Source organism: Fictibacillus phosphorivorans (assembly GCF_001619875.1).
In the GTDB taxonomy this organism is placed as follows: domain Bacteria; phylum Bacillota; class Bacilli; order Bacillales; family Fictibacillaceae; genus Fictibacillus; species Fictibacillus phosphorivorans_B.
In genome coordinates this window covers 57672-115342 of sequence record NZ_LRFC01000023.1, presented here as the reverse complement: position 1 = coordinate 115342, position 57671 = coordinate 57672, and the positions used below count along the sequence as shown (strand labels likewise).

Here is a 57671-nt window from a genome sequence, read left to right as displayed (position 1 = left end):
TTGAGCTTCTTCTACATCCCGAAGTCTGACAGGACCCATGAATTCCATCTCTTCTTTAAAGTTTTCTGCCATACGCTGTGACATATTTTTAAACATAACTTCTTTAACCTCCTCACTTGAGGCACGTAGAGCAAGAAGCAAGTCTTCATTCTGAACTTCTCTAATAACTCGCTGTATGGCACGGTTATCAAGCGTAACAATATCTTCAAATACAAACATTCTTTTCTTGATTTCTTCCGCTAATTCTGGATCTTGGATTTCAAGTGCATCCAATATGGTGCGTTCTGTGCTGCGGTCAACACCGTTTAGTACTTCAACTACCGCTTCTACGCCGCCAGCTTGTGTAAAATCTTGTGTAACAGTAGCAGAAAGTTTGCGCTCTAGGATTTGTTCCACTTCATTGATTACTTCAGGTGATGTTCGGTCCATCAATGCGATTCTTTTGGCAATATCCGCCTGCATCTCTTGTGGAAGTTCTGATAATATTTGTCCTGCTTGAGATGAGTCCAGGTAAGACAAGATAAGAGCAATCGTTTGCGGATGCTCGTTTTGAATAAAGTTTAAGATCTGACCAGGATCGGCTTTACGAGCGAAGTCAAACGGCCTTACTTGAAGAGTAGATGTTAAACGGTTAATAATCTGCATGGCTTCATCTTTACCGACAGCTTTTTCTAATACTGTTTTCGCGTAGCCAATACCGCCTTGCGTAATATAATCTTGTGCAAGTGCCAGTTGATGGAACTGTGTAATGATTTCTTCTTTAAGCGTTGAATCTACTTTTCTAACTTGCGAGATTTGAAGTGTTAATCGTTCGATCTCTTCTTCACTTAAATGTTTGTATACTTGTGCAGCTACATCAGGGCCTAAAGAGATAACGAGGATCGCTGCTTTCTCTTTACCTGACAGCTCTTTCATACCTTTAGCCATCGATCGTTACCTCCTATTCTTCTGATAACCATGTTCTTACTAGCTTTGCGAATTCTTCTGGCTTTTCTTTTGCCATTTTTTCTAACTGTTCTTTTCTTACTGTTCCTTCTGAGCCTTGTTCTTTATTCACGTCTGGAACGTAGAACGTTTCTTGCGTCTCCATCTCAAATTCTTCAATCGTACCTTCTGTTTCTGTTTTCTTTTTACGAGAAAGCAAGAAGATTAATAGAATGATAACGATTAACAAGATACCGCCCACAACATAAATCCAGTATGGTATGCCAGTAGATGCTGGAGTGGCTTCCTGCTTGCCATTAAACGGCTGAGCGGATACAAAAATCTTTTCTTGAATTTGTTCTTCCGTCAGCGGATTGTTCATATCTTTGGAAATGCTAGTCCTAACAATTGCACTCAAAATTTGTTCAATATCATCTAGACGTTCTTGCGGTAGAGATTCTGGGTTATCAGGAGTAGGCGGCTCAACCATCACTTGAATACCTAGATCGCGAATTTGGTATGGACTTTCTACGATTTCTTTCCGAATCTTGTTTACTTCGTTATTGATCCGTTCTTCTACTTTTTCATAGTCACCGTTCGAACCAGTTGCAGAGCCAGGATAAGTCGGAACTTCTTGATCGCCGGTTCCTCCTACACCGCCTGCTGGTGTACCCTCACCCGTAAACGTTTCACGAATGCGCTCGACACTCACTTCAATACCTTTCATATTTTCTTGATCGACCGGTTCTACAATGGTTTCCTCACGCTTTTCTTCCGTAAAATCAATATCTGTTGTAACAGTTGCAACTACTTTCCCTTGCCCCATAATGGTGGATAGCATCTGTTGAACTCGTCTTTGAAGATCTCTTTCAACATCTTGCTTGATTTTACGCTGCTCTTCATATTTTGACGCTGACGAAGTAGGATTTACTGAATTTAAATCATAATAATTAAAGTATTGATCTGTTATGACGATATTTTCCATAGGCAGGTTCGCCACACTTTTTGAAACAAGATGATAGAGTGCTTTAACTTGATCTTCATTTAACTTGGCTCCAGCACCTAATGAAAGAACGACAGATGCTGACGCTTTTTCTTCTTCTTGGTTCACCCACACACTGCTTTCAGGCAGTGTGATCATCACGCTCGCATCTTCAACACCATGGATGCTTTTTATCAGGTTGGCAATCTCTGTTTGTGTCGCTTCTCTTTCAAGAACTCCAAATTCTTTATCTGTTATTCCAAATCCGGATTTCTCTCCAAAATATGAAAAATCGATATTCCCGCTTTCAGGCAATCCTTCAGCTGCAAGCTGCACTTGAAGGTTGTTCACCTGTTCTTCAGGGACCATGATTGTCTTGCCGCCGTCTCGAACTTCATTAGCGACACCTTTACTATTTAAGTTCTCTTGTATCTGTCCCGCTTCTTGAGGGGAGAGATTTGAATACAATGGAACAAGAGTTGGACGGGACATCATGACCGTCAGAAAAATAAATCCTGAGATAAAAAGGAATATTCCTCCGAGAATCAATCCTTTTTGTATGTTTGAGCGTGATTTAAACCGCTCTGTGATTTGCTTGGTGATGTGTTTCCATTTTTCTTTCATTTTTTCCCCCGATAAACACAATAAAAATTTTTAAAAGCTACCCCCAAAATAGAATGCATCTTTCGAAATATGTATTAAATACTAAACCTGCATCCTCATGATTTCCTGGTATGCTTCTACAACTTTATTGCGGATTTCAAGAGTCGTTTGCATGGTGACACTCGCTTTTTCAGCTGTTATCATAACCTGATGAAGATTATCCAAATTTCCATTCATCAGCGACTGTGTAGCATGATTTGATTGTGCCTGTGTTTCGCTTAGATTGTCTAATGCGCCTTTCAGATAGCTCTTAAAATCTTCTTGAGCTTCAAAAGGTGTCGTTTTCGCGGTTGGAGTATTCGTATTTATACTCTGAAGCGCTCCGATTGACATTTTATCCATGTATCACCACTCCTAACGGCCAATTTCTAATGCTTTTAAGTACATTCCTTTTGCTGCGTTTAATGCTGTAACATTTGCTTCGTATGATCTTGTAGCACTCATTAAATCAACCATTTCTTTAAGTGGATCCACATTAGGAAGAAGAACAAAGCCATCTTCGTTCGCATCTGGATGATCAGGCTGATAAACCGTTTTGAATGGTGATTGATCATTTATTACCTGATTCACTTTTACCCCCGAGAGTTCTCCTTTGTTGACAGCTTTATTAAACATGGTTTTAAAGCTAGACTCACCAGAACCCAGTACAACCATTTTCCGCTGATAAGGTTCCCACTTGCCATTTTTAAAAATACCTCGTGTTGTATCAACATTTGCCATATTAGATGAAGCAACATCCATTCTTAGCCGTTGCGCTGTTAAACCAGATGCTGAAACGTTCATTGCATCAAATACTCCCATATTTATCTCCCGCCTTTAACAACCATCTTAATCGAATTGAATTTTCCGTTAATACGCTGCACAAGTGTCTGATAATAGAGTTGATTCTTTGCTAACTCCGCCATTTCTTTATCCACATCCACATTGTTGCCATTATGATTCATCACTGTATTCGCTTCTTCCTTTACATAAAAAGAAGATGACGATCCAGTACTAAATGAAAAATGCCGCTGATCTGTTCGATGTGCTTGTAAACTTCTTTTTAATTCCTGATTAAAAACAGTTTCTTTCGCTTTATATCCAGGAGTGTCCACATTAGCCAAATTATTTGAAATGGTTTTTTGTTTTAACGCAGATCCGTCTAATGCCATTTCTAGATTTTTCATGATAGGGCTAGAGAACAAGTTCATCACGTCCCTCTTTTTTACTATTATATTTTTCTACAATTGTTAATTCTTACCTCACTATCATATTTTAAGTTATATATCCAAAAAGTGTCTATGTATTTTTTCCCAAAATGACTTTTTTCGATAGAAAGAACTATATTTCGACCGTGACTTTTTACCCAATTTCACCTCTAGTAATAAAATCCCTATATTCAAGCAGCATGCGGGACGACTTTACCAGATTTATATGAATCGACATTTTTTTACAATTATTATTAAAAGAATGTAATTGTACGTGGTATTGGATTTTTACAAATCTATTGTTCACTTGAGCCAGAGCAAGCGTAATTCTCACTGGACAATCCTGTACATCCAGAGTAAATTTTCACCAAAACACAAAAAACCAACCCCACTTTTAATGGGATTGGTTTTTACACGCTAAATCATTATGAAGTTTTAAGTTTCTCAAGTTCAAGTAAGAATTTATCGTTTAATACTTTAATGTACGTCCCTTTCATACCTAGTGAACGAGATTCAATTACACCAGCGCTCTCTAGTTTACGAAGTGCGTTTACGATAACAGATCGAGTAATTCCAACTCTGTCTGCAATTTTACTTGCTACAAGTAGACCTTCATTTCCTTCTAATTCCTCAAAGATATGCTCGATTGCTTCAAGTTCACTGTATGAAAGTGAACTAATCGCCATCTGCACAACCGCTTTGTTACGAGCTTCTTCTTCGATTTCTTCTGCTTTCTCACGAAGGATTTCCATTCCTACTACTGTTGCTCCATATTCTGCTAAAACTAAATCATCTTCCTCAAATGAAGTAGAAAGTCTGGAAAGAATGAGTGTACCTAGTCTTTCTCCTCCTCCAACAATCGGAACAATCGTCGTTAGGCCTGTTGAGAAAAGATCTTTGTTCTCAACTGGAAATGCAGTGTAATCACTTTCTACATCAATATTTGAAAGTGACTCTGTAATATTGAAAAGGTTTTTTGTGTAATCTGTTGGAAATTGACGGTCTTCAATCATTTTTTTCATACGTTCGTTTTCAATTTCTTGCTTAAGAGCCAGACCTAAAAGTTTTCCGCGTCGGCTAACTACAAAGATATTAGCTTCGATTACCGTGCTAAGTGTTTCAGCCATTTCTTTAAAGTTTACTTGTTTACCACCTGTTTGTTGTAGCATTGAGTTAATGCTTCTTGCTTTGTTTAATAAATTCATTGTCTTTCTTCCTCCTACTGCATCCTATAAAATATATTGGCTCAGATCCTTGTTCTTTGCGATGTTGGCCAGTTTTTCTTCTACATACTCGGGTGTAATGGTTATTTGATCTAAACTAATATCAGGCGCTTCAAAAGATAAATCTTCCAGCAAGCGCTCTAATATGGTATGAAGTCTTCTGGCACCAATATTATCAGTGTCTTGATTGACTTCATATGCGATACTTGCAATCTTAGCAATAGCATCGTCAGAAAATTCAACATTTATACCTTCTGTACTCAATAGAGCTTTATACTGTTTTATTATCGCATTATCAGGCTCTATTAATATACGTGTAAAATCTTCAACAGACAAGCTATTTAATTCAACTCGGATCGGAAATCTTCCTTGAAGTTCGGGAATCAGATCAGATGGCTTCGAGATATGAAAAGCCCCTGCAGCTATAAACAAGATATGATCTGTTTTGATTGAACCATATTTCGTCATCACTGTTGACCCTTCTACGATTGGAAGGATATCTCTCTGAACACCTTCTCGGCTCACATCAGCAGAGTTTTGATTCTTTCCTGCTATCTTATCGATCTCATCTATAAATATAATACCTGTTTGTTCGGTCTTGTAAACTGCTTCACTCGTTACATCGTCCATATCAATTAATTTAGCCGCTTCGTCTTGTGTTAATATCTTACGAGCTTCGCGGACGGTCAGTTTGCGTTTTTTCTTTTTCTTTGGCATAAGGCCGCCGATCATGTCTTGCATGTTCATTCCTACTTGCTCAAGGCCGGATCCTTGGAACATATCTAGCATCGAAGGATTTTGTTCATCCACTTCAACCGTAACAAGGTGATCTTCCATCTCTCCAAGAGCAAGCTTTTGCGCCATCTGATTGCGCTTTTGCCGAAGATCAGCAGCATCATCTTGCTGCGGATTCTGTTCTTGCTCTTGATTTCCGCCGCCGAAGAACATTTCAAGTGGATTTTTGAAACTTGTTTCCGTCTTTTTACCTGGAACAAGCAATTCTACTAATCGTTTATTTGCGTTTTGCTCTGCTTTGTCTTTTACATCGTTCATCTTGAGTTCTTTTACAAGTCTGACAGAAGTTTCTACAAGATCACGAACCATAGAGTCGACGTCACGTCCGACATATCCAACCTCCGTGAACTTTGTTGCTTCAATTTTTATAAAAGGAGCTTGAGCAAGTTTCGCAAGTCTTCTAGCGATCTCTGTCTTACCAACACCAGTAGGACCGATCATAAGGATATTCTTAGGCGAAACTTCATCGCGCAGTTTGTCATCAAGCAAACTTCTTCTGTAACGGTTACGAAGCGCAACTGCCACAGCTTTCTTTGCATCTTTTTGACCTATAATATATTGATCTAACTTCTCAACAATCTGCCTTGGAGTTAATTGACTATTCATTGCAACCGCTCCTTTACCTTTTTTACAGTTCTTCTAAAACTATTTCTGTGTTCGTGTAAACACAAATCTCGCCAGCGGTTTTTAACGACGCTAGAGCAATTTCTTTTGCAGAAAGCTCAGGAGCATGATTCTTCAGTGCCCGGCCAGCTGCAAGAGCATAATTTCCTCCTGAACCTATCGCCAAGATCCCATCATCCGGTTCAATAACTTCCCCTGTACCAGAAATCAAAAGCATATGTTCTTGGTTCATAACAATAAGCAGCGCTTCAAGTTTACGAAGTACTTGATCAGTCCGCCATTCTTTTGCCATTTCGACTGAAGCTCGCTGTAAGTTGCCGCTAAATTCTTCTAACTTGCTCTCAAATTTCTCATACAGCGTAAATGCATCTGCAACAGACCCAGCAAAACCAGCAAGTACTTTTCCGCCATAAAGCTTTCTGACCTTTCTTGCAGTATGCTTCATTACAACCGCATTACCAAAAGTAACCTGGCCATCACCAGTCATTGCTGCCTTTCCGTTATGCTGAATTGCAAATATTGTAGTAGCATGAAATGTTGACATTGAAAAATCCCTCCCTTTTTGTTTTTATGCTCGAGGATGCGCATTATTATAAATTTTTTTCAGATGGCTTTTTGAGACATGTGTATAAACTTGAGTGGAGGATAAGTTTGAATGACCTAACAGTTCTTGAACAGCTCTTAAATCTGCTCCTTCATTCAACATATGCGTCGCAAACGTGTGACGTAAAACGTGCGGGCTGATATGTATGGTAAGCGACGATTCCTCAATTAGTTTATTTAATATGTTTCTTACGCTTCTCGTACTTAAAGGTTCCCCTTTGTAGTTTAAAAATAAAGAATCTGACTTATTTTCACTTTTTTCAAGCAGCTGTTTTCGCCCGTCGTTCATATATCGTTCAAGAGCGCCTCTTGCAAACGAACCGATCGGTACATATCTTTCTTTTTTCCCTTTTCCTTTTACGAGCGCCACTTCTACTGATAGATCCAGGTCTTTCAACTGCATTTTACAGCATTCACTGACACGGATTCCAGTGCCGTAAAGTAGTTCGAGTATCGCCTGATTTCTTTGTCCCATTGGTGTTGTAACATCGGACACATTGAAAAGCCTCTCCAACTCTTTTTCATAAAGAAATTGAGGAAGCATTTTTGCTCTTTTGGGCAGTGATGCCATTGCGAATGGATTGTGTTCTTCTACGATTTTTTCGCGATTTAAAAAACGATAGAGACTTCGCATCGCTGAGATCTTCCTAGCTACTGTGTTTCTTGCATATTTCTTTTCATGAAGAGTGACTAAATATTGCCTCACTAAAACATAAGAAACAGCAGCGAATCCTTCGATTGCTTGCTGTTTCAAAAAAGAAGTAAAATCTTGAATATCTTTTTCATAGTGTTCAATCGTATAAGGTGAACAGTTCTTCTCGATCATTAAGTAATTCAAAAAATCTACCACATGCTGGCGTTCTTCTGATCTCATTTCATACACCTCACAAAGCCCCTAAATCGTATCACAATTTAGGGGCCAAATCAATACATGTTCACAAATTTGTTATAAAATTCTGAATTGTTTCCAACGCTCTTTCGGCTAATGCTGTGTTTCGTTCTTGCTTGTTTTTAATTCTCTTTTCAAGCGGAGGCAAAAGACCAAAGTTTGCATTCATTGGCTGGAAGTTATCTGGATTTGCAGTCGTAATATAGTAAGCCATACTTCCGATTGCAGTCTCTTTCGGGAAGACTGCTAACTCTTCACCCTTAACAAGTTTCGCAGCATTAATGCCTGCAATTAATCCCGATGCCGCACTTTCAACGTATCCTTCAACTCCTGTCATCTGGCCTGCAAAGAAAAGATCTTTTCTAGATTTTAATTGGTATGTCTCATCTAACAGTCTAGGCGAGTTCAGGAACGTATTACGATGCATAACGCCATATCTTACAACTTCAGCATTTTCTAATCCTGGAATAAGTCTTAAAAGCTCTTTTTGTGGTCCCCATTTTAAGTGTGTTTGGAATCCTACAATATTATATAAAGTTCCCGCGCTGTTATCTTGACGCAGTTGAACAACTGCGTATGGGATTTTACCTGTTTTCGGATCTTCAAGCCCTACTGGTTTCATTGGACCGAATAATAAGGTTTTCTTTCCGCGTTTCGCCATAACTTCAACAGGCATGCATCCTTCAAAAAAGATTTCCTTTTCAAATTCTTTTAAAGGAACGGTCTCAGCAGAGATTAATGCTTCATAAAAACGATCAAACTCTTCTTCTGTCATCGGGCAGTTCAGATAAGCTGCTTCCCCTTTATCATAGCGGGATTTCAAATAAACTTTATCCATATTGATGCTATCTACTTCAATGATAGGTGCAGCAGCATCATAGAAATATAAATATTCTTCGCCCGTCAATGAATTTAATGCTTTTGATAAGTTATCAGAAGTTAATGGGCCTGTCGCTATAATAGTAGGACCTTCAGGAATTTCTGTAACTTCCTCTGTAATTACTTCCACATACGGATGATTTTTCACGCGTTCTGTTACAAGACCTGCAAACTCATGGCGGTCAACCGCTAGAGCTCCCCCTGCTGGAACAGCGCAATCATCTGCAGATGAGATAATAACGGAATTTAGTTTTCTCATCTCTTCTTTCAGCACACCAACTGCATTTGTAAGTGTATTGGCACGAAGAGAATTGGAACAAACAAGTTCTGCAAACTTTTCTGTATGATGAGCCGGTGTTTGTCGAACCGGTCTCATCTCGTATAATTTTACTTTTATCCCTCGGCTTGCGATCTGCCATGCTGCTTCACTTCCAGCAAGACCTGCTCCGATTACGTTAACATGTTGATCATTCATGAAGAAAAACTCCTTACTTTGCTTCCTCTTCGGCATAATCGCAAGATACACACTGTACGACTTTACCTTTTTTTGTTTTCTTTTCTACTAACATACTATTACACTTTGGACATGTTCTCGAAATCGGTTTATCCCAAGAAACAAATTCACACTCAGGGTAACGGTTACATCCATAAAATAACCGTTTTTTCTTACTCTTTCGTTCAACGATAGATCCTTCGTGACATGCTGGACACGTAACACCGATATCCTTGACGATCGGTTTCGTATTGCGGCAATCAGGAAAGTTAGAACACGCCATAAACTTGCCAAAGCGTCCCATCTTAAATACCATCTCATGTCCACATTTTTCGCAGTCTTCACCAGCTGGTTCATCTTTGATTTCTACCTTTTGCATCTCTTCTTCTGCAATTTTCAGCTTTTTTTCAAAACTTTTATAGAAATCGTCAATAATACCGATCCAGTTTTCTTTTCCATCTTCAACTTCATCCAAGTCACTTTCCATCTTAGCGGTGAATTCAACGTTAAAGACTTCAGGGAAGAATTCCAATGTCATTTCAAGTACAAGGCCACCGAGCTCTGTTGGTACAAACTTTTTATCATCCAACGCCACATATCCACGCTTTTGAATCGTATCGAGTGTTGGTGCATAAGTTGATGGTCGTCCTATTCCAAGTTCCTCCATCGTACGAACAAGTCTTGCCTCTGTGTAGCGTGGAGGAGGCTGTGTAAAATGCTGAGTCGGATCGAGATCTTTTTTCTCTACCTTCATACCTTCTTGAACATCAGGCAAAATTCGGTCTTCTTCTTTTTTGCCATCATCGTTTCCTTCTACATAAACTTTCATGAATCCAGGAAACTTTACTTTTGATCCTGTCGCACGGAAATTAACGCCGTTGTTCTCTAAATCAACCGTCATCGTGTCAAGCACAGCAGAAGCCATTTGACTTGCTAAAAATCGCTCAAAAATAAGTTTGTATAACCTAAGCTGATCTCTAGATAAGTAAGTTTTCAGATCCCGAGGATGGTACATGACTGAAGTTGGACGGATGGCTTCATGGGCATCTTGTGCGTTCTTTCCTGCTTTTTTCTCGGCTCTCGTGCTATTCAAATATTCTTTGCCGAATTCTTTTTCAATGAATTCAGCTGCTTCAGCCTTTGCGGTATCGGAAATACGCGTAGAATCTGTACGCATATAGGTAATTAAACCAACTGTACCTTCTTTCCCTAGATCCATTCCTTCATATAATTGTTGTGCGAGCATCATCGTTTTCTTTGCTCTGAAATTTAATTTTCTTGCAGCTTCCTGCTGAAGCGAGGAAGTGATAAAAGGCGGTGATGGATTTCTCTTTCTTTCTTTTTTCTGTACAGATTGAATAGAGAACTTTTTGCCTTTTAACTTATTTAAAACTTCTTTTACTTCTTCTTCATTAGATAATTCTTTTTTCTTGCCGTTTACACCATAAAACTGAGCTTCGAAATCTTCACCTGAAGCAGAGAAGACACCCTTGATTCTCCAATATTCTTCTGGCTGGAATGCTTCTATCTCTTTTTCACGTTCTACAATAAGTCTAACTGCAACCGTTTGGACACGGCCAGCACTCAAACCCTTTTTTATTTTTTTCCATAATAATGGACTGACTTTGTATCCTACAAGCCTGTCTAGTACTCTTCGTGCTTGCTGGGCATCCACTAAATCCATATTAATCTTTCTAGGTCTTTTAAAAGAATCTTTAATAGCGTTCTTTGTAATTTCGTTAAATACAACACGGCACTCTGAATCTAAATCTATATCCAAGCTGTGAGCCAAATGCCAAGCAATTGCTTCACCTTCGCGATCCGGGTCAGCTGCGAGAAATATTTGCTTCGCTTTTTTAGCAGCTGTCTTTAAGTCTTTTAATATAGGACCTTTTCCTCGAATCGTAATATATTTAGGATCGTAGTTCTCTTCAACATCGACGCCTATTTGGCTTCTTGGTAAGTCACGGACATGTCCCATCGATGCTTTTACGTCATATTTGCTCCCTAAATATTTTTTTATTGTCTTTGCTTTTGCGGGAGACTCAACAATGACTAAGTATTTTTCCATTTACAGTTTATCCCCCTTTAAGGGTTTAGTGAAATCTTCCCTATTATTAAATATAGTATCTGCATTTGTCAAACTGTTTCATCATTTAAATGAAAACGGTTAGAACCCTTCATTTACAATATCATCTGCAGTTATAACTAATTTTGCGCCATTTTGTATTAAAAAATTTGTTCCGTTAGCACACTCTTCCAGAATGGATCCTGGAATTGCAAATACGTCTCTTCCTTGCTCCAACGCTTGATCAGCTGTTATTAATGAACCGCTCTTTGTTCGAGCTTCAGCTACTAGTGTTGCTTTGCTGAGACCGCTAATTATACGATTACGCAAAGGGAAATGCCAGCGTTTTGGTGTAACGTTTGGAGAAAACTCTGATAGAACGATTCCTTGCAAACTTATCTGATTAGCAAGCTCTTTATTTACTTTTGGATAGATCTGCAAAATACCTGAGCCCAAAACTGCAGCGGTTTTTGACTGGTTAAGAACACAGAGCTCATGAGCAAACGTATCGATCCCTTTAGCTAATCCGCTGATTACGACCCAGTTGTTCTTCACCAATGGCTCTAGTATTTTTTGCAGTGCTTGTTTTCCTTGTTTGCTAGGATTTCTAGTACCGACTACACTAATCATTTTATCCTGATTCAGCGTACTCCAATCTCCTTTGCCATAAAGAACCCATGGCGGATCATAAATCGTTTTTAAGTGATGGGGATAATCGTCATCAAATATTGTTATCGCGGAAATGGAATGTTTCATTAAACTCTTCATTATATATGTACTTTTTTTCTGATTCATGTGGTCGTATAAACGCTTTGCCGTTTGTTCACTTAAACAGAACGATATCATCAATCTGCGAATGTCCATTGAAAAAATTTCAATTAAATTTGTGTCAACTTCCAATATCGTTTTAATCTGATACCAAGTAAGTGCTTCGCAATGATGAAGAAAAATTAAGCGTTCCTTATCCAAACTTTATTCCTCCTCATGAATCAATACTAAGTAAAGGCTTAAATTGTAAATCTCTTAGGAGTAGTTGATTTCCGTTTCAGGTGCTTCCCTTTCCGCGGGGCGACCGGTGAGCCCCTTGCCGCTTTGCGCCCTTGAGGGTCTCACTTGACCGCTCGTCCCGCAGGAGTCTCGCACCTTACACTCCAATCAACATGTCAATGAAGATGTTAAGAAAAAGAGTTAAGAACAAAACCTTTAAGAAAGGATATTTACTTAATATTTGTTTCTATTTAAGTAATTAATTTCCGTTTCAGGATGATCGATTTCCTAGGGGCGTGCATGAACCACTTAGGCACTTTACTCCAATTGTTTATCACCTGAACTGCTTATCTTTAGAAGTCTCTTACCTTGTAATTCAATCAACTTTTCAATGAAGACATTTATATAAATCCCTATGTAAATAAAAAGCTCCCGGTCTGGGAGCTTTTCACGATGTAAATGTTGTAATTAAGCTTTTGCCTTATGTGTTACACAACGATCGTATAAATCGTTTTCTTTTAGTGCTTCTACTAAAGTCTCACCCATTACTGAAGGTGTTGCTGCAACTTTAATTCCGCAAGCTTTCATTGTTTTGATCTTTTCGTCTGCAGTACCTTTACCGCCAGAAATGATCGCACCAGCATGCCCCATACGTTTCCCAGGAGGTGCTGTTTGCCCGCCGATAAAGCCTACAACTGGTTTTGTCATGTTGGCTTTTACCCATTCTGCAGCTTCCTCTTCAGCCGTACCGCCGATTTCACCGATCATGATTACAGCATAAGTGTCCTCATCTTCGTTAAATGCCTTCAGAACGTCAATAAAGTCTGTTCCGTTAACTGGGTCTCCACCGATCCCTACAGCTGTAGATTGGCCGATTCCACGCTCTGTAAGCTGATGAACAGCTTCATATGTTAATGTCCCAGAACGAGAAACTACTCCTACATGACCTTTAGTATGGATATATCCAGGCATGATCCCAATTTTGCACTCTTCAGGAGTAATTACGCCTGGGCAGTTTGGTCCAACTAAACGGGTCTTTTTGCCTTCCATATAACGCTTAACTTTTACCATATCCATTACTGGAATGCCTTCTGTGATACAGATAGCCAGGTCAAGTTCTGCGTCAACAGCTTCAATGATCGCTTCTGCAGCAAATGCAGGAGGAACATAAATGACAGAAGCATTAGCTCCTGTTTCTTTTACAGCATCAACAACTGTGTTGAAAACAGGAAGTCCTTCAACTTCTGTTCCACCCTTACCTGGTGTAACTCCGCCCACAATTTTTGTACCATATTCAAGCATTTGTTTCGTATGGAAAAGCCCAACGGAACCTGTGATACCCTGAACGATGACTTTTGTGTCTTTATTAATAAAAATGCTCATGCTTTAAACTCCCATCCTTCCTGCAATGTATTCTAAATTACTTCACTAAAGCGACGATTTTCTCTGCACCGTCAGCCATTGAATCAGCAGCTGTAATGTTAAGACCTGATTCTTTTAAGATCTTTTTACCAAGGTCAACGTTTGTACCTTCAAGACGAACGACTAAAGGCAGTTCAAGACCAACTTGTTTTGTTGCTTCAACAACACCGTTTGCGATGATATCACATTTCATGATCCCACCGAAGATGTTAACAAAGATACCTTTTACATTTTGATCAGAAAGAATGATCTTAAATGCTTCTGTAACTTTCTCTGTTGTAGCACCGCCCCCAACATCAAGGAAGTTAGCAGGATCACCGCCGTAATGCTTAATGATATCCATTGTAGCCATTGCAAGACCAGCACCATTAACCATACAGCCGATATTTCCATCTAAAGAAATGTAGCTTAAGTCATATTTAGAAGCTTCGATTTCTTTTGCATCTTCTTCTTCAAGATCACGGTATTCTAAGATGTCTTTGTGACGATATAATGCATTAGAGTCAAAGTTCATTTTAGCGTCAAGAGCCATCACGTTGCCATCACCAGTTACAACTAGCGGATTGATTTCAGCGATTGAGCAATCTTTATCAACGAAAGCTGTATAAAGCCCAAGCATGAACTTAACTGCTTTTCCTACTAGTTCAGTTGGAATATTGATGTTATAAGCAAGTCGTCTTGCTTGGAAAGCTTGAAGACCAATTGCAGGGTCGATCACTTCTTTGAAGATTTTTTCAGGTGTCTTTTCAGCCACTTCTTCAATTTCAGTTCCGCCTTCTTCAGATCCCATCATAACAACGCTTGAAGTTGCACGATCTAATACTAGACCGATATAGTATTCCTTTTTAATATCGCAGCCCTCTTCAATAAGTAAGCGCTTAACTTCTTTGCCTTCTGGACCTGTTTGATGAGTTACAAGAACTTTTCCTAAGATTTCATTTGCGTATGTACGCACTTCATCGATATTTTTGGCAACTTTTACGCCACCTGCTTTACCGCGGCCACCTGCATGAATCTGTGCTTTTACAACAGATACAGTGCTTCCCAGTTCTTTTGCAGCTTCTACTGCTTCTTCAACAGTAAATGCTACTTTCCCGTTTGGAACAGCCACACCATATTTTCTAAGTATCTCTTTACCTTGGTATTCGTGGATATTCATTTACTCTCCATCCTCCTATCGTGGTGAAAACTTAAAGTACCGTTATCATTGTATAAGACCAAGCTCTTTATGTCTACTATTCTTCAGAAAATTGCAAGCGCATACAGCATTTACGGACAAAAATAAAAATCAAGACCGCATGACTGCGAGCTTGATTTTAGTGTTTTCTATCTCTTCGAAACAAGGATTTCCATGCATTTATTCATTTGTTTTTTTCATTTTGATGTTCTTTGATAATTTTAGGTGTAATGGTCTCTTTTTCTACTGCAGGGCGATATAAACCAAACTCTTCAGCCATCTCTTCTTTAAATTGGTTGACAAGCTGTTCGGATTGTTTCACAACTAATTTATTTCTTGGCATTGTACACACTCCTTTTATGTTAGCAATGCCCTTTAACAACTATAATTATGTAGTTTTTTTCGCTTCTTTATCCAATTGATAGATAAAAGCAAAGAGTTCTGCAACAACTTCAAACAACTCTTCAGGAATACTCTGATCGATGTCCAATTTAGATAATAAATGGACTAGGGAAGGATCTTCCTGAATGGGAATGTTGTAATCTGACGCTCTTTGAACAATTCGATCTGCTGTTTCACCTTTTCCTTTTGCAATTATAATAGGAGAACTTGATTCTTCAGGATTATACTTTAAAGCGACGGCTTCTTTTTTGTGTTCGTTCATACGCGCAAATCCAATCCTTTATAAAAGTTAGGCTTTTCAGCTGATGTCATCTTTTTTTGCTGCTGAACAAAAGTAACAGAAGATAAGGTATAATTCATTTCTTTCATACGATTTTTTAAAGAGGACAAGAATGGTGCTGAAAGTTTCTCAAGCGATGGGTGATCGTTATATACTTTTACAGACAAAATTCTGTTTTGAATCTGCACATCTACAGCAATTTCATTTAGATTCTGCATTTCCAGCCAAAATAGCATTCTGCAATGAGCAGGATCCATCGCTTTCCCATTCTGTTTTTTTCCTTCCCATGTGATCTTCATCTCTTTAGGGTTATTGTTCAGACCAAAGGGAATATGCAGGATATACTGCTGTAGATTTTCGGTAATCTGTATATTTTGAAGCTGCTGACTCGTTAGTTTAGCTACAGCTTGTTCGACCTTCTGCAAAACATTTTCAGGCAGATTTAAAGAATCTGCATGTCGCTGAAGATAAAGAAGTTGGGACTTTACCGTTTCTCCTAGTTTAACTTGTTCAGGATCTATAAGAATATTTTTTTCATGCAATAAACCTGATTTCTGAAGCCATTTTTCTACTGCTTGGATAAACTCCTGAGACGGATTACGCTTTAATTCAGATGAATTCAGAATAGGTTCGGATTTATTGCCAGGAGAAGAAAAATTTGGTGATTCATCTTTTATAACCGAATTTATTTCGTCCTCCTTCAGATTAGATGAAGTTATCTTGTTTTGTATTAATGATTCCGTCACAGTCTTCAATGAAGGTTTTTGCTGATTTTCTAAAGGTATTGATGGTTTGGACTGAAGTTCTTCACTTTCAAATCCATACATATTTCTTATAGTATCAACTGTCTTCGAAATCACTTTGTCTTTGTGGCTATAATTCATTAACGCATCATAAAGCAATTTCATTTCTTCAAAAGCTGAACTCATTTTGAAACTTTGTGATACCGCTTGAATAGATTCAGGTCTTGCTGGTAGCTGAAGCTCTAACATTCGGTGAACTATAGCTTTTTTATCCTGCAGCGGCAGCGCAATTGTCTGTTTTAGAATCTCTGCAACGATTTTTATATTTTCCTTTGTAAGTGGTATTTTTTCGAGCAAGGAAAAATCTACAGCCTTTTTGTTACTATCAGACGCAGTAAGATTCCATTTATGTAAGATCTGTTCTGATGTTGATTTCACTGGATCAGAATCAATCTTCTTCAAGACAATGTTCCCATTTTGTTCTGCCACTTCAAATACATATTCAATCCCTTTTGTGAGCGGAGCCTCTAATTTGGCATGCATTGTTGCTCCATTGTACAGAATTGTAGCCGTTTGATCAGGGAATATCTCTAAAATCCTAGCTGTTAGCAGTTGATTCATTTTTAATGAGAGAGAGCCTTCCGCTGCCCTTATCGTTTGAAAATGCTGACTTATAATCGTGTTTAGTTGTAACAGGTTAATCACTTCCTGTAATTTGGATAAGTTCTCCTACCGGACTGAATGATTTTCGATGAATACTTGTTGGGCCGAATTTTCTAAGAGCTTCTAAATGTTCCTTTGTCCCATAACCCATATTTGATTTAAAACCATACTCTGGGTATTGCTCATCCAGCTTCATCATATATCGGTCTCTCGTAACTTTTGCAACGATAGATGCAGCTGCAATCGAAATGCTTTTTTCGTCGCCTTTAATAATTTTTAACTGATCGATTGCTAAAGGTACCTCCATCGCATCGATCAGCAACTGATCAGGTTTCACGTCTAGCGAACTAACCGCCTCAGTCATAGCAAACTTAGAGGCTTGATAAATATTAATATCATCGATTTTTTCAGGTTGAACTAAAAAGACACTGAATGAGATTGCATCTCTTACAATCTGATCGTAAAGTACGTCTCTCTTTTTCTCTGATAGCTTTTTGGAGTCATTAACTCCTATCAGTTTATAGCCTTTAGGTAAGATCACAGCTGCAGCAACTACAGGGCCAGCCAATGGACCACGCCCGACTTCATCTACCCCTGCAATTAAGTTCTTGCCCTGTTGATAGCATTCGGTTTCATAGTTAGACATAACTTCTAATCTTTTTTGTTCTGTTTCAGCTTGTGCCAAGCGCTTTGTATAGGTTTCAACTATTTTTTTTGCACCATGTCTTTCATCTTCAGAAAGCACCTGCAGCATTCCGGGTATGTCATCTTGCTTACTGTTTTTTAATTTTTGTTCCCATTCTTTTATAGATAATCTCATATTCTTCACACTCTTTATGTATTTTGTATCGACTATATTGTGTTTCTTTTTAGGATTAGGTTATGTAATCCCAGGAAGATAGCTGTTATTTATCAATTATAGCGATAAAATAGGCTATTCTCTTTTTAATTGTTGTTTTTGGGTCTTTTTTCGTACAATCTTCATTGCAACTAGACAGGTGAGACACTTAAGAGTGAAACGTACGAATGTGGCTCACCGCCTGCCCCGCGGAAAGCGAGCATCTGAAACGGAGATCAACTACTTTCATAAGCAACAAAGCACTACAACCGTTCAACTTAAAGAAAACAGGCACTTAAGAAAACAGCGCCTGTTTATACTCTTCTATATGATTATACATTATCAGGCCGTTCATAAGATAAACGCCCTAATTTTTCTGCACGAAGATCTCGCAGAACGATTTCTGCTGTCTTTTCAAGATCTACTTCTCCGCCGCTCATCATACAGCCACGTTTCTTGCCAATTTCCTCAAATAGAACCATTGAGTCTTCAGGTATGTCGGACAATTTGTAACGCTCAACAAGACGCTCTTCGTAATGCTCTTTTAAATACTTGATAGCAAATAATACCACTTCAGTAAAATCAAAAAGCGTTTCTTTGATCGCACCCGTTACCGCTAATTTCAAGCCAATTGTTTGGTCCTCAAATTTCGGCCATAATATCCCAGGGGTGTCTAATAATTCTAATGTCTTTCCTGCTTTTATCCACTGTTGCTTTTTTGTTACGCCAGGCTTGTCGCCTGTTACAGCAATATTCTTTCCAGCCATGCGGTTGATGATCGTTGATTTTCCTACATTCGGTATCCCAACGATCAAAGCTCTTACTGCTCTTGGTTTAACAATGCCTTTTGCTCTCATCTTATCAAACTTATCCTTGACGAGTTCATGAGCTAACGGCTCGATTGATTTAATTCCTTTTCCATCCTTCGAGTTAATCGCAAGAGATGGAATACCTTTATTAGAAAAATAACTCTCCCACATTGACGTTACTTTCGAGTCAGCCAAATCTGCTTTATTTAAAAGAACGATACGCGGCTTTTGCCCAAGTATTTCATCAATCATAGGATTTCGAGATGCAAGAGGTATTCGAGCATCTACTAGCTCAAATACCACATCAATCATTTTAAGTTTTTCAGTTATCTCCCGGCGCGCTTTGGCCATATGTCCAGGAAACCATTGAATGGTCATTTTTTCTCACCCTACTTTACAAATCCAATATCCGATAACGGCCAGAAACGGAATGTTGCTTTACCTAAAATCTTATCTTCATCCACTGTTCCGATATTTCGGCTATCACTGGAGTTACGGCGATTATCACCTAATACAAATAATTGACCTTGAGGTACTTTTTGCTTGCCAGTTACCTCAAGCAACGTGAAATCATAAGTGAAGTTTCCGTCTTTTGTTTTCTTTTTATACGCTTCTAAGTATTCTTCTTTTACTTTTTTACCATTTACATAGAGTGTATCGTTTTTGTACTCGACCGTGTCTCCAGGTAAACCGATAACTCGTTTTATGTAATCTTTTTCTTCTGTAGCATGGAAGACTACAATATCAAATCTTTGTGGATCGCCAATGATATAAGTAAATTTACTAACAATCAAACGGTCTCCATCATGCAGATTGGGCATCATGGACTGTCCATCGACCACCACTGGTGCAAATAGAAAAAACCTGATGATTCCTGCTAATAATAGGGCTGCCGCTAATGCTTTAATCCATTCCCACGTTTCGTTTTTTGTACGAGCCATTCTTAATCCTCACCATCTGTAGAAATTCCTTTACTTATAATATGGAAAAAGGAGCTTGAATAAGTCAAGCTCCTTTCGAGAATTATTAGCGAATTTCTTTAATACGAGCTGCTTTACCACGAAGTGCACGTAGGTAGTATAGCTTCGCACGGCGAACTTTACCACGACGAACTACTTCAAGGTTCGCAATCTTAGGTGAATGTAATGGGAACGCACGCTCCACTCCTACACCATAAGAAATTTTACGAACAGTAAACGTTTCAGAAATCCCAGATCCACGCTTCTTGATAACTACACCTTCAAAAAGCTGGATACGCTCACGAGTACCCTCGATTACTTTCACGTGTACACGAACAGTGTCACCTGAACGGAATTTTGGTAAATCTGATTTTAATTGATCTTTCGCTAGATCTGCAATAAGCTGTTGCATAGTTTATTGCCTCCCTTCCCATGGATGTTCTTGCTAATATAAATAAAGCAGCGGAACACCGGATTAAACGGGCATAAGCCACAAACAATATAATACCATATAACTCAAACAGTGTTCAAGTTGTTTTATTATCTTTTATCTCTTGAAGCCATTTTTCATCTTCTTTTGAGAGTGCCTTGTTTTCTAAAAGGTCTGGCCGCCTGTTGTATGTCCTTTTTAAAGACTCTTTTCGGCGCCAATCCTCAATATTTTTGTGGTTGCCTGATAAAAGAACATCAGGTACCTTCATTCCTCTAAAATCAGCCGGTCTTGTGTATTGAGGGTGTTCTAATAGACCCGTACTAAATGAGTCTTGAAGATGGGACTCTTCTTTCCCCAGCACACCAGGAAGCAGCCTCGTAACAGCATCAATAACAACCATTGCCCCTAGCTCTCCGCCGGTTAATACGTAATCACCTATCGAAATCTCATCTGTTACCAAATACTCTCTCACACGTTCATCATAACCTTCATAATGCCCGCACAGAAAAATGAGATGTTCTTCTTCAGCAAGCTCTTCTGCTTTACTTTGAGAGAAACGCTCTCCTTGTGGACAAAGCAAAATGATTCTTGGTTTTGCTTCCGATTGACTTGTTAACTGTTCGACAGCATCAAATAATGGCTGAGGAGTCAATACCATTCCAGCTCCTCCACCATAAGGGTAATCATCGACATTTCTATGCTTGTTTGTTGAATACTCCCGAAAATCGATAACCTGAAACTTCACAGCACTTTTTTCTTGAGCTTTTTTTAGGATGGACTGCCCGAAAACACCTGAAAACATATCAGGGAAAAGGCTCAGAACATCAATCTTCATTAGAATAACCCTTCCATTGGTTCAATAATGATCTTTGCTTCCTCAATATCAACTGTTTTTACAACAGATGGGATATACGGAATTAGAATATCTGATCCAAATCCTTTTCTCTTAACAACCCAGACATCGTTTGCGCCAGGCGATAAGATTTCCTTCACTTTCCCAAGCTCCTCGCCGCCAACTGTGAAAACGGAACAGCCTATAATGTCATGGTAAAAAAATTCACCTTCATCTAAAGAAACAGCTTGGTCTTTAGGCACTCTAAGAAGGTTTCCTTTAAAACGCTCTACATCATTTATGTTATGCAGATTCTCAAACGTCAAAAGATCAAACTGCTTATGCTTTCTATGCGTTTCAATCGTTACCGGTACATGCTCAGTTCCTAGATCAACGTATAAAGTATTTCCAATCTTGTAACGTTCTTCTGGAAAATCAGTTCTAGAGATTACGCGAACTTCTCCCCTAATACCATGTGTATTTACAATCTTGCCTACATTAAGCCACTTATTATCCATAACGATAAACCTACCTTCGTACAAATTCATCCACATTACTGCCTAGTCTAAATTTTAGCATAAAACACGATATGTATACTTTTTAATTAGGGTCTCATCCAAAAGATTGGTACTTCAGAATTTTTTTGTCCATCATTGCAAAGTTGATTGGAGTGCAAGGTGTGAGACTCCTGCGGGACAGGCGGGCAGGTGAGACACTTATACGTGAAACGTACGAATGTGGCTCACCGCCTGCCCCGCGGAAAGCGAGCACCTGTAACGGAAATCAACTACATCCAAGTGCAACACAGTTTGCTAAAAAGGCATCTTGATAAAAGAAAAAAAGGAAGAGGTTGCCCTCATCCTTTTTTCTAAACGATTTCGATTGAAATCCTTTTATTTTGATTTGTACCGGCTGCATTCACAACCGTACGAATCGCTTTAGCCACTCTTCCTTGTTTTCCAATCACTTTCCCCATGTCAGTCTGGTTTACAGATAATTGATAAACAAGGCGGTGTCCTTCTTGAACCTCTTTGACGCTAACTTCCTCTGGGTGATCAACTAGAGCCTTCACAATCGATTCGATCAACTCTGTCATATCAGTTCCCCTTCGTCAAAATTATTTTTGGTTTTTAGCGTTATGGAATTTCTCCATAAGACCAGCTTTTGAGAATAGGTTACGAACTGTGTCAGATGGCTTCGCACCGTTAGTCATCCACTCAAGAGCTTTTTCTTCGTTAATTTTAACTTCAGCTGGGTTAGCAACTGGGTTGTAAGTTCCGATCTCTTCGATGAAACGTCCATCACGAGGAGAACGAGAATCTGCTACTACTACACGATAAAAAGGAGTTTTCTTAGCACCCATACGCTTTAAACGAATTTTTACTGCCATTATAACTTGCACCTCCGAAAATAGTTCACACAAAATAATATAATAGTATAAATTGACAGGTTTGTAAACCTGAAAATTCAGTTTACATAAAAGGGAATTTGAATCCACCTTTTTTCTTTTTGCCATTCATCATTCCGGACATTTGTTTCATCATTTTTTTCATGTCCTCGAATTGTTTGATCAGGCGGTTTACTTCTTGTACCGTGCGTCCGCTTCCTTTAGCGATTCGGCGCTTACGGCTGGCATTAATAATTTCAGGCTGCTCTCTTTCATGAAGAGTCATCGAACGAATGATGGCTTCAACGTGACCGATTTGTTTTTCATCAATCTGAACGTTTTTAAGGCCTTTCATTTTGTTCGCACCTGGAAGCATGCCAAGTATTTCATCCAATGGACCAAGATTTCTAACTTGTCCCATCTGATCGAGAAAATCATCAAACGTAAATGACATATCACGCATCTTCTTCTGAAGATCGCGGGCTTTCTCTTCATCTACTGAAGACTGAGCCTTTTCGATAAGAGTCAGCATGTCACCCATTCCTAAAATTCGTGATGCCATACGATCGGGATGAAATGCTTCTAGAGCATCCATCTTTTCTCCTAGACCCACAAATTTAATCGGAAGACCCGTCACAGCTTTAATGGATAGTGCAGCACCACCGCGTGTATCTCCATCCAATTTGGTTAAGACCACACCTGTGATCCCAAGCGCATCATTAAAACTTTGAGCTACATTCACGGCGTCTTGACCTGTCATTGCATCAACAACTAGGAAGATCTCATCAGGTTTTGCTGTTTCTTTAACCTGTTTTAATTCATCCATCAGTGTTTCATCAATATGCAAGCGCCCTGCTGTATCAATAATGACATAATCGTGATGTTCCTCTTTTGCTTTTGCGATGGCTGATTCAGCAATTTTGACAGGACTGACTTGGTCACCCATCTGAAACACAGGTATATCCAACTGTTTACCTACTGTTTCTAATTGCTTGATCGCAGCAGGACGGTAAATATCAGCTGCAGCCAGTAGCGGTTTACGATTCTGCTTTTTACGTAAATGATTGGCAAGCTTTCCTGTTGTCGTTGTTTTACCTGCACCCTGAAGTCCAACCATCATAATAACGGTAGGAGGACGATTGGAAACTGCAATCTTGCTTTGTTCCCCGCCCATGAGTGTCGTCAGTTCATCATTAACAACCTTAACGACTTGCTGTCCAGGCGTCAGGCTTTTTAAAACTTCCTGGCCAACTGCACGTTCAGATACTTTTTTCACAAAATCTTTTACTACTTTAAAGTTAACGTCCGCCTCAAGAAGCGCAAGGCGTACTTCCCTCATCATTTCCTTTACATCTGCTTCGTTTACTTTCCCTTTTCCACGAATTTTTTGTAAAGTATTCTGAAGACGGTCGGCTAAACCTTCAAATGCCATCTCACTGAACGCCTCCTATTCCATATTTTCAAGGCGATCGATAATTGCAATTACGTTATCAGGTTCAGATTTCAGAAGCTCTCTTAAAGATGACAGCAACTGTTCACGTTCCTGAAACTTTGCAAAAAGCCCTAACTTTTCTTCATATTCTTCCAGCATCGCCTCTGTCCGTTTAATATTATCATAAACGGCCTGGCGGCTGACATTATATTGTTCAGCAATTTCACCGAGAGAATAATCGTCCAAATAGTATAAACCCATGTAGTTCATCTGTTTAGGGGTTAATAATGATTGGTAAAAATCAAATAGATAATTAATTCTCATTGTTTTATCGAGCATTTTTTCACAACCCTTGTTAAGTGAAATGCCTTTACGTGAATACTATACAACCCATGCATTTAGATGTCAAGTTTTTTTCTTAACATAGCGCTGGTATCTCATAGGCAGAGGACAAGAAAAAATATATGAAGGTGGCCACCTGTTTTTATGTGATTGTCTTGATTTTTATGTGATGGTCTTGTTTCTTTATGTGATTGTCTTGTTTTTTTATGTGATAGTCTCGATTTTTTATGTGTTAATTCGATTTTTTTGTGTGATCATCCTACCTGCAACTACCCACATAACAAAAAAAAGCAGATTTTACTCTGCTTCTTCCTCTTCGGTTCCTGCAAATAATCCATAAACAAACTGATCCGCGTCAAACTCTTGAAGATCATCGATTTTTTCACCAAGTCCTACAAACTTTACAGGTATATCAAGTTCGTGACGGATTGCTAACACGATACCGCCCTTTGCCGTTCCATCAAGTTTTGTTAGTACCAAACCGGTTACATCTGTTGATTGACCAAATGTTTTCGCCTGGTTCATCGCGTTCTGTCCTGTAGTTGCATCAACGACTAATAGTACTTCGTGCGGCGCACCGGGTATTTCACGCTCGATTACACGTTTTACTTTTGAGAGTTCGTTCATTAAATTCACTTTATTTTGCAGTCTTCCAGCAGTATCGCATAGCAGAACATCAGCTTTACGGGACTTTGCTGCTTGGATGCTATCATAGATCACGGCTGCTGGATCTGCCCCTTCATGATGTTTGATCACATCAACACCAGCACGTTCTCCCCATACTTCTAACTGATCAATCGCACCTGCACGGAATGTGTCTCCTGCTGCTAAAATCACTTTCTTACCATCACTTTTGAGCTGATGAGCCAGTTTTCCGATTGTTGTCGTCTTTCCAACACCATTAACACCAACAAATAAGATGACCGTCATTCCATCTGTTTGCAGGTTAAGTTTATTGTCACCCTCATCTTTTTGAAGCATTTCAGCTAATTTTTCAGAAATCGCTGAACGCAGCTCCATCGGATTTTGTATATTACGCGTGCGGGCGATATCTTTAAGTTCATCGATGATATCTAGAACAGTATGTACCCCAACATCTGCCCCAATCAAGATTTCTTCTAGTTCCTCGAAAAACTCTTCATCCACTTTTCTAAATCTTTTTAGAAGATCATTTACTTTAAATGAAAAAGAATTTCTTGTTTTTTCAAGTCCGCTTTTAAATTTCTCTGATGATTCATCTGCCTGCTGGTTTGAAAATTTCTCTTTTAAACGTTTCAAAAAACTCACAATCATTTTCCTCCTATGATGTTACAAGTTCTTTAGTTTCTTCAAGTCTTACTGAAACAAGTTTCGATACACCCGATTCTTGCATTGTCACTCCGTATAGAACATCTGCTTCTTCCATTGTACCTTTACGATGAGTTACAACAATAAATTGCGTTTCTTTGCTAAATGCACGCAAGAATTTGGCAAAACGGTTTACGTTAGCATCATCAAGTGCTGCCTCAACTTCATCTAAAATACAGAAAGGTACTGGCCTTACTTTAAGAATTGCGAATAACAATGCAATTGCTGTTAAGGCACGTTCCCCACCAGAGAGAAGTCCTAATTGCTGCAGCTTTTTGCCTGGTGGCTGTGCCATGATATCAACACCTGTGGCAAGCATATCATCTGGCTGTGTTAACATTAAATCAGCACGCCCACCACCAAACAACTCTTTAAAAATGACCCCGAAGTGTGAACGTATACTAGTGAATGTTTCTTCAAAACGGTTCTTCATCTCTATATCCATTTCAGAGATCACTCCATACAGTGTATCCTTCGCTTCCGTTAAATCATTCCTTTGTTCTGTAAGAAAATCAAAACGCTGGCTCACTCTGTCGTATTCTTCGATCGCTCCAATGTTTACTACACCAAGCTCTTCAATGGCCATTTTAATTAATTTAACTTTTCGTTTTGCTTCTTCTAACGGAATTTCCAGCCGGTGTTTTTGTTTTGCCCCTTCATAGGAAAGCTCATATTCTTCCCGAAGATGAGTGAGTCTGGATTCTAACTCAACATCAAGCCTGTTTATGCTGACTTCTTCCGTTCTTAGTCCGTCGCTTAATTGTTTATACTGCCGCTTTGCTTCTTTCAATCCGATTTCCATACTTTCGATGGCTTGGAATGATTCTGTTCGCTCTTTTCTTCTCTCAGCGATTAGCTTAACAGCGTTATTTTTTTCATGCCTTCTTTGTTGAATTTGTTCATCAAGTGAATCTTCCCCAGATGAACTGGAATTCATTTCCTCTTCAAGAAGCCAATAATCTTCTTCTGTTTCCTTGCCCCGGCTTTCAACATTCTGAAACTCTTCTTGTATCCGTGAGCTTTTTTCTCTTTGGTTCGCAACTTGCTGTTCCAGTTCGGCTGCTTTAATTTTTAATAATGTCAGTGCTTCTCTTAATTCTTCTTTTGAGCTCTGATTACTCTTCTTTTTCTCAGTTAAGTCTGCAATTGTTTTCTCCAGTTCTATTCCGGATTTTAAAGCCGCATCAAGTTTCCTTTGAAGATCAGAAATCCTGGTATCAGCAGCAGCTTTTTCTGATTCATATGAATGTTTTTCACGGTCATATAACTGAAGTCTGTCATTTAAGCTTTTTTCCTGAATTTCTACTTCTCTTAGTGAAGACTTGAGCTCTTGCTCTTGTCCTCTTAAATGCTCTCCTTCAGTTTGAAGTGTTTCAAGCCTTGCTTTTTTTACTAAAATTTCATTTCGCAGAGTAGATACTTTTTCTTCTAACTGCAGCGTCTGTTTTTCCATCGTTGCAATTTTTTCGGTAAGGGCATCTACTTCTCTTTGTCTGCTTAATAACGAACTGCTTTTTTGTTTTAAGCTTCCTCCAGACATCGACCCTCCTGGAGAAACGACATCACCCTCAAGTGTTACAATTCGATAGCGGTAGTTCACCTGTTTAGCAATTGCGTTCGCACCCGATAAGTCTTTCGAAATAATAATGTTTCCTAATAGGTTAGTAACAATATTTTTATACTTTGGGTCAAATTGAACAAGGTTTGATGCAATACCTACAAATGAATCTACAGAACTAGCTTGCTGTACATCACCACTTGAGACATAACGGCTTTTTATAACATTCAAAGGCAGAAATGTAGCTCTTCCTGCTCTAGTTTGTTTTAAGTATTGAATAGCTTTCATCGCATTCTGTTCGTGATCCACAACAATATGCTGCATGGAAGCGCCTAATGCTGTTTCAATTGCCGTTTCGACCTCAGACGGCACAGTTAATAGTTCAGCCACTGCCCCTTCAATTCCGGTTAATTTGGTTTGTTTTGCTTTCAGCACTTCCTTAACGCCTTGCATAAATCCAGCGTACTCTTCTTGCATAGATTCAAGCATCTCTTTTTTAGATTTAAACTGTTGGATATATTGATAAGCTTGATACAATTTCTCTTGAAGGCCACGGTTCTCTTGATCTTCTGCTGAGATTTCTGATTTTAATGATTGATATTCTTCTTGTTTTGCTTTCAGATCAACTTCTGCTTTTTTGTATGCTGCTTTTGCTTTTTGTTTTGTTTCCTTCAGTTCTTCTCTTTGCTCTAAAAATTTTGTGTTTTCCTCATCGAGACGGTTGCTTTTGAAACTCTGTAGTTTTGCCTGATCTTCAATATAACGCATCTCGTTTTTAATCGTAGTTTGTTCATTTAGACGCTCGAAATAATCACTCTTTAGTTTTTCAAGCTCAGCTTCAACATCCATTTCTAAGACAGATAATCGGCTTTCTTCATCTTTCACTTGCTTTTTAACGTTCTTCAGCTCTTTTTCTTTCATCTGCAATGTTTCATTTTCAGCAACCAGCTGCGTTTTTAATTCTTCCTTCTTGCTCTTTAACTGCTGGATTTGTTCTAAGAGTGAAGTTTTATTTTGATCATAATTTTTTTTGCGTTCTTTTAAAACTTCTTTTTTCCCTTCAAGCTTTTCTAATGTTTCACTAGCTAGAAGAAGTGCACCTTGCAATTCGTCTATAGACTCATCCATCACTTGCATGTTCAGTCTTGCTCGTTCAATTGTCGTTTCACCTTGTTTTACTTTTACCGATAGGTCAGCTTCCTGCTTTTGCAATTCGGCTACTAGCGTCTTTTGTTTCTCCCATCGAAAATGGAGATCCTCAATTTCTTGTACAAGAACAGCTGTTTCTACTACTTCGAGCTCTTCTTTTTTGTCTAGATAATCCCTTGCAATCGATGCTTGGATTTTTAGAGGTTCAACTTGGGTCTCCAGTTCATGAAGTATATCTTCAACACGATTCAGATTCTCCTGCGTTTCTGAAAGTTTAGCCTCTGCTTTTTGCTTGCGGGTCTTATACTTTAATACACCCGCCGCTTCCTCAAAAATCTTTCTTCGCTCATCAGACTTGCTGCTTAAAATTTCTTCTACTCGCCCTTGTCCGATTATAGAGAACGCTTCTCTTCCTAACCCCGAATCCATAAACAGCTCAACAATATCCTTTAAACGACACTGTTGCTTATTAATTAAGTATTCACTGTCACCTGAACGGAACACTCTTCTTGTTATAGATATTTCGTTATAATCAAGCGGCAGATGCTGATCTTCGTTATCCAATGTAAGTGTCACTTCTGCTACATTTAAGGCTTTGCGATTATCACTTCCTGCGAAGATGATATCTTCCATTTTAGAACCGCGCAGTGATTTAGCAGACTGCTCACCAAGAACCCAGCGCACAGCATCTGAAATGTTGCTTTTACCGCTTCCATTCGGACCGACTACAGCCGTAACTCCTTGTACAAATTCAACTTGGACCCGCTCTGCAAATGATTTAAATCCTGCTACATCAATTCTTTTGAGGAACATCTTTAAATCCCCCTTTATTCCAGCTTTATGTTTACCGAATTTATTTTTCCAGTGTTCTAGTTTTAAAAATATATGTATTTCATTACTCTAACCTGTATATTTTATCATAGATTCACTCTCGCATAGTCACAAAGATTGCAGTGTGCTAAAATGAAGTGTGTTTAGAAACAGATCATGTGATCGATTTAAATCTCGCATGAAATTAGTGTATAAAAAGGAGCCCCATTCATGGACTTGACTACTCATAATCACGAGAACTTATCATTTATGATTGAAGGATTAAAAAAGAAACTGCAGCTTGTTAACAGTGGCCTTATTCAGCCAGAAGACTATGAGTTATCAAAGTACGATGATATTAAAGAACTATATGACATGGTAATGAAGATGCCATCCTTCAGCATTCGAGACATGGAAGGCATCGTAGAAGAACTCGCATCGCTTAAAACAAAATAACAGAACCCCCCTTAAACGGCAAAACAGCCAATTTAAAGGGGGTTTTGTTTAGCTTTTTTTAGCAACTTTCTCAATGGCTTCCTGTGCCGCGTGCTGTTCAGCTTCCTTTTTAGATCTTCCATAGCCTATTCCAAAACTAGCTTCATTCAGTCTAACTTCAGATACAAACTCTCGGTTATGTGCCGGACCTTTTTCCTGGATGATCCTATAATCGATATGACCTAATCCTTCACGCTGCACATATTCTTGTAACTGGCTTTTAAAATCCATCACATGAGAAAAAGCACCTTCGTTTATTCGGGGCACCACATACTGATTTAAAAACTCTTTTACTTTATCGAGCCCTTGATCAAGGTATAGCGCTCCAATAAATGCTTCAAATACATCTGCTAAAAGAGCGGGCCTAGATCTTCCACCAGTATTCTCTTCACCTTTTCCCAACAAAACAAAATCTCCGAAATGCAGGTCATTTGCAAACAGAACTAAGGATGGCTCACAAACGATCGCTGCTCTTAATTTTGTAAGTTCCCCTTCGCTCATATTCGTAAATTTGCTGTATAGATATTGAGAGATGGTCAATTCCAGAACGGCGTCACCGAGAAATTCAAGTCTTTCATTGTCCTCGAATGTTCTTCCTCGATGCTCATTCACATATGATGAATGCGTAAATGCTTGTGCTAACAGCTTTTCGTTTTCAAATTTAATGCCTAAACGCTCCTGAACAGGGGCAACTTTCTGAATGCGCACCTTGTCATCCATGCCCTTTTTGGAAGCGGATTTAAACCGGTTTTTAACCGTTTTCTTTTGTGTTGAATGTTGTTTTGAACCTTTCATAAACTTCCTCCAAAAAATCTCGTAAAAGGGCTATTGTGCTTTATTTTGGTTTTGCTCTTAAAAGGGAAGAAAGCCCCGCTGATATTTCACGGGACTTTATCCGTCATACACTTATTGTTTGCTGTTTATGTAATTTACAACGTCACCAACAGTTGCAATTTTCTCAGCATCTTCATCAGAAATTTCTAATTCGAACTCATCTTCAAGTTCCATTACTAATTCAACTACATCAAGAGAGTCAGCACCTAGATCTTCTTTAAAGGAAGCTTCAGGTTTAACCTCAGATGCGTCAACACCTAAACGGTCCACAACAATCTTTGAAACTCTATCTAAAACGTCTGCCATTTTGTGTGTCACCTCCTTTCATTAGTATATGCTTTTTCCCTTTAAAAAACTAGAGGGATTTAGAGTCTTTTAAAAGACATCTTCCTATGGATCTACATCACCATTCCGCCGTCAACATGAAGGGTCTGTCCAGTAATGTAAGAGCTAGCATCACTTGCTAAAAATGCAGCAGCTGCAGCAATATCATCAGGCTGTCCAAAACGTGCAAGCGGAATGTTCCTTAACATATCTTCCTTGATACCTTCTTCTAATTTTCCAGTCATATCTGTCTCAATGAAACCTGGAGCGATTGCATTGACTGTAATTCCTCTAGAAGAAAGTTCTTTAGCTGCTGTTTTTGTAAGACCGATTACACCTGCTTTTGCGGCAACATAATTCGCTTGTCCGGCGTTACCTGATACTCCAACGATTGACGCAATGTTGATGATGCGTCCTTGTCTTTGTTTCATCATCTGTCTTGTAACGGCTTTTGTTGTTAGGAATACACCTTTTAGGTTTGTATTAATAACAGCATCCCAATCTTCTTCTTTCATTCTCATTAATAGATTATCTCTCGTGATTCCTGCGTTGTTCACAAGTACGTCAAGACTTCCAAATTCACTGACAACTGTCTTCACCATGTTTGTTACATCATCAGAGGAGGAGATATCAGCTTTAATAGCAAAAGCTGTTCCGCCATTCGCTTTAATTTCTTCAACTACTTCGTTTGCCTTTGCTTCACTGCCAGAGTAGTTAACAGCAACTTTTGCTCCGCTTTTTGCAAAATAAAGGGCGATCGCGCGACCGATACCGCGAGAAGCACCTGTAACTAATACTGATTTATTTTCTAACATCAGCAGATTCTCCTTTCAATTTTTCTACAGCAGACTGAATCGTTTTCGAATCACCAACTGCAATCACATTTGCTCTTCTATTAACCTTCTTCACTAATCCAGACAATACTTTTCCAGGTCCTATTTCCACAAAAGTATCTACACCTAAATCCATTAGCTCTCGAATACTTTCTTCCCATCTCACAGGTGAATACAGCTGTTCGATCAGCTTATGTTTAATATCATCCTTAGATGTAATAGGTTTTGCAGTTACATTTGCGATTACAGGTGTTTTGGCATCTTTAATGTCAATCTCGTTTAGAATAGCTTGGTACTTTTCAGCTGCAGGCTTCATGAGTGATGAGTGAAAAGGTCCGCTTACTTGAAGAGGTATAACTTTTGCTCCTTCTTCTTTTGCCAGAGCACTCGCTTTTTCAACCCCGCCAACAGTTCCAGAGATAACAATCTGTCCCGGGCAATTCAAGTTGGCAACTTGTACGCTTTCTTCTCCCGCTGATACTTCAGCAGAAATGGCTTCTAAACGTTCTTGATCAAATCCAATGACGGCAGCCATCGTTCCTACTCCTGCAGGCACTGCTTCTTCCATGAACAGACCGCGGTTTCGTACGGCATATACAGCATCATCAAAAGACAGACTTCCTGCAGCAACCAGTGCCGAATACTCACCAAGACTGTGTCCGGCAACGTAATCAGGAGTAATCCCATGCTGTTTTAACAATTCTAGAACAGCAGTTGAAATCGTTAATAATGCGGGCTGTGTGTTTTCTGTTTTCTTTAAAACGTCTTCTGGCCCTTCGAATATAATCTTTGAAAGGTTCATAGCCAGTTTTTCGTCTGCTTGATCAAATATAGCCTTTGCTAAAGTTTCTTGATGAATCAACTCTTTTCCCATTCCTACAAATTGAGAACCTTGTCCAGGAAATAGAAAGGCAATTTTACCCATTCGTTATTCCTCCTTTTGATCAACGGATTGTATATGATTTTGAATCGTGCTTACAACGTTCTTCTCTACCATGTTCTTTGTTTGTCTAATCGCATTCAATACCGCATTGGCATTTGAAGAACCATGAGCTTTGATAACTGGCGCAGCTAGCCCAAATAGCCCTGCCCCGCCGTACTCTGTATAATCCAGCTTATCTTTAATTCCGCGCAATTTTGGTTTTAGGACGCCTGCTGCAAGCTTAGATGTCAGGCTTGATGTAAGCTGTTCTTTAATCATAGAAAACATGCTGATCGCTGTTCCTTCTATCGATTTAAGTACTAGATTTCCAGCAAAACCATCGCATACCACTACATCTGCTGCACCCATTAATAAATCTCTTGATTCTACATTTCCGACAAAGTTAATATCTGCTTCCTGCAGCAATGGGTATGCCGCTTTCGTTAATGCGTTTCCTTTTTCGCTCTCTGTTCCAACGTTTAAAAGACCTACTCTCGGCTTTTCAACACCTCTAACTTGCTGCCAATAAACCGAACCCATCAGCGCATATTGTAAAAGATGCTCTGGTTTTGCATCCATATTAGCCCCTACATCTAAGAACAAAAACCCTTTACCATCCAATGTAGGAAGCGTAGGAGATAACGCTGGTCTTTCAATACCTTTTATACGTCCAACGTAAAATAATCCGCTTGCCATTAAAGCCCCAGTATTACCAGCAGAGATATATGCATCCGCTTTACCTGTCTTCACTTCATTTGCTGCGAGGACCATGGAAGAATTCTTTTTGCGGCGAACGGCACGCACAGGTTCTTCAGATGTTTCAATCACTTCATCTGTATGAATAATGTTGAATGAATGATTCTCTGGCAAAAACTTTTTAATCTGATCTTGGTCTCCTACTAGTGTGATGGAGAGCTCCGGGTATTGTTCAACAGCAAGCAAGGCACCCTTAACAATCTCCTGAGGTGCGTTGTCACCACCCATTGCATCTATCGCGATATTCATGCTGAATTAACTTCCTTCCTTTGTATCTTGTGTTGATCTGTACATCGTAAATTCGCCGTTAAACACAAGCTCTTTTTCTACATAACTGTTTACTTCTACAACGGTTCTCTCGGAACCTGTTTCTCTTACTCTAGCCTTGGCTATAATTCTTTCTCCAACCCTAACCGTACGAGAAAATCGAATATTTGCCTTTGCGGTTAAAGCAAGTTCATCATTAATGATCGCAACAGCAAGTGAATTGGCTTGAGCGAATACATGATGTCCTCTTGCAATCTTATTGCGTGAGAATACATGCTCTTCTTTAATGTCCAATATTGAAATGGCTGATTCATCAAGTTGAAGGTCAATGATTTCTCCGATGACCTCTTCAATCGGCAAAGCTTTAACATCATCTAGTTTTGTTTCAGCAACAGACTTGATTCTTTCTCTAAGTTCAGGAATAGAAAGCTCGAGGCGGTCGAGCCTAATCGTCTGTACACTGACGCTGAATTTCTCTGCCAATTCTTCATCTGTAATAAAAGGCGTTATTTTTATTGTCTCTCTTAGCAGCTCTTGCCGCTCTTTTTTTGATTTTTTCATAAACTATTTCCTTCTTCCATACAAAGGTCTCATTTATGAGAAAGATAGTTGTGTCCAGATGCAGCGCGTAGAAAAGCAGGTAACGCATAACGCGTACCTGCATCATTATCTTTCTGCTATTAAGAGCTGGTACTAATAGTAGTATATAGTATCAGTTCTTTTCTTTCAAGATTAATCTAGTCTTTCTTTATCAAGTACACCTTGTCTTGTTAGTATCTCTCTAATTGGCTTATACGTATCATCGTTCCAGAATTTATTTGTATTTACTAGCCTTGCAGCATCATTCCGAGCCGTTTCAAGAATGCGGTAATCATGAACAAGATCTGCTACTTTAAAGTTAGGAACACCACTTTGTTTATTTCCAAAGAAATCTCCTGGTCCCCGAAGCTCTAAATCTTTCTCAGAGAGTTCAAACCCGTTTGTCGTCTCGGTCATAATCCTCATTCGCTCTTTTCCTTCTTCGGTTTTCGGATCAGCGATAAGAACACAATAAGATTGTTCGCTGCCCCGGCCTACGCGGCCTCTTAACTGATGAAGCTGTGATAATCCAAATCTCTCTGCGTCATAAATGACCATTATAGTAGCATTAGGGACATTGACTCCAACTTCAACAACGGTTGTTGAAACAAGAACTTGGCAAACATTCGCTGCAAATCTTCTCATCACTTCATCTTTCTCTGTTGGATGCAACCTGCCGTGCATCAAACCAACATCGTACGATTGGAAGTAGCTGGTTAATTGTGCATGAACATCTATTGCATTTTGAACATCCACTTTTTCAGATTCCTCTATTAATGGACAAATAACATATGCCTGCCTGCCGTTCTCGATTTCTTTTTTTATAAAATCAAGAACACGGTCTAACATTCCGTGTTTAGCCCAATGGGTGATGATCGGTTTTCTTCCCGCTGGCATAACATCAATCGTCGAAACATCCATATCACCAAAAGCTGATATCGCAAGTGTTCTCGGAATTGGAGTAGCGGTCATAAAGAGCACGTCTGGGCTTTCTCCTTTTTCCCGCAGCACCCTTCTTTGGTTAACTCCAAAACGATGTTGTTCGTCTGTAATAACAAGGCCCAAGTTCTTGAAGTTCACTTCGTCTTGTATAAGAGCATGTGTGCCAACCATGATCTGAATCTCACCTTCACTTAAAGCATTCAAGGTTTCTTTGCGAAGTTTTCCTTTTACGGAAGAGGTTAAAAGGGCGATTGTGATTCCAAAAGGAGCAAAAAGTTCCTTTAACGATTGAAAATGCTGTTCAGCGAGAATTTCTGTTGGCACCATCAATGCCCCTTGTTTGTTAGCTGTTACTGCTGCATAAAGAGCAATGGCAGCAACAACTGTTTTTCCAGAACCTACATCTCCTTGTAGAAGCCTGTTCATGCGGCTCGTGTCTGATAAGTCTCTTAAAATTTCTTCTACTACTCTTTGCTGTGCCTCTGTTAACTGAAAAGGCAAAGAACGAGTGAATGCATCAACTTCTTCTCTGTTAAACTTTAGAGAGGCTCCTTCTGACTGCTGCCTGTTCCATTTTCTAAAGATTTGCATTTTTAATTGAAAAAATAATAGCTCTTCATAAGCAAGTCTTCTTCTTCCAGCTTTTAAAGCTTGAAAATTTTCAGGAAAGTGCATCATTCTTAGAGCAGATTCTTTATCAGGCAGACGGTATGCATCTCGCAGCTCTTGTGGGATCGGATCCTCTATCATTCCTGAAAATTGACGAAACGCTTGGTCTATGATTTTACGCATCGTCTTTCCATAAAGCGAGCCTTTCACTGAATAAACAGGCTCAATTTTCCTGTCATCTGAAAATGCGCCAAAATGCACATCACTAACAGTTAGCGTCATTTTGTTGCGATCCCACTTTCCGGTTACTGTTAAAGTCTGACCTAATGATATTTGATTCTTTAAGAACGGTCTGTTAAAAATAGTAGCCGTAATTAAATACTTACCGATCAGCATTCGAAAAGACAGTCTTGATTTTTTCTTCGGAAAATAACGCAGAGAAGGTTCTGAATGAACCTTCCCTTCGATCGTTGCTTTTTCATCGTGCGCAATCTCTGCTAAATCTTTCTTTTGATAATCTTCATAGCGATAAGGTAAATATTCTAAAAGGTCTTCCACAGAATGAATACCCATGCTCGCTAATTCTTCTGCTTTCTTTTCCCCTATTCCCGTAACGGTTGTAATGGATTGAGTCAGCATCTTACTTCTCGTTTAGCGGTATGCCAAAGATTTTTGCCTCGAGCTCTCTTCCTGTCGGCGTAGCAGCCAAACCACCTTGTGCAGTTTCTCTAAGAGCTGATGGCATCGTTAGACCAATTTTATACATGGCATCGATAACTTCGTCACATGGAATTCGGCTAACGATACCAGCAAGTGCCATATCAGCAGCAACGATCGCGTTGCTTGCACCCATTGCATTTCTCTTAACGCAAGGTACTTCTACAAGACCTGCTACGGGATCACACACAAGTCCTAGCATGTTTTTTAAAGCGATAGCCATTGCTTCAGCAGATTGAGAGGGTGTACCTCCGGCTAGTTCAACAATTGCAGCGGCTGCCATGCCTGTAGCAGATCCTACCTCTGCTTGGCATCCCCCTGCAGCTCCAGAAATGGAAGCATTGTTTGCAACAACAAAACCAAATGCACCAGCTGCGAATAAATATTCGATCATTTGTTCACGCGTCGGGTTCAGTTTTTCTTTCAGTGCAAATAAAGTACCAGGAACAACACCTGCAGATCCAGCTGTCGGTGTTGCACAGATCGTACCCATAGCTGCATTCACTTCGTTTGTTGCCATCGCTTTACTCACGGCATCTAGCATGAGCTCACCGGAAAGAGATTTACCGGATTTAATATACGTTTGAAGAAGTTTACCGTCTCCACCAGTTAAACCAGAATGAGATCTCACATCTTCTGTAATACCGCGCAATACCGCTTCTTCCATAACTTTTAAATTCCGATCCATAAATCCAAGAACTTCTTCTCTTGAACGGCCCGTTACATCCATTTCTTGCTGGATCATGATCTCAGAAATTTTACATTTTTTTGATACCGCTAATTCTATTAATTCAGCTACATTACGAAACATTTTCCCACCTCTTAATCGTGTATCTTTACTACTTGTTGAACGATTGGGAGAGAGCTTAATTCGTTAATGATGATCTCATCTGCATTCTGATCAATCTCAATAACCATCAATGCTTCTTTCCCTTTTTCTTTTCGTGATACTTCCATATGGCCTATATTGATTTCATGTTTTGCTAAAATATTTGCAACTCCTGCAATTGCTCCGTATTTATCATTATGCACAATTAAAAGAGCAGGATGATTTCCAGACAATCTTAAAGCAAAACCGTTTAATTCGGTAATCTCTATTTTTCCGCCACCGATTGAAATACCAACGACTTCAATCTTATCGTTCTCATCACCAATGATGACCCGAGCTGTATTCGGATGGTCTGTCACTGCATCTTCCGCAGACATCGTTATTTGGATTCCTTCTTGTTTCGCGATTGTAAGCGCATCCACAATCCTAGTGTCAAAAGTGTCATAATCTAGAATTCCACCTACGATCGCTACATCTGTCCCATGACCTCTATAGGTTTTTGCAAAAGAACCATAAAAAGAAATCGTTGCATATTTTGGCTTTCTTCCAAACAGGCTTCTTGCTACTCTTCCAATCCTTGCAGCGCCCGCTGTATGCGAGCTAGACGGTCCAATCATAATGGGACCAATAATATCAAACACACTTTTATACTTCATGACAATCTCCTTCAAATGCGTTTTTTCCCAATAAAATAAGCATTCTCTCTTAACTTTATCACACTTTAAGTTTAAGAGAGAATACTTTTCATTTTTTACTCTACTGACAAAATGAATGAATAGATTGGCTGTTTTCCGTTATGAATCTCAACTTCAGCATCAGGGAACTTCTCTTCAATAAATTCAGCAAGTTCCTGTGCTTCTTCCTCAGAACTATCTTCTCCATAAATAATGGTTACGATCTCAGAATCTTCATCCAACATCTTTGTTAAAAGCTCTTTCGTCACTTCTTGTTTGTCAGTCTTTGAAGTGATAATTTTACCTTCAGAGATTCCCATGAAATCTCCTTTTGCGATTTCAACACCGTCAATTGAAGTATCACGAACAGCATACGTGACTTGTCCAGACTTCACTGAGGAGATGGCTTCATTCATCTTCTTTTCATTCTCCTTCATATCAGCAGAAGGGTTGAAAGCCAGGATAGAAGCAATCCCTTGCGGTACGGTCTTGGTACGAATGATTACCACTTCTTGCTCAACTACACTTGCAGCCTGTTCAGAAGCCATGATAATGTTCGAGTTGTTCGGTAATATAAATACCTTTTCTGCATGAACCTCAGAGATGGCTTTTACAATATCCTCCGTACTCGGATTCATGGTTTGACCACCTTGAATAACTGATGCTCCCATCGAAGAAAACATTTCTTCAATGCCTTCACCCATCGCAACCGTTACAATGCCATATTCCTTCTTCTTTTCAGTAACAGGTTGTGAATAGGAAGGAACCACTTCATTTTCACTTTCTAGGATAGCTGAATGCTGTTCACGCATATTTTCAATCTTAATGTTGATCAAACTGCCATAACGGTGTGCTAGTGTCAGCATATTACCTGGCTGTTCAGTATGAATGTGAACCTTAACTACGTCATCATCAGCAACCACTAAAAGAGAATCACCATGCTGACTTAACTCATTACGGAAATTAGTTTCATCAAACGGATTCTTCTTAATTTTTTTGTCTTCGAATCTTACCATGAATTCAGTGCAGTATCCGAAATGAATATCTTCCGTTTTCATATGCATCTGAGCTTTATGATGTTCAGCGTTGACAAGCTCCCCCATGGAAGGTGCGTTAACAGAGACTTTAGGGAGTTCTTTACCTTCAAGCACTGCTAGGAAACCTTCGTAAACCGTAACTAATCCTTGACCACCAGAATCAACAACACCAACTTCTTTTAGCACTGGCAGAAGATCTGGTGTTCTGTTTAAGGAAGCTTTAGATTCTTTTACAAGTTCTTTCATGATATATAAAATATCATCTGACTTTTTTGCTTCTTTTACTGCTTTTTTAGCTGCATCTTTTGCTACAGTTAAAATTGTACCCTCTACTGGTTTCATAACTGCTTTATAAGCTGTTTCTACACCTTTATCAAATGCATTAGCGAATTCAGCGGCTGAGATGGAGTCTTTTCCTTCAATGGATTTAGAGAAACCTCTAAATAACTGTGAAAGGATAACTCCAGAGTTTCCTCGTGCTCCCATTAATAACCCTTTTGCAAAAGCACTTGCTACAGCTCCGATACTATTGGAAGTATTTTTTTCTACTTCTTTAGCACCAGAAGTAATCGTTAAGTTCATGTTTGTTCCTGTATCACCGTCCGGAACAGGAAATACATTCAGTGCATCGACCATTGCTGCATTTCTAGATAGGTTTGAAGCACCCTCGAGCACCATTTTTGAAAACTTTTTTCCGTCTAATACTTTTAAAGACACAAAACTTCCTCCTAACTAAGGGGTTGTCACCCTGACACCCTGAACATAGATATTCACCGAGTCAACCGCTAAACCAAGCATTTGATCCAGGGTATATTTCACTTTGTTCTGAACGTTATGAGCCACTTCAGAAATCTTTGTTCCATAACTAACGATGATATACATGTCGATATGTACTTCATCTTCCTCTTGGCGAACAACGATCCCTCGGGAGAAATTTTCACGTCCTAAAAGTTCAGTTATTCCATCCTTTAGTTGCTTTCTTGATGCCATGCCAACAATTCCATAACAATCGATTGCGGCTCCACCAGCGATAGTGGCAATCACTTCATTCGAAATATCAATTTGACCATAGGTTGTTTTCATTTCAATGGACATGCTTACATCCCCCTTTAAATTGTTAAATGGCTAACAAATATTTTACTATAGATTAGCCTTTTTTGAAAGGACTACTACATTTCACACTATGTAATTTGTATTGTCAAGGAAATTTACTTGAAAACCTTTCACGAATATGTTGCATTGCTTCTCTAGACATGCTAATATTATTTAGTATTTAACATACGATTGAATTGATGCAAAGCTTTTTTGCTGTAAAGGAGGTTCACCTACTATGGCTCGTAAATGTTTTATTACTGGAAAAGGACCTAAAACTGGTAACAAGCGTTCTCACGCAATGAACAAATCAAAGAAAAGCTGGGGAGCTAACGTTCAAAAGGTTCGTATTCTTGTGGACGGTAAGCCTAAGCGCGTATACGTTTCTGCTCGTGCCCTTAAATCTGGCAAAGTTGAACGCGTGTAAATAAAAACAGCAGCTGCCGCTGCTGTTTTTTTTATTTTTAAGAAAGCAACTTGAAGGTGACAGTATTTCTGCTGAAGTGGACAGTAACCACATCCGCAGCAGATCTGGACACGAACACAAACAAAAAAAGCGCACTGGGCGCTTTTTTTGTTTGTTATCCTTTTTTAAAAGAACCTAAGATGGCACGTACGAATCCCCCTAAGAATCTAGGAAGTTTAATGGTATAAAATTTCATCTTACCCCTCCTCCAGGCCCATAAAAAATGATAAGAGCTAACCAATAAATACTTTATTCCCCTTTTTATAAAAAGGTGCTTTGGGGCCTGTATTCCGTGATTTTTTAATCACGGCTCTTTACCATCAATATTATGCCGGAGTCGAAAGAATAAGTACCACTTTTATTTACAAGCTCATTAGAGATGCATAATGACGATCCAGCAGTTAAAACAGCATGTTTTAAAGGATATTTAAATCCTTCCAATGTTATTCCTCTAACCTCGTCAGTCTGTGAAAGAAAGGAAATATAATCGTATTTTTCATCTTGTTCAATTTTGTAGCTGCCTGGCATGTAAAGTGAGATCTCATTTTTTAGATCAATTAGTTTTACAGAAGCAGAACAATAACGGCTTTTATATAAAAGCTGTATGTTCATCAACTCATGATCTAGCCTTCCTCCAGATGCTCCAAATAACAAAATTTCTTCGGGATTCTGAGTCAATGCCCATTCTAAAGCGATTTCCATATCTGTTGCATCTTTTTCTGAACAGTATTCGTTTATTTTTATTTGTAATTGACCCATTTTTCTTTTTTCAATAGCTGTAACTGAATCAAAATCACCAAAAGCGTAATTTGGAGTGATTTGTTTCTCTATTAAATACAATGTGCCCCTGTCAACACCGACCCACACACAATCGGGTGAACTGTGATAGGTATTCAGGTCAGGTATCAGATACTCAGGACCACCTGCAACGATCCTTATTTTCATGCCGCTGTAGTATAACCGCTTCGTGCAGCATGCAATAATTTTGGTGCTGTGTTGGTTAATAAAATAACTACAAGTGATGTAATGACAAAAATAACGATCATGAACGATCCATTATACATGAAAGAATACAGCCAGATGTTCATTTCCTCCGCCAGGTCGCTAAAGAATATGACTCCTGATAATACGTGTGAGATCGTTCTTAATAAACAGCCAACAAAAATACCTGTAACCATCAAAATCGTTCTTTTCGATTTGTTTTGTGCCAAAGATGGCGCAAAAGCACCAGCAACACCTGCTAAAGCAAACGCTAACGGATAGTCTAAAATCATTTGTGCCGGGTGGATAACGTAAGGGTTAACAAGAAGCTGAAGAAGACCTACCGCTAATCCTGTAAATATCCCCGCTTTTAAGCCTCTTCTAAAGGCCATTAAGAAAATCGGAACCATCTCAAGCGATACAGATCCTCCCTGCGGCCATGGTCCGGCGAATTTAATCATCCCTAAAATTAATGATAAAGCTGACATAATTGCTATTTCTGTTAATAACGAAATATTGTTATTCTTCATTTTTTCTCCTCCTTTATTTTTTCGTGCTTTGTCATGCAAGATGGTTGAAGCTCAAAATGTATGCCTAACCTAAGCTTTTTAGCAAAAGACAAATAAAAAAAGCAACCGGCATGTGAGCGCGGTTGCTTTAAGATTCATCAAGGATTGAATTCAAAAAGTCATTCGACTCCACATCCCTACGCAGGTATGATCCAGCTTCAGGTTCAAAGGGTCGGGAGAACACTCCCCTCTCAGCCCTTTAAAGGACTCCCCCTGTGGTTGCTTATTTTATTATACGGTACAATTATACACCACGTATGGACTCAATTGCATCCTTTAAATCTTTTTTTCCGTAAATGGCAGAACCCGCTACCAATACATTAGCCCCTGCTTCTATACAGCGTTGTGCGGTTTCCGGATTAACTCCGCCGTCCACTTCGATTTCAACATCCAAGCCTTGTGTCTTCACAATATCGGATACTTCTTTAATTTTCGGAACTACACTTTCAATAAACGCTTGTCCGCCAAATCCTGGATTTACGGTCATCAGCAAAACAAGGTCAACGTCTTGGATGATATGTTTAATAAGATCAACTGGTGTAGCAGGATTTATAACCACACCCGCTTTTACACCTTGTTTTTTTATAAATTGAATCGTTCGATGCAAGTGCGGTGTCGCTTCAACATGAACAGATATAATGTCTGCCCCAGCTTGTGCAAATGCTTCGATATACTGGTCTGGATTTTCAATCATTAAATGTACATCTAAAGGCAGTTTAGTCACAGGGCGTATCGCTTGAACGACAAGCGGTCCGATCGTTATATTCGGTACGAAATGGCCGTCCATAACGTCTACATGAATGTAATCTGCACCTGCTTCTTCTACAGCTTTAATATCTTCGCCTAACTTGGAAAAGTCGGCAGAAAGAATGGAAGGAGCTATTTTAATCATTAGTACCTCCGTTTTTGATCTTTAATTTCTTGTAAAAAGCTCACGTAATGGTCGTAGCGGAACTGTGGAACAACTCCATCCTCTACGCCCTTTTTTACAGCACATTTTGGTTCAGACGTATGTGAACATCCTCTGAATTTGCAATCTCCTCGAAGCTCGTTCATCTCTGGAAAATACATGGATAGATCATCCGCTTCAATGTTCATAAAATCAAGCGAACTAAAACCAGGTGTATCCGCTACTAATCCATTACCAAAAAGAATTAATTCTACATGCCGTGTCGTATGTTTCCCTCTGCCTAAATGGGAAGAGATCTCATTCGTTTCAAGCATCAGCTCTGGATTTATAGCATTTAATAAAGATGATTTACCAACACCTGACTGTCCAGCAAAGACAGTTACTTTGTCTTTAAACAATGGATAGAACATTTCCAAGCTATCATCTGTTTTTGTTGACGTTGGAATTACCTTGTATCCTAATTGTTTGTAGATCTCAATGTATCTCTGAATCTCATCCATTTCTTCTTGTTGCTGAACAAGGTCCATTTTTGAAATACAAATTACAGGCAGAATATCATTAGCTTCAATATGGACGAGGAATCGGTCTAATAATAGCGTGCTGAAATCTGGCTCTGTTGCTGAAAAAACGAGAATGGCTTGGTCTACGTTAGCAATTGGTGGACGGACTAGTTCATTTTTTCGTTCTTTCACATCAAGAATATAACCATCTGTTATGTTGGTCGACTCATACTCTACCCAGTCACCGACCAGTGGATTCACTTTCTTTTTGCGAAAGTTTCCTCTTCCTCTGCATTGGAAAACTTCTGACTTCTCATTTTCCTTAACGTAATAAAAACCAGCGAGAGCTTTAACAATTCTTCCTTCAGGCATGCTTAATCACCATCGTCCCCTTCCTTAATATCATCATATTTTATCGTTTCCTTCTTTTGTTCTTTGTCATTGATATATACAACATAAGATGCCGAACCGCCTTCAGCAATCGTTAGAGGCAGATCATAATTTGTCGTTTCCGTAATTTCTTCGTCTTTGAAAACTTCATTTGACGCATTTTTATCCGAATATACTATTCTGACACGTACAGGTTCATTTTTTTCTTTTTTTCCAAGCTTAACTTCAATTTGTTTTGTTGTAGTACGTTCTCCTGGAGGCTGTTCATCTTCAGCAGGAGGTTCTTCAGACTCTTCAGGTTCTTCTGGACCATCTGATAAAACGACAGAGATGGTTGCACCTTTTTCCACTTGAGTGAACGGAGAAGGATTTTGAGAAATGACTTTCCCTTTTTCTACCGTATCAGAAAACTCCGTTGAAAACTCTACTGTTAATCCTGCATTTTCAGCAAAAGTTTTAACATCTTGTTCTGTTGCTCCAATCAAGTTCTGAACTTGAACAGTAGGCGTTCCAGAACTAACCGTTAACGTAACCGTTGTTTCTGAAGGAGTTACCTTTTCGTCTCTGTCGGGACTTTGGGTGAGAACAGTTCCTTCAAGTTCTGTATCTGACTCTTCGTAATTAATATTGATCTTTGTAAAACCATTTTCTTTTAAAAGTTCTTTAGCCTCATCAATATTGTAACCTTCTACATCAGGCATATTTTCCTTCTCAGGGCCTTTTGATACATATAAAGTAATGATTGCTTGTTGCTTTACTTTTGTACCCGGTGAAGGATCTTGTCTAACTACATGTCCTTCTTCAATTTCAGCATCAAAAACTTCCTGCCGTTTCACTTCAAGTCCCTCTGCCCTTAGCTTATCAAAAGCGTCGACATATTCCTCTCCAACAACATCCGGAACGCTGACTTCTTCAACGTGAAAAATAGAAGGAAGGATCGTAAAGGCAGCAATACCAGCTCCTCCTAACAACAGAAGGGAAAGTAATACAATCAGCCACCATTTTCTTTTTTTCTTCGGTTTTTCTTGCTTTTCCACTTCTTCTGCTGCACTGCTTTTTTCCTTTATTTCAACCGGTTCTAGTTGGGAAACGATTGGCGGGATATATTTTGTTCTTTCATCTTCTTCACTTTCTTCATTCCACTTTTGTTCGTATATCCTATCAGGATCTAATGCTGTATTCATATCTCTTAATAATTCATCAGCACTGTTATATCTTCTTAAAGGATTTTTAGCGAGTGACTTTAAGATGATATTTTCGACGCTTTGTGGGATTTCAGGATTTAACCTTCTTGGTTCAATTACATTTTCTTGAAGATGCTTTAGCGCAACAGAAACTGGTGAATCTCCTACAAAAGGCACCCTACCTGTTACCATTTCGTAGAGTACAGCACCAAAGGAATAAATATCTGATTTAGCGTTTGCAATACCCCCTCTAGCTTGTTCAGGAGAAAAGTAATGAACGGACCCTAGAATGGAGTTTGTATGTGTAATCGTTGCAGAAGTAATAGCTAAAGCAATTCCAAAATCAGTTAGCTTTGCTGTGCCATTATCTGTTATTAAAATATTATGCGGCTTAATATCTCGGTGTATGATGCCGTGATCATGCGCGACAGCCATCCCTGAAACGATCTGCTTCATAATGTGCAGAGATTCTTCTACAGATATCTTTCCATGCTCTTTTATGTATTGTTTAAGTGTTTTTCCCTGCACGTATTCCATAACAATAAAGTAGATTTCTTCATCTTCTCCGACATCATAGATACTTACAATGTTCGGATGATCAAGACTTGTAGCCGATTCGGCTTCTCTTTTAAAGCGTCTTATAAAATCTTCGTCCTTATTAAACTCTGAACGAAGAACTTTTACTGCTACATCTCTGTCTAGAAGTAAATCTTTTGCTCGATAGACGATGGCCATTCCGCCGTCACCAATGACTTCTAAAAGTTTGTAGCGGCCACTGACTCTTTTTCCAATCATGTTATTGCTTCCCCTTTTGTTTCTGTGTCAGAACTATTCTGTATAAGGATAGCAGTAATGTTATCTTCTCCACCGGCCTCTTTTGCCCACGTAATTAATTTTTCTACCTTATCATTTACATTCTCATCCGTTTCGTCTAAAACTTCCTGAATTCGCTTAAATGACACTTTATCAGATAGCCCGTCTGAACAAAGCAGCAGATAATCCCCTTTGTTCCATACGATATGATTCACTTCTGCTTCTACGGTCTCATCAGTTCCCACAGCTTTCATGATCATGTTTCTTCGCGGGTGAACCTCGGCTTCATCTTCTGTGATCTGACCAGACTTAACCAATTCTTGTACGAGTGAGTGATCATCTGTTACTCTTTTAAGCTCACCATTTGAATATAAATAACAGCGGCTGTCTCCGATATGAGCAACCGTAATCTCACTTTTTGTTCCAAGCGCAGCAACAATGGTAGTTCCCATGCCTCTTGTTTCAGGATTTTGCTGAGAATAATCAAAGATATGCTTATTTGCATCTCTTAGCACGTTCAGGAGCCAGCCCTTTAGGCTATCTATGTTTCCCTCAAAGCTTTCCCATGCTCCCTTTAAAACATTAAGGGCTTCTTGACTCGCTATGTCCCCCGCTTTATGTCCGCCCATACCATCAGCGATAACTGCAAGAAAGTGTTCACCCTTTGTGAACACTTCCCCGCTGTCTTCATTATGCTTCCTTACCATTCCAACGTCTGTTTGAAAGGCAATTTGCATTTCCCCGTCACCTCGTCTCTTCTTTACGTTCCTTCGCACGCAGCTGACCACATGCTGCGTCAATGTCATGTCCTTGTTCTCTTCTGATGGTGGCATTAATGCCTCTTGAGGTTAACGTTTCTAAGAACTTAAATATTTGTGTTTTTGGAGTTCTTACATAATCTCTTTCAGGTACATAGTTTACTGGAATTAAGTTTACGTGACACTTGATATCTTTAATTAGGTCAGCCAGCTCATTAGCGTGATCAACCGAATCGTTTACTTTTCCAAATAAACCATACTCAAACGTAACTCGGCGGCCCGTTTTCTTAATATAGTAACGGATCGAATCCATCAATTCATTTAATGGATACATTCTGTTTACTGGCATCAAACGGCTTCTTGTTTCAGTGTTTGGTGCATGAAGTGAAATCGCAAAGTTAATCTGCATGCCTTCATCAGCAAACTTGTAGATGTATGGTACAACACCACTTGTTGAGATCGTGATGTGGCGTGCCCCAATGTTCAATCCTTGATCATGATTGATGATTTTCAAGAACGACATAAGTCCTTCGTAGTTGTCGAAAGGTTCTCCAATTCCCATTACAACGACAGAACTTACTCTTTCATCTGTTTCATCCAAAGCTCGTTGAACTTGAAGAACTTGCGCAACAATTTCACCCGCTTGAAGATTTCGTTTTAATCCGCCTAATGTTGATGCACAAAATGTACATCCTAATCGACAGCCTACTTGTGTTGTAACACAAATGCTATTCCCGTATTCATGTCTCATGAGCACCGTCTCAATCGAATAGCCGTCTTGCAGTTCAAACAAGAATTTGATCGTTCCGTCAGATGATTCTTGACGGACCACTTCTTTAAGAGGCTTTATATAATAGTCTCTTTCAAGTTTTTCACGCAAACCTAAAGGAAGATTTGTCATTTCCTCAAAAGAAGACACACGTTTTTTATAAAGCCATTCAAAGATTTGCTTTCCTCTGAACTTCGGCTCTCTAATATCAGTAAGCCATGCTTCAAGCTCATGAAGCTCTAATGAGAAGATAGAAGGCTTAATATTTGGCTTTGTTTGTTTCTCTGTTAATGGTTTAAGCATGTTTCTCACCACCTGTTGTCTTTTTTCTGTATGCTGCGATATAGAAACCATCACTATTAAAATAATGAGGCATGATCTGAAGATCTGATCTTCCATCCATTATATAGGATTTCACGGTATCTGGCATTTTATCTGCAAAATGAGGATCCCACTCGAATTCTGGGTGGTTTGTTAAAAACCAGTCTGCAACCCTGTCGTTTTCTTCCCTATCAACCGTACAGGTACTGTAGACCAATAACCCGCCTTTTTTGACCATGTCTGATGCTGAATCTAAAATATCTCTTTGGATCGTTGTCAGTCTCATTACATCTTCTTCTGTTTTTGACCACTTTAGATCTGGCTTTTTGCGGATAACACCAAAACCGCTGCAAGGTGCATCTACAAGTACTCTATCGAACGTTTCAGACGAGAACTTTTCGGAAACTTTACGAGCATCCAACACGGAAGACTCTATATTTTCAAGTCCGAGACGACCGGCTTGTTTTTTGATCAAGTCGATCTTATGTGCATGAAGATCGAGTGATACGACCTTTCCTTGTCCTTGCATCATTTCGGCCATATGTGTTGATTTTCCACCAGGTGCTGCACACGTATCTAGAATGCTTTCACCAGGTACTGGAGCAACTGCTCGAGCAACAAGCATGGAGCTTTCATCTTGAATGGTTACCAGACCGTTTTTGTACACTTCTGTTCCTGGAAGATAACCTTCCTTGATTATAATACCCTCAGGAGACAATTCTCCTTCCTCAGCCAGAATTCCTTCTTCTTCAAGAAGCTGAAGAACGTCTTCCCTACTTGTTTTATTCACGTTCACTCTTGCTGTAACTGAAGAAGCAAGCAAGTTCGATTCTGCCATATTTTTTGCATTTTGCTGACCGAACTGTTCGCTCCAGCGATCGTATAGCCATTGGGGCATGCTGTATTCTAGCGCTTCTTTTTCAGAGCCTTCACCCGCTTTTTTATCCATTGCTGAAGTACCTTCTCGCTGCAATTTACGCAGAATACCGTTTACAAGACCAGCCAACCCTTGATTGCCCCGATGTTTCGTAATTTCTACAGCTTCATGAATGATTGCGTGATCTGGAACACGATCTAGATAGAGCATCTGAAAAATAGAAAGCCTTAATAATGTTAATACCCAGCGATCCTTTTTCTTAATAGGTTTGTTCAGTAATTGATCTAAATAATAATCAATCGTATTTTTACGCTGAATCGTTCCATAAACGATATTTGTTAACAGGCCTTTATCCACATTTTTTATGGATGTGTTTTGCAGTGTTTGATTTAGCTGCAAATTGCTGTAAGCCTGATTTTGTTCAATTTTAAGTAAAACGTCCAGGGCGATCGCCCGAATGTTGTTTTCCAACTCTACTCACCTAATTTCAAGCCTTTTGCAATGCTTGCTCCTTTAAGATAATCACTTGCTAGCATTCTCTTTTTTCCTGAGGGCTGCAAGTCTGTAATAATAATACTCGTCTTATTTCCTGTCGCTACCTGAAGGCCGTTTTCTTGAACTCCGATTACGGTTCCAGGCTCTGAATCTGAAGACGTTTCTTGCTTTTCACCCCACCATACCTTTAATGGCATTCCGTTTAAGAACGTATAGGCAACAGGCCAAGGATGAAGTCCGCGAATATGGTTGTAAATCTGTTCACCTGTTAAAGTCCAATCAATTTTTTCCTGCTCACGAGTAATATTCCAAGCAAATGATACTTCCTCATCAGCTTGCTTAATCGGTGTAAGCTTTCCTTCTACAAGGTGAGGAATAGTTTCCGACAATAATCTAGCTCCAGCAGCGCTTAATTTATCATGCATGGAACCAACATGATCGTTTTCTTCGATCGGAACTTCAACTTGGGTAAGTATATCACCTGCGTCTAATTTTTCAACCATATACATGATGGTGATCCCTGTTTTGTCGTTTCCATCGATGATACTCTTATGAATCGGAGCACCGCCACGATATTTTGGTAGAAGTGATGCGTGGACATTGATACAACCATGCTCTGGTGTTTCTAAGATGGCTTTTGGCAGGATCTGTCCATAGGCAGCAGTTACGATTAAATCAGGATTAAGAGCTATTATTTCTTCATAGTCTTCACGCAGTTTAATAGGTTGATACACAGGAATTCCATGTTTAATTGCTTCTTCTTTAACAGGTGTTTGTTTAATCTCTTTTTTTCTCCCTACTGGCTTGTCTGGCTGAGTTACCACTCCAACCACATCATAGCCATCTACAACAAGCTGACGAAGGACGGGTACGGAAAAGTCTGGGGTTCCCATAAATAAAACCTTCATATCTTTATCCCTCCAATTCCTCATTCTCGTAATAGGCGATTACTTTAGAGGTAAATAATATGCCATGAAGATGATCGATTTCATGCAGAATCGCACGAGCAAGAAAATCATTTGCTTTCATAGTAAATTCTTTTCCATCTTCATCTTGCGCCGTGACCGTAACCTCAAAAGGACGTTCAACATCACCAAAAAGACCCGGGAAGCTTAAGCAGCCTTCAGGACCTGTTTGGCTCCCTGATGTTTTCTTAACAACAGGATTGATCAGAACGATCTGTCCTTTTTCATCCCCAACATCTACAACAGCTATTCTCTCTGCGATGCCAATTTGAGGTGCTGCAAGTCCAACACCTTCAGCATCATACATCGTATCAAACATATCTTGAACTAACTTCTTCAATTTCTTATCAAATGTTGTAACTGATTTACATTCCGTTTCTAGAACCGGGTCTGGATGTTCAACGATTTTACGAATTGTCATTATTATCTCCTTAACTAACTACATAAGTGTTTGGGCGTTCAAATCCCCCGTTATTTGCAGCTCTTTCATATCTTTATCTTTTTGAAAATGAGCCATAATTTCTTCAAACCAGTTTCTAAGCTTTGGCTCATTTTTGTATTTTATCATGACCTGATAGCGATATCTATCCTTCACACGTGCGATAGGCGATGTTACGGGACCTAATAGCAAACTCTCAGGTGATAGCCTCTTTGATAGAAAACTCGCCGCTTTTTCACTAGCTTCAACAACTTGCATCAGATCCAAATGGCTGAACGTCAATAAACCTAAATAATAGAATGGAGGATACTGGTGCAGCTTCCTTGTTTGCATCTCGTGTTGATAAAAGGTGTGATAATCATGCTTTGATGCAAGCTGAATGCTGTAATGCTGTATATCATACCCCTGAACAATTACTTTGCCTTCTAGTTCATGTCTGCCTGCACGACCACTAACTTGTGTAAGAAGCTGAAACGTTTTTTCAGAAGCTCTGAAATCAGGCAGATGCAGCATCGTATCAGCAGCAAGTACACCTACGAGCGTTACCTTAGGAAAATCGAGGCCTTTCGCGATCATCTGCGTCCCTAGAAGAATATCAGCTTCACCATTTTCAAAAGCTGTTAACAGCTTTTCATGACTTCCTTTTTTTGAGGTCGTATCTACGTCCATCCGTATGACACGCGCTTCAGGAAGTACTTTGGCGAGCTCTTCTTCAACTTTTTGGGTTCCTGTTCCGAAAAATCGGATGTGCTCTGAAGTACAAGATGGACAAACGGATGGTACACTCTCTTTATAGCCGCAATAGTGGCATTTTAATTCACCGAATCTTTTATGATAGGTTAATGAGATGTCACAGTGGGGACATTGTGCCACATACCCGCAATCTCTGCAGAGTATAAAAGAAGCATATCCTCTGCGATTAAGAAATAAAACGGATTGTTCACGTTTTTCTAGTCCTTCTTTTAGCTTGTCCATTAATGGAAGTGAAAACATCGAACGGTTTCCATTCTTCAGCTCTTCTCTCATATCAACGATTGTCACTTCAGGCATCGGATTGGAATGCACACGATTGGCCAGTTCGGCTAACTGATAACGTCCTTTTTGTGCTCTAGCATACGTCTCTAATGATGGTGTAGCGCTGCCGAGTACAATCGGACAGGAGTGATACTTTCCTCTCCAGATGGCTACGTCTCTTGCATGATAGCGTGGATGATCTTCTTGTTTATAGCTTGTTTCATGTTCTTCATCTATGATAACGATGCCTAAATTTTGAAAAGGTGCAAATATGGCGGAACGTGCTCCCACAACGACAGAAACTTCTTTCCGCAAAATTTTGCGCCATTCATCGTATTTTTCACCGATTGATAATCCGCTGTGCAGCACAGCAACCGCACTTCCGAATCTGCCTTTAAACCGGTTAACCATCTGTGGTGTAAGTGAGATTTCAGGAACAAGCACAATCGCTTCTTTCCCTTTATCAAGTACGGATTGAATCGACTGCAAATAAACCTCAGTTTTCCCGCTTCCCGTAACACCGTGCAAAAGCACCGTTTCGTGATTATGATTTTCAATTGATTCAAGAATCGGTTTTATGGCATTTTCTTGATTTTCTGTAAGAGGAAGTGGCGCTGTTCGTTTCATCGTTCGGCCTTGGAAGGGATCTCTATAAACCTCTTTTTCTTCTATTGTCAGAATTCCTTTTTTAAACAGAGATTGAGCAGTTGGAAGGGAAGCTCCTGTTTCTGCTAAAATCTCTTGCAAAAGATACTCTCCAGGTGGTCTGTGAAGCAGTTCATTAAGTAGCGCTTTTTGCTTTTCGGCTTTCTTTTGGTTTTGTCCCAAGATCTCAGCAGCTAAAGATTGATCTGCCAATGAAACGAATTTTACTTTCTTTTTATTTGCTTTATTTTTAACCTTATACACTACATCAAGTACTCCCTCTTTTGAGAGAGACTGCAGAGTCTGTAATAAATGTGGATTTTCTTTTGTTACATCATTTACATTGATTTCACTTGATGCTAAAAAAAGTGGTGCAATCGTGTCTGGCAGCTTTTCAGGCTGCAGCACTTGAAAGCTTTTCTCATAGGTTGCTTTCATCGCTGCAGGCAGCATCGCTTGATAAGCCGTAATATAAAAACTTAGCGTATTCTCTGCTAGCCATCTGCCAAGCTCTATAAGTTCAGAAGTTAATACTGGAAGCGGATCGAGAATTTCAGAAATGTTTTTCATTCCTTTTACAGGTGATGACGATTTCACCTCCAGAATGAACCCTTGAAGTTTTCTTGGTCCAAACGGAACGATAACCCTCATCCCGGGTTCTGCCCATGTCTCCCATTCAGAAGGGACCTTGTAGTCGAAGGTTTTATTCACACTGCCTGATGGAACGTCTACCACAACAGCGGCTATCATCGATTCATCAATTCCATCACTTCTTCAAAAATTTCTCTTGCTGCTTTTTCTTTAGAAAGAATCGGCAGAGTTTTCACCGATCCATCCTTTTTAATCATCATAATTTCATTCGTATCACTGCCAAAACCTGATCCTTCTTTTGATACATCATTTCCGACAACCATATCCAGGTTCTTTCTGATGAGCTTGTCTTTGGCATAGTCTTCAAGATTTTCAGTTTCTGCAGCAAAGCCTATTAATACTTGATGTTCCTTTCTCTCACCTAACGCTTGTAGGATATCATCAGTTTTCTTCAATTCGATCGTCCATGTGTCGTTCTTCTTCTTAAATTTATTGTGATGAACAATAGTCGGCGTATAATCAGCGACTGCTGCACATTTAATCACAACATCCTGTTCGCTGAAACGGGAAAGTGTAGCGTCATACATCTCTTTAGCTGAAGTCACTTTTGCAACTGCTATACCACTAGGAATGGAAATAGAAGTAGGTCCCGTTACTAGTGTTACATCAGCACCTAATTCTTTAGCGGCAGCAGCAATTGCGTAGCCCATTTTACCAGAAGAATGATTCGTGAAATAACGAACGGGATCAAGTTCTTCTCTTGTAGGTCCTGCCGTAACAAGAACTTTCTTTCCTTTTAGAGGTGCTGTTTGCTCCGTTTTCTTTTCATTAAAATAAGTATGAACCGATTCAATTAACTCTTCAGGCTCTGCAAGTCTCCCTTTCCCGATCCAACCGCAAGCAAGAAGTCCTTCGTTCGGTTCAATAAAACGCCAGCCAAATGTGGAGAGTGTCTCCATGTTTTTCTTTACTGCCGGATGATTAAACATGTTCACATTCATAGCAGGCGCGACCAAAACATCTGCTTTTGTTGCAAGCAGAGTGGTTGTAAGCATATCATCTGCAATGCCGTTCGCGAGTTTTCCAATCACGTTCGCTGTCGCAGGAGCAATCAATACAAGATCAGCCCAATCTGCAAGATCAATATGGCTTACAACAGCAGGTTCTTTCTCTTCAAACGTATCTGTAAAAACTTCTTGCCGTGTCAGCGTTTGAAAGGTAAGTGGTGTAATGAATTTTTGAGCAGCATGAGTCAAGATTACTTTTACATCATATCCGCTTTGATATAATCTGCTTGCTACAGTAGCTGCCTTATATGCAGCAATTCCGCCTGATACGGCAAGCAATATTTTTTTCTTTTCCATAATAAACCCCTTCCGCCGCGCATTTCTTATACATTCCCTATCTATTTTACAGCATTATTACGTATGAAATAAATGAAACAGTTTATAAACAAAAAAATAACAACCTTTTGTCAAGGTTGTATATTTTTTCGATGTTCAATTAATCTTCAGGTGTTTCTCCAACTTTTGTTAAGACACCAGACTGAATTTCCTCAAGTGCTTTCCCAACAAACTTGTGTGAAACCGGTTTTGCGATCTGTTGGTTGTCATACTGCTGAATTTCTCTAGCACGCTTGGAACTAAGAGTTACTAGAGAATATTTGGAATCTATTTTTTCCATAAGAGAGTCGATGGATGGATATAGCATTATTGGTCATCTCCTAAAATTTTTTCGTATTTTGGACGAACTCTGTCCACACGGCAATGTTCGGTCGTAATGATTGCTTTGATTCGATTACAAGCTGAATCAATCTCATCATTTACAACAGAATAGTCATAGTGTCTCATAAGTTCAATTTCTTCTTTGGCAACAGACATACGATTGTTGATCAAATCTTCTGTTTCTGTGCCGCGACCAACAATACGACTTCTTAATTCATCCAGACTTGGAGGTGTTAAAAAGATAAATACTCCTTCTGGGAAAATGTTTTTAACTTGAAGCGCACCTTGCACTTCAATTTCTAGGATTACATCTTTGCCTTCATCAAGCGTTTGGTTCACATATTCAATCGGTGTACCATAATAGTTGCCAACATATTCTGCCCACTCGAGCAGTTCTTTATTTTCGATCATGTTTAGGAACTCTTCTTTTGTTTTAAAGAAGTATTCTACCCCATGCCGTTCGCCTTCACGCGGCTTTCTAGTCGTGGCTGAAACGGAGTATTGAATGTCCAGCTTTTGTTCTCGAAGCGCTTTACATACAGTTCCTTTTCCAACACCAGACGGACCGGAAAGTACAAACAGAATGCCTCTTTCTTTTTCCATAAAAACCTCCACAACCTAACTTTCTTCTGAGCCCTCATCAACTGACATCAGTCTGTGAGCTACAGTTTCTGGCTGTACAGCTGACAAGATGACATGATCACTGTCAGTCACTACAACCGCTCTCGTTCTGCGGCCATATGTAGCATCAATCAGCATGTTCTTTTCTCGCGCAACCGTGATTAATCGTTTGATCGGTGCAGATTCAGGACTGACTACCGCAATAATCCGGTGAGCAGCAACAATATTTCCGTACCCAATATTAATTAATTTCATCTCTAAACGCCCCTAACCTGCTACTATTCTAGCCAAATGGAATAACGGGTCATACGCTAGTAGTACGATATTGTGAAAAACTGTACACATGTTCTTATATTTTAGCACATAAATCCTGAAATCTAAACAAATTTCCCTTTTTTTAAGGAAATTACGTAAAGAGCTAGAAAATTTGAAAGCTGAGCCTTATTCCTTGAAGAACGCCATGCTGATCTGTTTATGCTTGGGAATCGCTCGTAAAAGTCTGGAATCGCTCGTAAAAGTCTGGAATCGCTCGTAAAAGTCTGGAATCGCTCGTCCAGCATGCTTTTCAGCCGCTGCACGAGCACCGTTTTTATCAAGTTTAGCATAATACAAACGAAACTGGCTCCCCTCCACGAGAGCCAGCTTTATATTTTATCGTGCTTCTCTTTTAAACAACTGAAAACCAGCTAAAGCAAATGTTGGAATGGACGCCATGCCCATGACGAGCAGCCATTGTCTTACAGAAAGCGGAACAGTATGGAAGATGTTCTGCAATGGCTCAACATACATAACAACAAGCAGCAAAAGAATGGATGAAATGACCGCTAGCACCAGATATCCGTTTTGGAACGGATTTCTATGAAAAACGGAACGTTCGCTGCGGCAATCAAATACGTGTATTAATTGAGCCATAACTAACGTGGCGAATGCGACTGATTGTGCGACGATCAGTTGATCCGGGTTTTCTTTTAACGTGACCCAAAACGCTAAGATTGTGGCAGCCCCTATTAAGAATCCGCGAGAAATAATTTTCCAGCCCAGTCCCCGTGAGAAGACACCTTCTTTTGCTTGTCTTGGCTTTCTTCTCATCACATCTTCTTCCGCCTGATCGACACCGAGGGCCATTGCAGGTAAACCGTCTGTCACTAGGTTTACCCATAATATTTGAATTGGAACTAAGGGTAATGGCAATCCCATGATCATCGCAAACAGCATGACCAAAATCTCACCCACATTGGATGCGAGCAGATAACGAATAAACTTTCTGATATTTTCATAGATATTTCTTCCTTCTTCTATTGCAGAACGAATTGTAGCAAAGTTGTCGTCTCCGAGAACGAGGGAGGATGCCTCTTTAGCCACATCAGTTCCTGTAATACCCATTGCAATACCAATATTAGCAGACTTTATCGCAGGCGCATCATTTACCCCATCACCTGTCATCGCTACTACATGACCTTTACGCTGCAATGACTTTACAATTTTTAATTTGTGTTCAGGTGATACCCTTGCGTATACATAAACATCTTCAGAAACTTTATCCAGCTCATCATCACTTAACTGCGCGAGTTCCGCACCTTCCATAACTCTTCCGCCTTCTGGAAGCATGTTTAACTTTTTCGCTATACTTGCAGCCGTAACAACATGGTCACCTGTTATCATAACCGTTTTGATTCCTGCAGTCTGACAATCTCTTATACTTTCTTCAACCTCAGGACGAGGCGGGTCCATCATACCTTGCAGCCCGATAAAAGTGAGACTTCTTTCTGCAAAAGAGGCTTGCGAATAATACTCTCCCTCTTTTAACGGACGAATGGCAACGGCGATCGTTCGGAGGGCCTGACTTCCAAGCGCGTAGATCGCTTCTTTAATTCTTTCTTTATGTGCTTGTTTTATTAATTGCTTTTTGTCGTCCCATACAATGTAATCACTCTTTTCCAATAATACATCTGGTGCTCCTTTTACTACGAGCATCTGATTACCATCTGTATCTTGAACAACCACACTCATCATCTTACGTGTAGAATCAAAAGGAAACTCATGCTGGAGGGTAAACTGTTCACTCAAAGACTCTTTTGTAATACCTGCTTTATACGCACTGACAAGTAAAGCGGTCTCAGTCGGATCACCAATTTCCAGCAGTCCACCTTTCTTTCCTTCTTCAATCGATGCATTGTTACAAAGTGCCGCATATGCCAATACTTCTGTCAGCTTATCTTCTCGTTTATTCTCTTGAATAGCTGCTCCAACAACTTCAAAACCATCTTCATTGACCGTCCATTGTCTGCCTTGAGACCAAATTCGGGTAACAGTCATTTTATTTTGCGTAAGTGTACCCGTTTTATCAGAACAAATGACGGTTGCACACCCAAGCGTTTCAACAGAAGGAAGTTTTCGGACAATGGCGCGCTTTCGAATCATCTTTTGTACGCCAAGCGCTAGTGCGATTGTAACGATCGCGGGGAGTCCTTCAGGAATAGCTGCAACAGCAAGTGATACTCCAGCTAATATCATGCTGTAAAGATCATGCCCTTGCATCACCCCTGCAAGTACAACAAGTACGGTTAAGAGTAGGGCAAGTGCGATTAAGATCTTACCAAGTTGTTCAAGCTTCATTTGAAGAGGTGTTGCAATGTTTTCCGCTGTTTGAATCAAATGTGCGATCTTACCCATTTCTGTTTTCATTCCCGTTGCAACAACGATACCTTGTCCTGTTCCTCTCGTGACCATCGTTCCCATAAACGCCATATTCTCTTGATCACCAAGGTTTAGATCATCCGCTGAAAGGAGGTTGTTATGCTTTTGGGCAGGAACGGATTCCCCGGTTAG

The 57671-nt window shown here is 39.5% G+C and carries 60 protein-coding genes and 1 riboswitch (2 of these 61 cut by a window edge); of the genes, 2 read left to right on the top strand and 58 right to left on the bottom strand.

Annotated features, from left to right (window positions below; genetic code table 11):
• The 29 genes from fliG to smc form a co-directional block, all read right to left on the bottom strand.
• On the bottom strand, positions 1–927 hold the 5' portion of the coding sequence (gene fliG, locus AWM68_RS10085) for a flagellar motor switch protein FliG (RefSeq protein ID WP_066240774.1). Its footprint begins 87 nt before the window's first position; 927 of the gene's 1014 nt are visible here — the first part of the coding sequence; it begins with the start codon at positions 925–927; its stop codon lies beyond the left edge, outside the window.
• 13 nt (positions 928–940) lie between these two features.
• A complete protein-coding gene (fliF, locus tag AWM68_RS10080; RefSeq protein WP_066240771.1) occupies positions 941–2530 on the bottom strand; it encodes a flagellar basal-body MS-ring/collar protein FliF in 1590 nt (529 codons plus the stop codon).
• 81 nt (positions 2531–2611) lie between these two features.
• Positions 2612–2911, bottom strand: a complete 300-nt coding sequence (gene fliE, locus AWM68_RS10075) for a flagellar hook-basal body complex protein FliE (RefSeq protein ID WP_331710045.1) — start codon at positions 2909–2911, stop codon at positions 2612–2614.
• Between the two features lie 12 nt (positions 2912–2923).
• Positions 2924–3370 (bottom strand): flagellar basal body rod protein FlgC, encoded by a 447-nt coding sequence (gene flgC, locus AWM68_RS10070; protein WP_066240768.1) that lies wholly within the window; start codon positions 3368–3370, stop codon positions 2924–2926.
• Positions 3371–3372: 2 nt separating this feature from the next.
• Positions 3373–3759 carry a flagellar basal body rod protein FlgB gene (gene flgB, locus AWM68_RS10065; RefSeq protein ID WP_066240765.1) on the bottom strand — a complete coding sequence of 129 codons (387 nt, stop codon included), beginning with the start codon at positions 3757–3759 and terminating at the stop codon, positions 3373–3375.
• A gap of 422 nt (positions 3760–4181) precedes the next feature.
• Positions 4182–4961 carry a GTP-sensing pleiotropic transcriptional regulator CodY gene (gene codY, locus AWM68_RS10060; protein WP_066240763.1) on the bottom strand — a complete coding sequence of 260 codons (780 nt, stop codon included), beginning with the start codon at positions 4959–4961 and terminating at the stop codon, positions 4182–4184.
• Positions 4962–4985: 24 nt separating this feature from the next.
• Positions 4986–6380 (bottom strand): HslU--HslV peptidase ATPase subunit, encoded by a 1395-nt coding sequence (hslU, locus tag AWM68_RS10055; RefSeq protein WP_066240760.1) that lies wholly within the window; start codon positions 6378–6380, stop codon positions 4986–4988.
• A gap of 22 nt (positions 6381–6402) precedes the next feature.
• Positions 6403–6942, bottom strand: coding sequence for an ATP-dependent protease subunit HslV (hslV, locus tag AWM68_RS10050; RefSeq protein ID WP_066240759.1), 540 nt, complete (start codon positions 6940–6942; stop codon positions 6403–6405).
• A 24-nt stretch (positions 6943–6966) separates the two neighbouring features.
• On the bottom strand, positions 6967–7875 hold the full coding sequence (gene xerC, locus AWM68_RS10045) for a tyrosine recombinase XerC (protein WP_066242421.1): 909 nt from the start codon (positions 7873–7875) through the stop codon (positions 6967–6969).
• Between the two features lie 61 nt (positions 7876–7936).
• Positions 7937–9244, bottom strand: coding sequence for an FADH(2)-oxidizing methylenetetrahydrofolate--tRNA-(uracil(54)-C(5))-methyltransferase TrmFO (gene trmFO / locus AWM68_RS10040; RefSeq protein ID WP_066240755.1), 1308 nt, complete (start codon positions 9242–9244; stop codon positions 7937–7939).
• 13 nt (positions 9245–9257) lie between these two features.
• The gene (gene topA / locus AWM68_RS10035) at positions 9258–11333 is read right to left on the bottom strand and encodes a type I DNA topoisomerase (RefSeq protein WP_066240752.1); all 2076 of its coding nucleotides are present in this window, start codon (positions 11331–11333) and stop codon (positions 9258–9260) included.
• A 99-nt stretch (positions 11334–11432) separates the two neighbouring features.
• Positions 11433–12299, bottom strand: coding sequence for a DNA-processing protein DprA (gene dprA, locus AWM68_RS10030; RefSeq protein WP_066240750.1), 867 nt, complete (start codon positions 12297–12299; stop codon positions 11433–11435).
• A gap of 486 nt (positions 12300–12785) precedes the next feature.
• Entirely contained in the window at positions 12786–13700 is a 915-nt protein-coding gene (gene sucD, locus AWM68_RS10025; protein WP_066240747.1) for a succinate--CoA ligase subunit alpha, read from the bottom strand.
• Between the two features lie 37 nt (positions 13701–13737).
• Positions 13738–14898, bottom strand: coding sequence for an ADP-forming succinate--CoA ligase subunit beta (sucC, locus tag AWM68_RS10020; protein WP_066240744.1), 1161 nt, complete (start codon positions 14896–14898; stop codon positions 13738–13740).
• A 202-nt stretch (positions 14899–15100) separates the two neighbouring features.
• The gene (locus tag AWM68_RS21420; RefSeq protein ID WP_156488376.1) at positions 15101–15259 is read right to left on the bottom strand and encodes a small, acid-soluble spore protein, alpha/beta type; all 159 of its coding nucleotides are present in this window, start codon (positions 15257–15259) and stop codon (positions 15101–15103) included.
• 45 nt (positions 15260–15304) lie between these two features.
• Positions 15305–15580 (bottom strand): EscU/YscU/HrcU family type III secretion system export apparatus switch protein, encoded by a 276-nt coding sequence (locus tag AWM68_RS10015; protein ID WP_066240741.1) that lies wholly within the window; start codon positions 15578–15580, stop codon positions 15305–15307.
• Positions 15577–16884, bottom strand: a complete 1308-nt coding sequence (locus AWM68_RS10010) for a hypothetical protein (RefSeq protein ID WP_197468160.1) — start codon at positions 16882–16884, stop codon at positions 15577–15579. Before AWM68_RS10010 ends, AWM68_RS10015 begins: the two co-directional genes overlap by 4 nt.
• Positions 16885–17038: 154 nt before the next feature.
• Positions 17039–17824, bottom strand: coding sequence for a ribonuclease HII (locus AWM68_RS10005; RefSeq protein WP_066240735.1), 786 nt, complete (start codon positions 17822–17824; stop codon positions 17039–17041).
• Between the two features lie 350 nt (positions 17825–18174).
• Complete coding sequence (gene ylqF, locus AWM68_RS10000; RefSeq protein ID WP_066240733.1) at positions 18175–19029, bottom strand: ribosome biogenesis GTPase YlqF; 855 nt, start codon at positions 19027–19029, stop codon at positions 18175–18177.
• A gap of 11 nt (positions 19030–19040) precedes the next feature.
• Positions 19041–19592, bottom strand: coding sequence for a signal peptidase I (gene lepB, locus AWM68_RS09995; protein WP_066240731.1), 552 nt, complete (start codon positions 19590–19592; stop codon positions 19041–19043).
• Positions 19593–19677: 85 nt separating this feature from the next.
• Positions 19678–20022, bottom strand: a complete 345-nt coding sequence (rplS, locus tag AWM68_RS09990) for a 50S ribosomal protein L19 (RefSeq protein WP_066240730.1) — start codon at positions 20020–20022, stop codon at positions 19678–19680.
• A 115-nt stretch (positions 20023–20137) separates the two neighbouring features.
• Positions 20138–20878 carry a tRNA (guanosine(37)-N1)-methyltransferase TrmD gene (gene trmD / locus AWM68_RS09985; protein WP_066240728.1) on the bottom strand — a complete coding sequence of 247 codons (741 nt, stop codon included), beginning with the start codon at positions 20876–20878 and terminating at the stop codon, positions 20138–20140.
• On the bottom strand, positions 20878–21393 hold the full coding sequence (rimM, locus tag AWM68_RS09980; RefSeq protein ID WP_066240725.1) for a ribosome maturation factor RimM: 516 nt from the start codon (positions 21391–21393) through the stop codon (positions 20878–20880). Before rimM ends, trmD begins: the two co-directional genes overlap by 1 nt.
• 350 nt (positions 21394–21743) lie before the next feature.
• Positions 21744–21971: a KH domain-containing protein gene (locus AWM68_RS09975; RefSeq protein WP_066240722.1), complete on the bottom strand. Its 228-nt coding sequence runs from the start codon at positions 21969–21971 to the stop codon at positions 21744–21746.
• 21 nt (positions 21972–21992) lie between these two features.
• Entirely contained in the window at positions 21993–22265 is a 273-nt protein-coding gene (gene rpsP, locus AWM68_RS09970) for a 30S ribosomal protein S16 (protein WP_066240719.1), read from the bottom strand.
• Positions 22266–22347: 82 nt separating this feature from the next.
• On the bottom strand, positions 22348–23694 hold the full coding sequence (gene ffh / locus AWM68_RS09965) for a signal recognition particle protein (protein WP_066240716.1): 1347 nt from the start codon (positions 23692–23694) through the stop codon (positions 22348–22350).
• 15 nt (positions 23695–23709) lie between these two features.
• Positions 23710–24033 carry a putative DNA-binding protein gene (locus AWM68_RS09960; RefSeq protein WP_066240713.1) on the bottom strand — a complete coding sequence of 108 codons (324 nt, stop codon included), beginning with the start codon at positions 24031–24033 and terminating at the stop codon, positions 23710–23712.
• Between the two features lie 300 nt (positions 24034–24333).
• The gene (gene ftsY / locus AWM68_RS09955; RefSeq protein WP_066240710.1) at positions 24334–25323 is read right to left on the bottom strand and encodes a signal recognition particle-docking protein FtsY; all 990 of its coding nucleotides are present in this window, start codon (positions 25321–25323) and stop codon (positions 24334–24336) included.
• Between the two features lie 13 nt (positions 25324–25336).
• Positions 25337–28903, bottom strand: coding sequence for a chromosome segregation protein SMC (gene smc, locus AWM68_RS09950; protein WP_066240708.1), 3567 nt, complete (start codon positions 28901–28903; stop codon positions 25337–25339).
• Positions 28904–29131: 228 nt separating this feature from the next.
• On the opposite strand from smc, the gene AWM68_RS09945 reads away from it, so the two are divergent.
• Entirely contained in the window at positions 29132–29356 is a 225-nt protein-coding gene (locus AWM68_RS09945) for a DUF1128 domain-containing protein (RefSeq protein ID WP_066240704.1), read from the top strand.
• Positions 29357–29404: 48 nt separating this feature from the next.
• Here the strand turns inward: AWM68_RS09945 and rnc are convergent, their stop codons facing one another.
• From rnc to AWM68_RS09890, 11 genes are all read right to left on the bottom strand, one after another.
• Positions 29405–30115: a ribonuclease III gene (gene rnc, locus AWM68_RS09940; protein WP_066242418.1), complete on the bottom strand. Its 711-nt coding sequence runs from the start codon at positions 30113–30115 to the stop codon at positions 29405–29407.
• Between the two features lie 186 nt (positions 30116–30301).
• The gene (gene acpP, locus AWM68_RS09935; protein ID WP_066240701.1) at positions 30302–30535 is read right to left on the bottom strand and encodes an acyl carrier protein; all 234 of its coding nucleotides are present in this window, start codon (positions 30533–30535) and stop codon (positions 30302–30304) included.
• Positions 30536–30627: 92 nt separating this feature from the next.
• Positions 30628–31368 (bottom strand): 3-oxoacyl-[acyl-carrier-protein] reductase, encoded by a 741-nt coding sequence (gene fabG, locus AWM68_RS09930; protein ID WP_066240698.1) that lies wholly within the window; start codon positions 31366–31368, stop codon positions 30628–30630.
• Entirely contained in the window at positions 31355–32311 is a 957-nt protein-coding gene (gene fabD, locus AWM68_RS09925) for an ACP S-malonyltransferase (protein WP_066240695.1), read from the bottom strand. The genes fabG and fabD overlap by 14 nt, the downstream gene beginning before the upstream one ends.
• Positions 32312–32314: 3 nt before the next feature.
• Positions 32315–33313, bottom strand: coding sequence for a phosphate acyltransferase PlsX (gene plsX, locus AWM68_RS09920; RefSeq protein ID WP_066240692.1), 999 nt, complete (start codon positions 33311–33313; stop codon positions 32315–32317).
• 6 nt (positions 33314–33319) lie between these two features.
• Positions 33320–33892 (bottom strand): transcription factor FapR, encoded by a 573-nt coding sequence (fapR, locus tag AWM68_RS09915; RefSeq protein ID WP_066240691.1) that lies wholly within the window; start codon positions 33890–33892, stop codon positions 33320–33322.
• 171 nt (positions 33893–34063) lie between these two features.
• Positions 34064–36100: an ATP-dependent DNA helicase RecG gene (recG, locus tag AWM68_RS09910; protein WP_066240687.1), complete on the bottom strand. Its 2037-nt coding sequence runs from the start codon at positions 36098–36100 to the stop codon at positions 34064–34066.
• 1 nt (position 36101) lies between these two features.
• The gene (sdaAA, locus tag AWM68_RS09905; protein WP_066240685.1) at positions 36102–36989 is read right to left on the bottom strand and encodes an L-serine ammonia-lyase, iron-sulfur-dependent, subunit alpha; all 888 of its coding nucleotides are present in this window, start codon (positions 36987–36989) and stop codon (positions 36102–36104) included.
• An 11-nt stretch (positions 36990–37000) separates the two neighbouring features.
• Entirely contained in the window at positions 37001–37663 is a 663-nt protein-coding gene (gene sdaAB / locus AWM68_RS09900) for an L-serine ammonia-lyase, iron-sulfur-dependent subunit beta (protein ID WP_066240682.1), read from the bottom strand.
• A gap of 95 nt (positions 37664–37758) precedes the next feature.
• Entirely contained in the window at positions 37759–39435 is a 1677-nt protein-coding gene (locus AWM68_RS09895; RefSeq protein WP_066240678.1) for a DAK2 domain-containing protein, read from the bottom strand.
• Between the two features lie 15 nt (positions 39436–39450).
• Positions 39451–39813, bottom strand: coding sequence for an Asp23/Gls24 family envelope stress response protein (locus tag AWM68_RS09890; RefSeq protein ID WP_066240675.1), 363 nt, complete (start codon positions 39811–39813; stop codon positions 39451–39453).
• Between the two features lie 235 nt (positions 39814–40048).
• Here AWM68_RS09890 and rpmB point away from each other — a divergent pair, with 235 nt between their 5' ends.
• Positions 40049–40237 carry a 50S ribosomal protein L28 gene (gene rpmB / locus AWM68_RS09885; protein ID WP_066240673.1) on the top strand — a complete coding sequence of 63 codons (189 nt, stop codon included), beginning with the start codon at positions 40049–40051 and terminating at the stop codon, positions 40235–40237.
• Positions 40238–40391: 154 nt separating this feature from the next.
• Here the strand turns inward: rpmB and spoVM are convergent, their stop codons facing one another.
• From spoVM to AWM68_RS09800, 18 genes are all read right to left on the bottom strand, one after another.
• Positions 40392–40472, bottom strand: a complete 81-nt coding sequence (spoVM, locus tag AWM68_RS09880) for a stage V sporulation protein SpoVM (protein ID WP_066240671.1) — start codon at positions 40470–40472, stop codon at positions 40392–40394.
• Positions 40473–40576: 104 nt separating this feature from the next.
• Positions 40577–41221, bottom strand: a complete 645-nt coding sequence (locus AWM68_RS09875; RefSeq protein WP_066240668.1) for a thiamine diphosphokinase — start codon at positions 41219–41221, stop codon at positions 40577–40579.
• The gene (gene thiT / locus AWM68_RS09870) at positions 41218–41787 is read right to left on the bottom strand and encodes an energy-coupled thiamine transporter ThiT (RefSeq protein ID WP_066240666.1); all 570 of its coding nucleotides are present in this window, start codon (positions 41785–41787) and stop codon (positions 41218–41220) included. The genes AWM68_RS09875 and thiT overlap by 4 nt, the downstream gene beginning before the upstream one ends.
• Positions 41788–41943: 156 nt before the next feature.
• Positions 41944–42050: riboswitch (TPP riboswitch) on the bottom strand.
• Between the two features lie 20 nt (positions 42051–42070).
• Entirely contained in the window at positions 42071–42718 is a 648-nt protein-coding gene (gene rpe / locus AWM68_RS09865) for a ribulose-phosphate 3-epimerase (RefSeq protein WP_066240660.1), read from the bottom strand.
• Positions 42718–43608, bottom strand: a complete 891-nt coding sequence (rsgA, locus tag AWM68_RS09860; protein ID WP_066240656.1) for a ribosome small subunit-dependent GTPase A — start codon at positions 43606–43608, stop codon at positions 42718–42720. Before rsgA ends, rpe begins: the two co-directional genes overlap by 1 nt.
• 2 nt (positions 43609–43610) lie before the next feature.
• Positions 43611–45605 (bottom strand): Stk1 family PASTA domain-containing Ser/Thr kinase, encoded by a 1995-nt coding sequence (pknB, locus tag AWM68_RS09855; protein ID WP_066240654.1) that lies wholly within the window; start codon positions 45603–45605, stop codon positions 43611–43613.
• Positions 45602–46360: a Stp1/IreP family PP2C-type Ser/Thr phosphatase gene (locus AWM68_RS09850; RefSeq protein ID WP_066240651.1), complete on the bottom strand. Its 759-nt coding sequence runs from the start codon at positions 46358–46360 to the stop codon at positions 45602–45604. Before AWM68_RS09850 ends, pknB begins: the two co-directional genes overlap by 4 nt.
• 7 nt (positions 46361–46367) lie before the next feature.
• A complete protein-coding gene (rlmN, locus tag AWM68_RS09845; RefSeq protein WP_066240647.1) occupies positions 46368–47453 on the bottom strand; it encodes a 23S rRNA (adenine(2503)-C(2))-methyltransferase RlmN in 1086 nt (361 codons plus the stop codon).
• Positions 47446–48819, bottom strand: a complete 1374-nt coding sequence (rsmB, locus tag AWM68_RS09840; protein ID WP_066240645.1) for a 16S rRNA (cytosine(967)-C(5))-methyltransferase RsmB — start codon at positions 48817–48819, stop codon at positions 47446–47448. The genes rlmN and rsmB overlap by 8 nt, the downstream gene beginning before the upstream one ends.
• A 2-nt stretch (positions 48820–48821) precedes the next feature.
• Positions 48822–49751, bottom strand: coding sequence for a methionyl-tRNA formyltransferase (gene fmt, locus AWM68_RS09835; protein WP_066240643.1), 930 nt, complete (start codon positions 49749–49751; stop codon positions 48822–48824).
• 4 nt (positions 49752–49755) lie between these two features.
• Entirely contained in the window at positions 49756–50229 is a 474-nt protein-coding gene (gene def / locus AWM68_RS09830) for a peptide deformylase (RefSeq protein WP_066240641.1), read from the bottom strand.
• An 18-nt stretch (positions 50230–50247) separates the two neighbouring features.
• Positions 50248–52656 (bottom strand): primosomal protein N', encoded by a 2409-nt coding sequence (priA, locus tag AWM68_RS09825; RefSeq protein WP_066240638.1) that lies wholly within the window; start codon positions 52654–52656, stop codon positions 50248–50250.
• Positions 52653–53864 carry a bifunctional phosphopantothenoylcysteine decarboxylase/phosphopantothenate--cysteine ligase CoaBC gene (gene coaBC / locus AWM68_RS09820; protein ID WP_066240635.1) on the bottom strand — a complete coding sequence of 404 codons (1212 nt, stop codon included), beginning with the start codon at positions 53862–53864 and terminating at the stop codon, positions 52653–52655. Before coaBC ends, priA begins: the two co-directional genes overlap by 4 nt.
• Positions 53865–54000: 136 nt before the next feature.
• Positions 54001–54207, bottom strand: a complete 207-nt coding sequence (gene rpoZ / locus AWM68_RS09815) for a DNA-directed RNA polymerase subunit omega (RefSeq protein WP_066240633.1) — start codon at positions 54205–54207, stop codon at positions 54001–54003.
• Complete coding sequence (gene gmk, locus AWM68_RS09810; RefSeq protein WP_066240630.1) at positions 54207–54824, bottom strand: guanylate kinase; 618 nt, start codon at positions 54822–54824, stop codon at positions 54207–54209. Before gmk ends, rpoZ begins: the two co-directional genes overlap by 1 nt.
• 15 nt (positions 54825–54839) lie before the next feature.
• On the bottom strand, positions 54840–55097 hold the full coding sequence (gene remA / locus AWM68_RS09805; RefSeq protein WP_066240628.1) for an extracellular matrix/biofilm regulator RemA: 258 nt from the start codon (positions 55095–55097) through the stop codon (positions 54840–54842).
• 186 nt (positions 55098–55283) lie between these two features.
• Positions 55284–55454 (bottom strand): hypothetical protein, encoded by a 171-nt coding sequence (locus AWM68_RS21415; RefSeq protein ID WP_156488375.1) that lies wholly within the window; start codon positions 55452–55454, stop codon positions 55284–55286.
• Between the two features lie 39 nt (positions 55455–55493).
• A protein-coding gene (locus tag AWM68_RS09800; protein WP_066240625.1) for a calcium-translocating P-type ATPase, SERCA-type crosses the window boundary here: on the bottom strand, positions 55494–57671 show its 3' portion. 492 nt of this gene lie beyond the right edge of the window; the window shows 2178 of its 2670 coding nt (coding positions 493–2670); its start codon lies beyond the right edge, outside the window; its stop codon occupies positions 55494–55496.

Coding starts and splice junctions, on each gene's coding strand:
- AWM68_RS09960 (WP_066240713.1), bottom strand. CDS start 24,033: ATGCTCGATAAAACAATGAGAATTAATTATCTATTTGATTTTTACCAA.
- AWM68_RS09875 (WP_066240668.1), bottom strand. CDS start 41,221: ATGAAAATAAGGATCGTTGCAGGTGGTCCTGAGTATCTGATACCTGAC.
- fapR (WP_066240691.1), bottom strand. CDS start 33,892: ATGAAAAAATCAAAAAAAGAGCGGCAAGAGCTGCTAAGAGAGACAATA.
- AWM68_RS21420 (WP_156488376.1), bottom strand. CDS start 15,259: ATGCCAAGAAATAAATTAGTTGTGAAACAATCCGAACAGCTTGTCAAC.
- remA (WP_066240628.1), bottom strand. CDS start 55,097: ATGAAATTAATTAATATTGGGTACGGAAATATTGTTGCTGCTCACCGG.
- trmFO (WP_066240755.1), bottom strand. CDS start 9,244: ATGAATGATCAACATGTTAACGTAATCGGAGCAGGTCTTGCTGGAAGT.
- sdaAA (WP_066240685.1), bottom strand. CDS start 36,989: ATGTTTCGTAATGTAGCTGAATTAATAGAATTAGCGGTATCAAAAAAA.
- trmD (WP_066240728.1), bottom strand. CDS start 20,878: ATGAAGATTGATGTTCTGAGCCTTTTCCCTGATATGTTTTCAGGTGTT.
- sucD (WP_066240747.1), bottom strand. CDS start 13,700: ATGAGCATTTTTATTAATAAAGACACAAAAGTCATCGTTCAGGGTATC.
- codY (WP_066240763.1), bottom strand. CDS start 4,961: ATGAATTTATTAAACAAAGCAAGAAGCATTAACTCAATGCTACAACAA.
- AWM68_RS09890 (WP_066240675.1), bottom strand. CDS start 39,813: ATGTCCATTGAAATGAAAACAACCTATGGTCAAATTGATATTTCGAAT.
- gmk (WP_066240630.1), bottom strand. CDS start 54,824: ATGGAAAAAGAAAGAGGCATTCTGTTTGTACTTTCCGGTCCGTCTGGT.
- rimM (WP_066240725.1), bottom strand. CDS start 21,393: ATGGATAATAAGTGGCTTAATGTAGGCAAGATTGTAAATACACATGGT.
- topA (WP_066240752.1), bottom strand. CDS start 11,333: ATGGAAAAATACTTAGTCATTGTTGAGTCTCCCGCAAAAGCAAAGACA.
- rpsP (WP_066240719.1), bottom strand. CDS start 22,265: ATGGCAGTAAAAATTCGTTTAAAGCGTATGGGTGCTAAGAAAACTCCT.
- rpmB (WP_066240673.1), top strand. CDS start 40,049: ATGGCTCGTAAATGTTTTATTACTGGAAAAGGACCTAAAACTGGTAAC.
- AWM68_RS10010 (WP_197468160.1), bottom strand. CDS start 16,884: ATGCATGCCAAATTAGAGGCTCCGCTCACAAAAGGGATTGAATATGTA.
- pknB (WP_066240654.1), bottom strand. CDS start 45,605: ATGATTGGAAAAAGAGTCAGTGGCCGCTACAAACTTTTAGAAGTCATT.
- xerC (WP_066242421.1), bottom strand. CDS start 7,875: ATGAGATCAGAAGAACGCCAGCATGTGGTAGATTTTTTGAATTACTTA.
- rpoZ (WP_066240633.1), bottom strand. CDS start 54,207: ATGCTATATCCATCCATCGACTCTCTTATGGAAAAAATAGATTCCAAA.
- hslV (WP_066240759.1), bottom strand. CDS start 6,942: ATGTCAACATTTCATGCTACTACAATATTTGCAATTCAGCATAACGGA.
- rpe (WP_066240660.1), bottom strand. CDS start 42,718: ATGATTAAAATAGCTCCTTCCATTCTTTCTGCCGACTTTTCCAAGTTA.
- fabD (WP_066240695.1), bottom strand. CDS start 32,311: ATGGGTAAAATTGCCTTTCTATTTCCTGGACAAGGTTCTCAATTTGTA.
- AWM68_RS09945 (WP_066240704.1), top strand. CDS start 29,132: ATGGACTTGACTACTCATAATCACGAGAACTTATCATTTATGATTGAA.
- fliE (WP_331710045.1), bottom strand. CDS start 2,911: ATGGATAAAATGTCAATCGGAGCGCTTCAGAGTATAAATACGAATACT.
- rlmN (WP_066240647.1), bottom strand. CDS start 47,453: ATGCTTAAACCATTAACAGAGAAACAAACAAAGCCAAATATTAAGCCT.
- fliF (WP_066240771.1), bottom strand. CDS start 2,530: ATGAAAGAAAAATGGAAACACATCACCAAGCAAATCACAGAGCGGTTT.
- priA (WP_066240638.1), bottom strand. CDS start 52,656: ATGATAGCCGCTGTTGTGGTAGACGTTCCATCAGGCAGTGTGAATAAA.
- flgB (WP_066240765.1), bottom strand. CDS start 3,759: ATGAACTTGTTCTCTAGCCCTATCATGAAAAATCTAGAAATGGCATTA.
- AWM68_RS09975 (WP_066240722.1), bottom strand. CDS start 21,971: ATGACAGAGTTGATCGAATCGATTGTGAAGGCTCTAGTTGATCACCCA.
- rsgA (WP_066240656.1), bottom strand. CDS start 43,608: ATGCCTGAAGGAAGAATTGTTAAAGCTCTCGCTGGTTTTTATTACGTT.
- acpP (WP_066240701.1), bottom strand. CDS start 30,535: ATGGCAGACGTTTTAGATAGAGTTTCAAAGATTGTTGTGGACCGTTTA.
- fabG (WP_066240698.1), bottom strand. CDS start 31,368: ATGTTAGAAAATAAATCAGTATTAGTTACAGGTGCTTCTCGCGGTATC.
- AWM68_RS09850 (WP_066240651.1), bottom strand. CDS start 46,360: ATGCAAATTGCCTTTCAAACAGACGTTGGAATGGTAAGGAAGCATAAT.
- spoVM (WP_066240671.1), bottom strand. CDS start 40,472: ATGAAATTTTATACCATTAAACTTCCTAGATTCTTAGGGGGATTCGTA.
- def (WP_066240641.1), bottom strand. CDS start 50,229: ATGACAATTCGTAAAATCGTTGAACATCCAGACCCGGTTCTAGAAACG.
- sdaAB (WP_066240682.1), bottom strand. CDS start 37,663: ATGAAGTATAAAAGTGTGTTTGATATTATTGGTCCCATTATGATTGGA.
- recG (WP_066240687.1), bottom strand. CDS start 36,100: ATGCTGACTCAATCCATTACAACCGTTACGGGAATAGGGGAAAAGAAA.
- AWM68_RS10005 (WP_066240735.1), bottom strand. CDS start 17,824: ATGAGATTATCTATAAAAGAATGGGAACAAAAATTAAAAAACAGTAAG.
- flgC (WP_066240768.1), bottom strand. CDS start 3,370: ATGGGAGTATTTGATGCAATGAACGTTTCAGCATCTGGTTTAACAGCG.
- ylqF (WP_066240733.1), bottom strand. CDS start 19,029: ATGACCATTCAATGGTTTCCTGGACATATGGCCAAAGCGCGCCGGGAG.
- rnc (WP_066242418.1), bottom strand. CDS start 30,115: ATGGATGACAAGGTGCGCATTCAGAAAGTTGCCCCTGTTCAGGAGCGT.
- thiT (WP_066240666.1), bottom strand. CDS start 41,787: ATGAAGAATAACAATATTTCGTTATTAACAGAAATAGCAATTATGTCA.
- fmt (WP_066240643.1), bottom strand. CDS start 49,751: ATGAAGGTTTTATTTATGGGAACCCCAGACTTTTCCGTACCCGTCCTT.
- smc (WP_066240708.1), bottom strand. CDS start 28,903: ATGTTCCTCAAAAGAATTGATGTAGCAGGATTTAAATCATTTGCAGAG.
- lepB (WP_066240731.1), bottom strand. CDS start 19,592: ATGGCTCGTACAAAAAACGAAACGTGGGAATGGATTAAAGCATTAGCG.
- sucC (WP_066240744.1), bottom strand. CDS start 14,898: ATGAATATCCACGAATACCAAGGTAAAGAGATACTTAGAAAATATGGT.
- rplS (WP_066240730.1), bottom strand. CDS start 20,022: ATGCAACAGCTTATTGCAGATCTAGCGAAAGATCAATTAAAATCAGAT.
- AWM68_RS10015 (WP_066240741.1), bottom strand. CDS start 15,580: ATGAACGAACACAAAAAAGAAGCCGTCGCTTTAAAGTATAATCCTGAA.
- hslU (WP_066240760.1), bottom strand. CDS start 6,380: ATGAATAGTCAATTAACTCCAAGGCAGATTGTTGAGAAGTTAGATCAA.
- ffh (WP_066240716.1), bottom strand. CDS start 23,694: ATGGCATTTGAAGGTTTAGCCGACCGTCTTCAGAATACTTTACAAAAA.
- plsX (WP_066240692.1), bottom strand. CDS start 33,313: ATGAATATCGCGATAGATGCAATGGGTGGTGACAACGCACCTCAGGAG.